Here is a 57,671-nt window from a genome sequence, read left to right as displayed (position 1 = left end):
ATTGCTGTGCAGCACCGACTTCAGCGCTTCGACCCTGTTGGCGTTTGCTCTATCGATTTACGAGATTGCTTACTTGTTCAATTGGAAGCCTTTCACAGCCATCCATTATTCAAAAGCACTTACAATTTAATCGATCATTACCTACCACTTTTAGGCAATCGTGATTTCGCTCAGCTGAGCCGAAAGACAAAACTAAAAGACGAAGCGTTAAAAGAAGTTATTCATTTAATTCAACAACTAAACCCCAGACCTGGCTCAGTTATTGACGCTGATGACACAGACTATGTCATCCCTGATGTGTCCGTCAAAAAACGCAATGATGTCTGGCAAGTAGAGCTAAACAACGACGCTCTCCCCCATAAAAATCAACGAAACGTATTCTGCAATGGCGAGTACAGCCACCACAACGGAAGATGCGACTTACATAAAAACATCGCTTCAAGAAGCCAAGTGGTTCATGAAAAGCCTTCAAAGCCGAAACGAAACGTTGTTAAAAGTGGCCAGCTGCATCGTTAGTAGACAAATAGATTTCTTTGAACTGGGTGAAGAAGCCATGAAACCCATGGTGCTTCACGATGTGGCCGAAGAAGTGGGAATGCATGAATCGACCATTTCAAGGGTGACAACTCAGAAATACATGCACACCCCAAAAGGCATTTTTGAACTAAAATACTTTTTCTCAAGCCATGTAAACACAGCATCAGGTGGAGAGTGTTCCTCTACCGCCATTCGCGCCATGATCAAAAAGCTTGTTTCAGACGAACCGGCGAAAAAACCATTAAGCGACAATAAACTCGCTGCCATTTTGGCAGACCAAGGCATACAGGTTGCCAGACGAACGGTAGCCAAATATCGTGAGGCGATGAATATCCCTCCTTCCAATGAACGAAAACGACTGATCTAAACGGAAACCATTTTATCATGTCATTGAAATCATTATTAAAAGCAGACCTAGTTCTTGCTAAACAAGATATCGTTAGTAAAAAACGCGTTTTAGAAAGCATTGCCGAAGTCGCTTCAAATCGTCTACATTGCAACAACGAAGCTGTCTACGATGCCTTACTTGGCCGTGAAAAACTCGGAAGCACAGGTATTGGCAATGGCATAGCGATTCCCCATTGTCGACTAGAGTCAGCCAATCACACTGCCATCGTCGTGATGTCACTGCAAACGCCAGTCGACTTCGATGCCATCGACAAAAGAGCGGTTGATCTGATCTTTGCGCTTATCGTTCCTCCTCATGAATGCGACCAACACCTTGCTACTCTGGCGCAAATTGCCGAATTAGCACAGTCTTCAGAGGCGCTAGACAAATTGCGAACTGCAAACAATAACGAAGAGTTATTTACTATTTTTAACACACTAATATAGGTACGGCGTATGCAGGAAGAGTCTATCGTCATAATAAATAAGCTGGGCTTGCATGCTCGTGCCGCCGGCAAACTCATCGAAACCACTACACGCTTTTCTTGCGACATCACCATCGAAAAAGATGGTCGCAACGTAGATGGAAAAAGCATCATGGCAATGATGATGCTTGCGGCGGGAAAAGGCACAGAAATACGCATTAAAACCAATGGTGACGACGAAAAAGAAGCCATTGAAGCCATCATTGAGCTGATTAATAATCGCTTTGGTGAAGACGAGTAACGTTCAGATGCCAGAACAAAGCACCCTAAATCATTTGCAAACAGTGACCGAATCCCTTGAATCGGGCGCTACCATGCAAATCCGTTATCTGCTTAACGGTGCTTTACCTGCACAAGATGTCGCTCGCTTACTAGAATCCTCCCCTCCCAAAGAGCGTAAACTGCTCTGGGAGCTCATAGAAGCAAAAAACGAAGGCGAAGTATTACAATATCTTAGTGAAGATATTGGTGTTCAGTTCATGAAAAATATGGACACTGAGCGCCTTATTGCCGTCTCTGAACACTTTGAAAGCGATGACCTCGCTGACCTTTTACAGCACCTACCTGAAAAAGTTGTAAAAGAAGTTCTTGCTTCCATGACAACGCAAGACAGAACCAGAGTAGAAGCGCTTCTAAGCTACTCAGAAGATTCTGCCGGCGGCCTGATGAATACGGACACGATTACGATTCGTCCAAACATCACTGTCGATCTCGTCTTTCGCTACCTACGCAGACACTCAACCTTGCCTGATATGACCGACAACCTACTGGTTGTGAGTCGTTCGGACAAACTTTTAGGCACACTGCCGCTGACAAAATTGTTAGTTTCTGATGTAAACGCAACCGTACGCGACATTATGGAAACCGAATTCACGGTTATCAATGCGGAAACCCCTGCGAGCGAAGTGGCGCAGCTTTTTGAAAAAATGGACCTTGTCTCCGCTCCCGTTATCGACGGAGCAAGCAGAAAACTGCTAGGGCGTATTACCATCGATGACGTGGTTGACGTAATTCGTGATGAAGCCGAACATTCTATGTTAAGCATGGCGGGGCTTGATGACGATGAAGACACCTTTTCCCCAATAATGAAAACCACCAAACGCCGGGCCGTTTGGCTTGGAATTAACCTTATTACCGCGTTCATCGCCTCTTATGTCATTGGATTATTCCAGAACACGCTTGACCAAGTGGTCGCGCTCGCTATCCTAATGCCCATCGTTGCCAGCATGGGAGGAATTGCTGGATCTCAGGTATTGACCCTTGTCATCCGAGGCATTGCCCTTAACCAGATAGGCTCCACAAACACGCGCTGGCTGCTTAATAGAGAGCTGATTGTAGGGCTTTTAAATGGACTATTGTGGGCAACAGTGATTGCCGCACTCACCGCACTTTGGTTTGACAACATAAAGATTGCCTATATCATTGCAGGCGCCACCATAATAAACCTGCTATTTGCAGCAACCACTGGTACACTCCTGCCAATTTTTTTGAAAAAGATTGGTATCGACCCTGCCCTTGCTGGCAGCGTTATTTTAACAACCGTGACCGATGTTATTGGATTTCTTTCCTTCCTTGGTCTAGCTACTATTTTTTTAATATAGGTTCCCATGACAGACTTTGATCAATTTGAAAACGAAGAAGATATCCCTAAAAGCAAAACCCAGATCAAGCGTGAAATGGAAGCCTTACAAGATCTTGGCAAAAAGCTACTAGGCTTAAGCAAAAACCAACTTAAAAAAGTAGAAATGTCTGACACATTACGTGAAGCATTTGTTGAAGCTGGCCGCATAAAGCAGCACGAAGCAATGAGAAGACATTTGCAATACATTGGCAAAGTAATGCGCACAGAAGATCATGAAGCCATCGCGCACCGTGTTGCACTTTTTGACACCACCTCTGCCGCTTACAACAAACTGTTCCATCAGCTAGAACTTAAACGTGATGCATTGATTGGCGAAAACAGCAAAGAGGTTCTGTCTCAATACCTAGATGAAAACCCAGAGATTGAAGACATTCAATTGCTCAGACAGCTGATTCGTCAATCTCAAAAAGAAGTATCCCAAGGCGCAAATACAACAAACCGCAAAAAACTGTTTCGCTTTTTGCGTGAAGTAGAAGAAAAAAGACTCGGGCTAAAAGACTAACTCAATCCAAAATAACCCGTTATGAAGCCCTTGTTTAGCTATATGTTGTAAACAAGGGTTTTTATTAAAGTAATCTACGATGGGAAAAACAGGGCATTTTTGTCCGACAATCTTCAATAGCCTGCTTTTTCATTTCATGCACAAAATACCCAGACTCTTCTTGTAGTCTATCAAGAGACTCCCCAAAAGGTGAATAGAGAGCACTATTGCCATAGGTGTGACGAGTTGAATTGTGCCAACCACATTGCCCCACCCCCAGAACATAGCATTGATTTTCTATTGCACGCGCCGCTAAAAGTGTGTGCCAATGAGCTCGTCCTGTCACATAAGTAAACGCAGCAGGAACGAGTAGGACTTCTGCACCTAACTCAGTCAGCGCTCGATATAGTTCAGGAAATCTTAAATCATAGCAGACACTTAAACCCACCTTAAAACCGTCAACATCCACCGTTTTTAACGCCAACTCTCCCTTTTCGATCACATCCGACTCTTTATAAGAGGCCGCTTTGTCATCCACAGTGACATCAAAAAGGTGAATTTTGTCATACCTCTCTACGATCTGCCCTACTGGATCAATTACCCAACAACTTTGCCTTACCCGTCCATCTGGGACCAAACGTCCATCTGGACGAAAAGCTGACGGATGAGAGCCAACCACAAGATAAATACCGTATTTTTTTGCTAAAACAGACACCCTTTCAAAAATCGTTGACTGATCATCCGATTCCGCTAACGTTCGCATGCGCTTCCCATCAAAAAGAAAGACATTCTCAGGCAAAACAACCAAACGCGCGCCGTCCCTGACAGCCAAACCAACCAACCGCTCCACTTCATTAATATTGACCAACCAATCTTGAGTACTCGTCAATTGTATTGCGGCTATTTTCAAAGAATCCATTATTTCGACTTCTCCACTGGTTGGTAACGCACTGGCGTCATCAATGGATCGTTGAACGAACCTTCCACTTTGTATTGAACACTGGTGACTTTCGACAGCTGATCACCAATCAATTTATCGGTAATAAACAGCAGCCCAGCCAACTGTGGTGTCCCCCAAATTAGCCCAGCCAACGGCAAAGTACCGGTCAAAGGAAACGTGGCGGTCAATTTTTCATTGAGTGTTTCATTGACAATATCGGCTTCACCCGCAACAACAAGCTCAGCACTAGGGGAGATAATGGTTATAGGCGAAACCGTTTTCAGAATGCCATCACCTAGCGTCAACACACCTTTGAATTCGTCGTATGTCAACCCAGGCTCATAAACATCTGAAAAATCCAACAAAAGTCGACGACTCAAAGCACCAATATTAAATATCCCCAACGCTTTTAAGAAAGCAGGTAATTCATCGACTTTTCTGAAATTACCATTGGTAGCAGAGAAGCCAATCCGACCCGATACAGATTCGCGATCAAAATAAAACGGATGCCCCTTCCAGCTTAAACCCACATCAATTTTATACTTCTTGGAGGACACAAAAGCGTCGTCGTTAGTAAATTTTTTTGTCAATTCAGCAAGATCAGCACCACTGGCCGCAATAGTCAATTCCACACTAGAAGCATCCCCTCTGTCTTGCCAAAACAAACTCCCCTTAAAATCACCTGTTTTTAATTTAGATGAAATTGGATCAATTCTAACGACATCACCCTCTCTAGCGACAGATAACAACCAGTCACCGTAGGGCTTTCCATTAAAATAAAGCTGGTCTATAGCCAATGTCATACTCGGAATTTGCTTGGCTGAAATTGGCGCGCCCTTTCCCTTGGTCTCTTCTTGGTCCTCAGAAGAATCTGTATTCCAACTTAAGAAGCCAAAATGAAGATTAGGAACACCAGCGTCATTTGAGAATGAAAAATTGACTTCATCTGAGCTAACAAACAGCGGCTTATCCGTTGCCGCACTGTAGGATACTTTGAAGTTATGCCAGGTGTTACTAGGGTTAACGACAACCTCATCAACGATTAGGTCGACCTTACTCAACCAAGCTGGTAAGGAGGGAATCTCCACAGCGTCAGAAGCATTTGATGCATTTGAAAAATCAGCGATAACTGACTGCCAATTTTGGACAAGAATACGATCAAAGTCTCCACTGACAACCAAGCCATTTGGAATAGTGGCATTCAAGTTTTTGTCTTGACTGGCACTTAATACAAGCTCGCCCCCAACAAAAGCACTATTTTGCAACAACAATCTGGCTTTAGAAAAGGTCCCATAATCTGCATCAATAACGATATCTTTTTCATGCTGCCTAACTTTAACTTGCAGGTCTTTTTGCTCAGCAGGTCCTTTACCAATGGGCTCAGGTAAATCTATTTGCCCACCTAACAAATCACTGTTGATGATCAGATCAACCTGACCACTTTGTGACTGGTTGACAGCAAGTGAGCCTGTGTATTCCACCAAACCAGACACACGGGCTACGGCCTCATTGCCTGCTTGCCGCCATGTTAAGGTTTCTTTCAGCCCTACCTTTCCTGCAAGTTCCCCTTGAATCGCCATACCACCATCTGAGGTCACAGAAGAAGTCAGCGCCAAATGAGACACCCCTCCTAATGCCTGAATGTCAAATTCGGTGTTGGTAATTCCCTGCCCAGAACTAAATTGCAAACGCCCGTCATTGATTTGACCATTTAGATCCAGATCGCCTATCTGCAATGGATTATCATTGAAGTTAACAAGCAACCGAACCTTAGGCTGCATGTCTGAAGAGAAAGGAATGGCAAGATCAAAATCCCCACTCACTTTTCCTCCTAACGTCCAGTTCGTGAAAGGAGAAAGCACGGAATCTACCAGTGGTGTCGATTTTAATGTCGACAGTATTTTGGAGGCGTCATCATCAATTCCACCAGTGATGTTCAACCAGTTAGCCACTCCGCCTGTAATGGGAACAGCCACCGTTAAATTATTGACAGACACATCTTGCCAAAGCGCCGAATCCACAACCACTTTGACACCTGAGTCATCCAAAGCAAACTCACCATTGACGCTTTGTGCAACCGGCCAATCTTTATCAAAAGATACATCTGTATTTTGCAGCGCCATTTTTACGCGAACATGCGGCGAAGCACCTTCAGACAATTCACTTTGAACCAAGACATCCACTTCAGTTATGTCGCCAGAGTTAGGAAAAGCCCCCGCCAGCCAAGACATTATTGAATCATCAAGTGCCCTAGGTGGTAAATACGTCATACGCTCATCGACAGACAGGTTTTGCCCATGCAAATCCAAAGCCAGCCAATCTGGTGCGTCCTTCCTCACTTCCAAACGAAAGCCAGCACTAATGTCTGCATTATTACGACGCACTGACAAATCACGACCACTAACCAAAAAGATATCCTGTTGCTGCTGCCAACTCACATAACCAGACAGCGCGTCCGTTAACCACGACTCGTCATATACCGTCGCAAAGCCCAACTGACTGTGGCTGCCTCGAAAATCGATATAACCAGCGTCATCCGACAAACTAAACACACCATTAATATTATCGGCTTTAGGGATTCCGTTATAATCATCAATGGCGGCCCCGTACAAATTGCTTAAAAACTGAAAAGAAAGACCGTCACTGCTATTCGTTAATTGAACACTGCCATTTTTTGCGGCTCCAGTAGGGTTCAATCCATTCAATATGCGACTCGCATTAGAGTCTTCAGGCAAAAAATGGTTAGCAATTTTGTGCGCCAACCCAAGGTCAGCTTGATCAAAACGGACCACCGAGCGATTTGTTACAGATGACCAATCAAACACCCAATTAATGGCTGACTGAGTGCCTACTTCATCCGCAATAGTCATGTTGTGAACATCCATCCGCACACTAGGACGCTGTTGAGAATAGCGTAACTTTATAGAAGAGGTTGCGTCGTATCGTTCTCCGTCTGCAAACGTAAAAGCGAAACGTGCAGACTCAGCTCGCACCTCCACTTCTTTACCAATAAATGCATCCAACCAGACATCACCACCGAAGCTTATTGATTCCAAGTTATAGTCATTGGTTGCAAGGTAACGACTGACAGGCAAAGTCATAAAAGGGGCATTTAAAGACGCTTTGACCCGATAATTACCAAGCAAACTGCGTCCCTGATCAATACGAGCACTTATTTGGAAAGGCGAAGCCCCATCGTCTAGAAACAGAGTCGATGTTAAAAGGGATTCATAGGCTTTTTGAAAGATGTAGATATGAGGAATGCGTAATGAATGCTCACCAAATTGTTCGCTATCCAGCGCTATTTTGGCATCATAAATTGAAAAATTACGCTGAGCTGACAAGTAGTCTAAAACACGTTCGACACCTACCTCGTTACGTACGTTGCGTGAAGGAGTAGCGCCTTTTAGCCGCCACTGCCCCTCTGCTTCTTGCAACCCAACATAAGGTCGAACGAATCGAATATAGGTAAACTGAGGGCTCAATGTCAGTAATGATTTTACGGTGTCAAGACGCACCCGCATTTCATCAATAACTATCGCTGACTGGCCACCAGCCGACAGCTCAAACCCACTTACAGAGACCGTAGGATCAACTCCCTCAAGACGGCCATCAATGCCAGCAAGAGTGACTGGGTAACCCACAATTTGCCCTAAATTCTTCTCTATTTGGGGACGATAATGGTCAAGGTAAGGAAATAGCTGCCCGACACCCAAAGCAAATACAGCAAGCAGCGCTGAAAAAGTAACCGCCCCCCAAAAAACAACAAGAATCAGCTTTCGCAGTAACCAATACATTGATAGGCCCTACTTTGGCTAGCGTAAAACAACGTCATATTGATCTTGTGTGTAAACAGAGTCCACTTGGAATCGAATGGTTTTTCCAATAAACGCCTCCAACTCGGCGACAGCGGCACTTTCTTCATCAAGAAATCGCTCAACAACAGAACTGGCAGCCAATACGGTATAAGTTTGTGAGTTATAGGCCCTGTCAGCCCTCAAAATCTCGCGAAAAACTTCGTAACACACGGTTTCAGGCGTTTTCACTAGACCGCTTCCTCGACAAGATCGACACGGCTCACATAAGGTCTGACCAAGACTTTCGCGGGTTCTTTTTCTGGTCATTTCAACCAAGCCCAGCTCAGAAACACCTGTAATTTTCGTCTTAGCGTGATCCGTATCCAATATTTTCTCAAGCATTCGCAATACTTGACGCTTATGCTCTTCGTCTTCCATGTCGATAAAATCAATAATGATAATCCCACCGAGATTTCTTAGCCTCAATTGGCGGCCAATTGCTGTGGCCGCCTCTAGGTTGGTCTTATAAATGGTCTCTTCTAAATTTCGACTGCCAACAAAAGCCCCTGTGTTGACATCAATGGTCGTCATCGATTCCGTTTGCTCAACCAACAAATAACCACCCGACTTCAATTGCACCTTGCGATCCAACGCCTTGTGAATTTCGTCCTCCACACTGTAAAGGTCAAAAATAGGACGCTCGCCAGGGTAATACTCAATACGGTCTCGTAGCTCAGGAATAAAGTCTTCGGCAAAGGCACGCAACTTAGCGTAATTCTCCTTTGAATCAATACGAATCTTCTCTGTAGTTAATCCCACCAAATCACGCATTGTGCGCAAATGTAGAGGCAAGTCTTCATAAATAATAGAAGGGGCTTTTGCGTTCTGCATTCTGCGCTTTACCGATTGCCAGAGACGTGTCAAAAACTTAATGTCTGACAAAATTTCTTCTTCACCCGCTCTTTCCGCGGCGGTTCTTAAAATATAACCACTGTTTTCATCCGCGTCTGTTAGCGCCTCAGAAACAAGAGACTTTAGTCGCTCACGCTCTACTTCATCTTCAATTCTCTGACTGACACCAACGTGCGCCTGATCCGGCATGTAGACCAAATAACGGGAAGGAATAGAAAGGTGCGTGGTGAGTCGAGCGCCCTTTGAGCTAATAGGGTCTTTCGTTACCTGAACAACCAAAGACTGACCCTCACGCAAATAATCTCCAATTTGATCACTTGGATTAACCGCATCCCTATTGACCACCTCAGAAACATGAATAAACGCGGCCCGTTCCAAACCAATATCCACAAAAGCGGCCTGCATACCAGGCAAAACCCGAACCACCTTACCCTGGTAGATATTTCCTACAATGCCTTTGCGACTGGAGCGCTCAATATAAACCTCTTGCAATACACCGTTCTCTACAAGAGCAACACGAATCTCCATAGGAGTAACATTAATGAGTACATCTTCACTCATGAGACATTTCCTCCAAAGAATGTATACCGAACTGCGCTAATAATTGCGCCGTTTCATAAAGTGGCAGACCCACCACCGCAGAGTATGAACCTGACATAGAACTCACAAAAACAGAGCCTAGCCCTTGAATAGCATAAGAACCCGCCTTATCTTGAGGCTCATTTGTTTTCCAATATTGATCCATTTCAACGTCTGAAATTGATCGAAATGAGACATTGCTAGTCACACACTCAGTGGCGACATGCTCAAAGGCCAAATTACAAACACACAAAGAGGTGATGACCTGATGGGATCGCCCAGACAAAAGTCTAAGCATAGACTTTGATTCACTTAATGAGGAAGGTTTACCTAAAACTTTACCATCGACGACCACACTGGTGTCGGAAGCAATAAAAATTGCGTTTACGTCTTGTTGAGACTGATGCGAATACATCAAGGCAGACGCTCTCGCCTTCTCAACCGCCATACGAATAACATACTCTTTGGCGTCTTCATGCTCGTGAGGCGTTTCATCAATATCAGCAGGCAGCACCAAAAACTCTTTGACCAAAAGGCCCAATAACTCTTTTCTTCTTGGCGACGCTGAAGCCAAAACAAGCATAAATAATCCCTAAAACAACAATTTATCGAATAGCATAAATACGACGAACACTGCGTAAAATAATAAAAGACCAAGGCCATAACACCCCAGTAATCACCGCAGGCATAAAAATCATTAGCGTTGGCTCCGCGTGCCCAAGATAATGGTCAACCCAAAAGTCCACCAATTGATTTACGCTCACCAAAAGGCAGATAAAAAAGCCTTGCTGCCAACGATGGTACATTCTTAAACGCTTATAAAAAACGGCGCAGGTATAGGAAATAATGACGTAGGTTAGAGAATGCTGCCCAATAATCCCACCTTGCAGTAGGTCAACCATTAGACCTAAAAACCAAGCAAGACCAACACCCACACGAAATGGAAGCGCTATAACCCAGTACAAAATCACCAATAAGGCCCATTCAGGACGAAACCAAACCAGCTCTTCAGGGAAAGGGACGGCCTCCAGCATAAGCGCTGTCAGCAAAGTAATACAAAACACAAAAATTGGCTTCACTACCGTCCTACCTTAGGCTTTTCAATAAGCATAACATGACGACTGCGACCCAATTGCGCCAATGGAACAACATCCACATCCGCATACGCTTTGCCCTGTGTATACTTCACACTTCTTACGACGCCCACAGGGTAACCACTTGGAAAACGCTTATCCAAACCTGAAGTGGTCAGTACATCACCCTTTTTAATATCTACCGAACGAGGGACGCTCATTAGCTCCATGCTGGTTAAGCTGCCAGTACCACGTAAAATCCCTCTGAACCCAGTGCGAGAAAGCTGCACCGGCACAAAATGACTGGCGTCAGCAATCAACAAGACTCGACTACTGTAAGCTGCGGTTTCTACCACCTGCCCTAATACACCCGTCGCATCCAAAACCGGCTGCCCTATGTAAGCACCAGATGAAAAGCCTTTATCAATCATAAGCTTGTGACTGTAAGCATTTTGATCAAAGCCGATCACCTCAGCCATAACAATCTTTTCATCCACACGCTGTGAAGCATCCAATAACTCACGCAAACGAACGTTTTCAGCTTGCAAAGACTCCAGGCGTTGCTGGCGACTGCGTAGAATAAGAATTTCAGCGTGTAAGGATTGGTTTTCTTTAACCAGGCCTTCTCTACTGGCAAGATGCTCTCCAGCCCAGTTGAGCATTTTCTGAGGGGTATTTACAACAACTTGAATTGGCGTAACAAGCAAGGTCAAATAAGGCCTTACTTGCGAAAAGACAGCATAGCGGACATCTGCAACAATCATCGCCATAGACAAAATAACCAGCACGATAAATCTCGTACTGGAAACTTTGCCACTAAAATGAAGCGAATTATTAATGGTACGCTCCTAACGCTTACTCGTTATCTGCCGTAAACAGTTCAGAAGCATGTTTGTCCATTAACTCTAAAGCCATACCGCCACCACGTGCCACACACGTTAGTGGATCGTCAGCGATAATAACCGGAAGCCCTGTCTCTTCACTGATAAGGCGGTCAATTTCACGTAGCAACGCACCACCACCAGTCAAAACAAGACCCGTCTCACCAATATCTGCCGCCAATTCTGGTGGAGATTGCTCAAGAACACCCTTGATTGCTTGTACGATCTGAGCCAACGGCTCTTGCAGAGCATCTAGAATTTCTGTGCTAGTAAGAGTGAAAGAACGAGGAATACCTTCCGCTAAATTGCGTCCACGAACATCAATTTGCAGCTCTTCACCCGTGTGATAGGCCATACCAATTTCTGTTTTGATTCGCTCAGCCGTTGCATCACCAATCAGGCTACCATATTGACGACGAACATAAGTCGTAATCGCCTCGTCAAAACGGTCACCACCAACGCGAATGGATTCAGAAGTCACAATACCGTTTAAAGAAATAATAGCGATCTCAGTAGTACCACCACCGATATCAATAACCATGGAACCAGAAGCCTCAGCAACAGGCAGACCCGCACCAATCGCAGCCGCCATAGGTTCTTCAATAATGTACACTTCACGTGCGCCCGCGCCCAATGCAGATTCTTTAATGGCACGACGCTCAACTTGTGTCGATTTACAAGGAACACACACCAAAACGCGTGGACTTGGTTTCAACAAACTATTTTCATGAACTTTGGAAATAAAGTATTGCAGCATTTTTTCTGTAACGTGAAAGTCAGCAATAACGCCATCTTTCATTGGTCGAATAGCTGTGATATTACCCGGTGTACGACCTAACATGCGCTTCGCATCGGTACCAACTGATGCAACCGTTTTTTGGTTTCCATTATGACGAATCGCAACAACAGATGGCTCATCCAGCACAATCCCGCGATCACGAACGTAGATAAGGGTATTTGCCGTTCCTAAGTCAATTGACAAATCACTTGAAAACATTCCCCTGATTTTCTTAAACATGAATTCTTACACCCTGATAATACGATACGAACAGCGTCAAAATGTAACAACGACGCGTCCATTGGGCAAGTTGATTCCGCGTAAATATTAAAAAAGTTCCCATGTATTTCATTGTTTAACAAAAAAATTTAATAAATAGAAAATATGCCCTCTTTTTCATGTCGTCCGCTTTATAGCAATACCACTAAGGGATACAATGGCAGGCATTTACGATAAATCAAAATATTAGGTGGAACATGTCCATAGACAAACAAGACGTGCAAAAAATTGCGCACTTGGCTCGCCTCGCCCTTACTGAGGAAGACGCCGATCAATACCAGCACTCTCTTTCGAGCATTTTATCGCTCGTCGAGCAAATGCAATCCATTGACACTGATGGGGTTGAACCTTTGTCGAATCCGCTTGAAATGACACAAAGATTGAGAGAAGACTTGGTCACAGAAGAAAATCGCCGTGATGCATTTCTAGCGAACGCGCCGCAAACTGAAGCCGGCCTTTTCCTTGTACCAAAAGTGATCGATTAAGAGAGACAAGCATGTTTGAACAAAGCATCTCAACATTAGCGCAAAAATTGCGCAACAAAGACATCTCAAGTGTCGAGCTAACTCGTCATTTTCTAGCGCGAATCGCCAAACTCGACCCTCAACTAAACAGCTACATTACCGTGAGTGAGCAACGCGCCCTAGAACAAGCCGCCGCGGCCGACACACTACTTCAGAACGGCAAAGGATCAAGCTTAACCGGCATTCCAATTGCCCACAAAGACCTATTCTGCACCCAAGGAACGCTCACCACCTGCGGTTCCAAAATGCTGAATAACTTTATTCCACCTTATGAATCCACTGTGACAAGCCGCTTTCAACAAGCTGGCGCCGTCATGCTAGGAAAAACCAACATGGACGAATTTGCCATGGGTTCCTCCAATGAAAATAGCTTTTATGGCGCAGTGAAAAACCCTTGGAACCTAGACATGGTTCCTGGCGGCTCATCTGGTGGCTCAGCCGCAGCGGTAGCGGCCGGTCTAGCAGTAGCAGCAACAGGAACAGACACGGGCGGATCCATTCGCCAGCCCGCTTCATTTTGCGGCATCACAGGTCTGAAACCCACTTACGGACGCGTGTCTCGCTTTGGCATGATTGCCTATGCATCTAGCCTGGACCAAGGCGGCCCAATGGCAAAAAGTGCCGAAGATTGCGCACACCTAATGCAAGCCATGGCTGGGTTTGATGACAAAGACTCCACGTCTGCTGAGCAAGCCGTCGACGATTATGTGGCCAACCTGAACGCGCCTTTGACAGGATTAAAGATAGGACTTCCAAAAGAATACTTTGGTGAAGGACTAGATTCAGCCGTTGCTGACGTCATTATGACCGCTGTAAAAGAGTTCGAAAAACTGGGCGCGACCGTAAAAGAAATTTCTCTACCAAACTTACAGCTAAGCATTCCTTCTTACTACGTGATTGCACCATCTGAAGCCTCTTCAAATCTATCTCGTTTTGACGGCGTTCGTTTCGGCCACCGCTGTGACGACCCAAAAGACTTGCTAGATATGTATATGCGCTCACGCGCAGAAGGTTTTGGCACCGAAGTGCAAAAGCGTATTATGGTTGGCACTTACGCACTCTCTGAAGGCTACTACGACGCGTACTATTTGAAGGCACAAAAAATTCGTCGCCTTATTAAAGAAGACTTTGTTAAAGCACTAGAAGAAGTCGACGTCATCATGGGACCTGTTGCACCAACAACAGCCTTCGGTCTTGGTAGCAAAACCAGCGACCCAGTGGCCATGTACCTCGAAGACATTTACACATTATCCGTTAACCTTGCCGGCATCCCGGCCATGTCTGTCCCAGCGGGCTTTGCCAACGGCATGCCAGTCGGGCTGCAAGTAATGGGTAACTATTTTGCCGAAGCCAAGCTATTGAACGTAGCGCATCAGTATCAGCAACACACTGACTGGCACCTACAAACACCCACTATGGCAAAAGGAGCATAAGCATGAACTGGGAAGTTGTTATTGGCCTTGAGATTCATACTCAGCTCTCTACCAAATCTAAGCTATTTTCTGGCGCCGCGGTTGGCTTTGGCGCAGAGCCAAACACACAAACTACCCTTGTCGACTTGGGCATGCCTGGCGCACTGCCGGTTTTCAACAAGGAAGCATTGCGCATGGCCGTTATGTTCGGCCACGCTATCAACGCTGAAATTGGCATGACGTCCGTCTTTGCGCGTAAAAACTACTTTTACCCAGACCTTCCAAAAGGCTACCAAACCAGCCAAATGGATCACCCAATTGTCGGTAAAGGCTACCTTGATGTGATGCTAGAAGACGGCACCACTTCGCGCGTTGGTATCACTCGCGCTCACCTTGAAGAAGACGCGGGCAAATCTCTGCATGAAGATTTCCAAGGCATGACGGGAATCGATCTAAACCGCTCCAGCACACCATTGCTTGAAATCGTCTCTGAACCAGACATTCGCTCTGCAAAAGAAGCCGTTGCTTACGTCAAAATGATTCACTCCATTGTGACTTACCTTGGCATTTGTGATGGCAACATGGCTGAAGGCTCAATGCGATGCGACATCAACTTGTCCCTGCGCCCTAAAGGCCAAAAAGAATACGGCACGCGCACAGAAATCAAAAACGTCAACTCGTTCCGCTTTATTGAAAAAGCCATCTACACCGAAATCGAACGCCAAGCTGATATCCTAGAAGATGGCGGCCGTATCGTTCAGGAAACTCGCCTTTACGACCCAGAGAAAAACGAAACTCGCAGCATGCGCTCTAAAGAAGACGCTAACGACTATCGTTACTTCCCATGTCCAGACCTATTGCCAGTGGTATTAACCCAGGAATACGTTGATGACATTAAAGCCACGCTACCAGAGTTACCAAGCCAGAAAGCCGTGCGTTTCCAAAGCGAACACGCTCTAAGCGAATACGACGCAAACGTCCTGTCCTCTTCTCGCGCCATGGCCGATTTCTTTGAAAATGCCAACAATGTCGCCAAAGATGCAAAATTAACAGCCAACTGGGTAATGGGAGAACTGAGCAAACTCTTAAACCAAGAACAGTTGGACATCGAAAATTCACCCGTTAGTGCTGAAGCGTTTGGCGAGTTACTGGTTCGAATCAAAGACAACACCATCAATGGCAAGACGGCAAAAGACGTACTTCAAGCCATGTGGAACGGAGAAGGATCGGCGGACGCCATTATCGACGCGAAAGGCCTAAAACAGGTAACAGATACCGGCGCCATTGAAGCCATGATCCAAACCATTTTAGACGCCAATACAGCTCAAGTAGAGCAATACCGCGCCGCTGATGAAGACAAGCAGAAGAAAATGATCGGCTTCTTTGTAGGGCAAGTAATGAAAGCCTCCCAAGGTAAAGCCAATCCGGGTATAGTAAACCCTATTTTGATCAAAATGCTAAAAGGTTAATCGACCCCTTCAAAATACAAAAACCGCACAATTGTGCGGTTTTTTTCATTCTGAACACCAACGCTCAATCAAGTTCACGCGGTCGAAACAATACGATCTCGCCCTAAACGCTTTGCTTCATACAAGTTATGATCTGCGATTCGAATCAACTCTTCAAGCGAATCCACGGCTTGGCAACACATACCCACACTGCACGTCAGTGAAATTTTCGCCTCAGTAAACTCTTTTAATCGCAATCGCGTCAAAAAAACATTCAACGCATCCAGCAAATCCTGTCCGTCCACTTTTGCCATTACACAGAATTCTTCGCCACCAAAGCGGCACACTAACATACCCGGAAAGGTCTCCAATATCTCTCGCCCAACCGCCTCAAGCAAGTTATCACCTACTATATGGCCATAGGTATCATTGATGCTTTTAAAGTGGTCAATGTCTAGCATTGCCAGTGAAATCGCTTCCGGCGACTCTCTAAATAAACGCTCACCCTCTTCAAACAAATAGCGTCTATTTTTTAATTTCGTCAATGGATCCACGTTCGCCAAATCTCGAATTGTCTCTAGCATTTCCTGAGCTTCTAAACTGTGAATCACTCGACAATGAAATTCCTCATGATAGAAAGGCTTTTTAAGGAAATCATTGGCACCTGCTTTGATAAATTTAGCCGATAAGGCGTTGTCGCCTTCAGCAGACAATCCAATAATGACCAAATCTTGAAATCGAGAGTTGTATCGAAGCATCCGCACCAAATCATAACCATTTACCAATGGCATATTATGATCGGTGATTAACATCCGAATGTCTGGATCTTCTTCTAGCTTGGCCAATGCCACCTGACCATTTTCCGCTTCAATGACATTAAACCGATATTGCTCAAGCAAGATCTTAATAAAAAGACGACTTGTGGAAGAATCCTCCGCAACCAAAACCTTAATGCCCTGATTGCGATTTAACCGCTCGATGACTTTAATAACATGATTAAAAGAATATCGACTGTCTTTGGTGATGTAATCCAAGACACCTTTATTTAGCAAACTAAGTCGTAAGTTATCATCAAAAGTACCCGTCAACACAACGCAGGGAATCTTATAAGACAAGACAAGATCAACAATTTCACCGTTCTCAGCATCGGGCAAATTCAAATCGACAATCGCCGCGAAGTAATCACCGCCAGACTGTTTTAGCTTATCTTCAGCCTCTTTGTAACACGCACACAATACTGGCGTAAAAAACGAAATCTGAGACAGGAGATGGTGCAACACCTTCAACACAACAGGACTGTCTTCAATTACTAATATTTTTTTCTGCACCGTCATGCGTGGACTCCAACTAGAAAAGCAACATCTTTACTTTTTGATAATATTTTTAAATTATCCCCTATGACCCATGATTCCGATACTCTAAAATAACTTTCTCGAGTATTGTTTTGTAAAAAAATCGACAAGACTTTACATTAACATCACTCTGTTTACATGCAAGGTTGTTTCTTATGCAATGCCGATCCAATTGTGGAGCTTGCTGTACGGCACCCTCTATAAGCTCGCCCATACCAGGCATGCCAAACGGAAAAGCCGCAGGCGAACCTTGCATCCAATTGTTAGACGATTACCGTTGCGCATTATTCGGCAACCCGTCTCGACCTAAGGTGTGTGCGGATTTTCATGCTGCCGAATACACTTGCGGCCGCAATAGAGAAGAAGCGCTTACTATTTTGATCCATTTGGAAGATGAAACCAGCCCCAATCAAACCGGCTTACTAAAAAGGATATCTCAATGACCTCAGCGAAACACATTTTGCCTGTACTTTGTGTCAGCTTATTGCTTAGCGCCTGCTCGACCACCAGCAGTAACAAACAATTTGTTGTTGTACCTCCTAGCGAATCGCAAATCGAGAACAGCGTAAAAGAGCAAGTTTCATTGACGCTCAACGCCTTTACACCTGTTGCAGGACAAGCCATCCCAAATCACAGCGTTTTAGAAGCTTACGAATCTCGCGGTTATGAACCTATTTGGATCAAAGATAAAAAGATCAACATGTCGCTTTACAAGCTTGTCGACATTCTCGAACAATCTCATGCTCATGGGCTCAACCCCATCCATTACCACACGAGCATCATCAAAGAATATTTGGCTATTAAAAAGCCCACGCCACAACAATTGGCCGAAATGGATGTCATCAGCACCATCGCCCTAACCAGCTACGCCCACGACATCAGCAACGGGCGCTATGAACCCCAATTAATCGATCCAAATTGGCAGCTAGACGCGCCAAGCAACAACTGGAAAGACTTGCTTTTCCTTGACTCTGCCACCGACATGGTAAACTCATTGCAACTACTTTCTCCTCGCAGCCCACAATATCAAGTACTGCAAAAATGGCTGGTGTACTACCAAGACCTCGCCAAAAAGGAGAAAGACATATTTGTTAGCGCTGGTGTTCCATTATCACTTGGTGACTCAGGCCCCCGCGTAGCCCAACTAAGAGCCAGACTGGTTCAATTAGGAGACATTCGCTTTTCAACCCGAAAAGTAAATGAAGAAGAGTTCGACTCGCGCTTAAAAGAAGCACTTATGCGCTTCCAATATCGCCATCACATCATGGCCGACGGCGCGGCGGGCTCCAAAACCATCGAAATGCTCAACGTACCACTTGAAACCCGAGCCAAACAGATCAGCTACAATCTAGAAAGATGGCGTTGGCTTCCAAGCGAACTAGAGGCCAATCGCATTTGGGTTGACCTTACAGACTACACAGTCAACTTACATTTAAACGGCGAACTCACTTCAATGAAAGCCGTCATAGGCAAGCCAGACAGAAAAACGCCGGTTTTCAAAGGCCTAATGACCTACATGGTAACAAACCCAACGTGGCGAGTACCGCATCGCATTGCCAGAGAAAACTTGCTGCCTAAGCTGCAAGCCGATCCAAACTACCTTATCAAACATGGCTACAAGGTATATTCAAGCTGGGGAATTGGCGCCAAAGAACTGGATTCAACACAAATCAATTGGAAAGCCATAGACGAAGACAAATTGGCTTACCGCTTTGAACAGGAACCAGATGAAGGGAACGCACTAGGCCAATACAAATTCATGTTCCCGAATAAAAATGAAATTTACCTGCACGACACACCAGCAAAACACTTATTTCGCGAAGAAAACAGAGCGTTTAGCTCAGGCTGTGTCCGCTTGGAAAATCCGGTTGAATTTGCCCGCGAGATCACCAAAGGCAGCAAGCAATACAACGACATGAACAACTCTCTTAAGAATGGCAGTAATACGGTTATTACATTGCCAACGTATATCCCCGTTTACTTGGTGTACTTTACCGTTGTCCCCAACGCAAACGGCATGCTTGAGTTCCGTAGCGACGTATACGACAGAGACACTTTAATGGAAGAAGCCATGGGCTATTCGCCATTTAGTGCTGGGGACTCCATCTAAGCTGTCCCACCCAGATAAAAAAACACCCCATAGAAAGCCGATTTCTATGGGGTGTTTTTTATAAATGGCGATCGCTTCATCGCACCATAATGCATACCGTGACTTCTTCACGATCATGGTAGAGATGTTTTATCTGATAATGGTAACCGACGCCCGCTTTTCTCAGCAAAGATTCAATCGTTTGCATGCACAAGGCCACTTCTTGGTATCGCTTCTTCATTGGCAATTTAAGATTGAAAATCGCCCTTCTGGTCCAGCCACTCGCCAACCATTGAGCCATCAACTCTGCGACTTTGATGGGACGCTCTACCATATCGCACACCAGCCAATCCACGGTATAAGGCGGCTCATATTTAAAACCGTCTGCTTTTTCATGCTGAACCAAACCTGTCGACATCAACTCTTTCTGCATAGGGCCATTATCAATCGCAATCACATGAATGCCTTTCTTTACAAACTGATAAGTCCACCCACCTGGCGCAGCACCAAGATCAACCGCCGTCATTCCTTCGGTCAAATCGGTTTCTCGCGTTTGCTCAGGCACAAACTGCAAGAACGCTTCTTCCAGTTTCAACGTTGAACGACTTGGCCCAGCCGCAGGAAAGCGTAATCGACGAATTCCCATCGGAAACTCACTACGACAAGCCGCGTAGGACACACCCAAATACGCCGCCTCACCATCCAACATAAAAACATGATGACGGACACCAACCGCTTTGTTTCTCAATACCCCTGATTTTTTCCAACCTTCGCGCAACGGCTTTTCTAGTTTTTTAATCAAGCCAGATAACGACTTTGCCTCATTGGTATCGGCTGTCTCTATCCATATCTCTTCGGCTAATGGCAATTCGCGTGCCGCCTCAAGCAACGATTCAACCCGACCACCTTGCTCTAACTCAATCACATCATTTACAGCAATAATTTGGCGAGCAAAAATCAACCGATTAAACGTCAATTGCTGGATCAATGTTTCACCAGCGTCCGCTTGATCAAAGTTATACACAATGTAGCCCGCATCAGGAACCACCTTAGCGTAGCCATAAAACCCTTTACTACTTGCTACTTCCGACAGCTCTGCAGCACAATCTTTCTCAAAACCTTGTCGGCAATAAACCAAAACATTTTTCATTCAAATTCCTTCTTAGTCAGAGACTTTCTGCTAAGTTGTATCAATTATTTTCTAGAGGGCCACGTCAGTAAAGATTCATCAAACTGCATAGCCACAAATTCAGCCAGTCCTGTGGAAAAGAACTCCCCTACATTCGGTGCACAAACATAATGTCGCCGCTCTCCACGCCACTCAAACTGCAGAGAGTAAGCATGTAAATACCCCCTATCGGACGCCTCACCAGCGTACCTCATGTCCCCCAATATAGGAGAACCGACACTCTTTAATGCGACACGAATTTGGTGTGTTTTACCCGTTAAAGGTCTAAGGTAAAAAACCCTAACCCCCTGAAAAGAAGACGAAAAAAACTGAGTTACAGCGAAGTTTTCACTGTCCTGAGTCAATTTCCACTGCCCTCTTCGGCTCGGTATCATGCCACCAGACACCGTACCTTGCTTTTTCTTAGGCTTACGGTTTGACAAAGCCAAATAACGCTTTTCAATATCATGCTGCTCAAACAAACGGCCAAACTCCGCCGCCGCGTTTGCGTGACACGCCACCACCAGCAAACCAGAGGTCATTTTATCCAGCCGATGCACTGGATAAAAAGTGTGATCCGGATAAGACAACGCCAGCGATTGCATTACCCCTAAGTCTTCAGACTCGGCATGAAAGCTCATGCCTGCTGGCTTTTCAACCACCCAGTAATCATCACAGCGAAACAATATAGGGAGCAAATGCGCCTCGTTACGAATAAATAAAGAAAAAATAGATTAGCCAACAAGTTTATCCACAGAGAAAGTGGACAACTCATATGTCAATACAAGGAAGCAAATAATATCTAGTTCTGATAATCCGATTGCACAGAAAGACGATTTCGACCGCTTCGCTTAGCCGCATACAAGCCTTTATCCGCCTGCGCCAAGATTTCTTCGTAGCGAGACACGCTAGGGTCAATCGCAGCCAACCCAATACTAATCGTCACTGGAATCACAATGCCATGTTCTGTTTCGATTAACATATCTTCAACTGACTGCCTCATATGCTCCATCATAGCGGCGGCTTTTTTCAGACTGGTATCACGCATAATGACAATGAATTCCTCACCGCCATATCGGCCAATTTCATCCTGAGGACGAATCACCGACGCCATCATAGCGGACACTTTGGCCAGCACCAAATCCCCAGCTTCGTGACCGAATGTATCATTGATCTTCTTGAAGTGATCCAAATCCACGATAGAGAAAACACAAGACTCTCTATTGATAACCGAGTCGGCAAAAATATTGACCGCATCCGCCAGCACTTTACGGCGGTTTGACAAACCAGTTAGTTCGTCTTTTTCCGCCAATGTTCTAAGGTGATGATTGACTGCTTTTAATCGATTCATCACCAAATTAATCACCATGGCAAAATTAAATGCCACAGCTAAAAAGACCAATATGATGGCAATTTCTTGATCCACCGCGCTCAGATATAAGCCACCCGTATTAACCAGCTCACACAACAAAAATAACGCAACAGACGCACCGACAATCCAGCCTTTCGTTGCTCGTTGATCTGCACGAAAAACAACAAATGAATACGCAATAACATTCACAAAAAACCAATGAAAACCACTGCTCGTACCAAAATAAAACAAGCTCAGTACAGTGATTTGAGAAATTTTAATGATGGGCATCAACAACTGCGCCCTAGAGAAATAACCAATGTAATTATAGCGAAGGCCAATAACACCAATGAACAAGCCGAAGGCAGAAAACAAAGAGACGGAATACATTTGGCGGAACGAAAACACAGCAATCATAAATAAACAGCTCAAACAAAACATCATGTAAGAGAAGTTCACCACGTGCTTTTGATTGAGGTCATTACCGAACTCATCGTCAAAGCCAAGGTTCAAAAGCGTTTTAATGAGTTGCTTTATCGAAGAAAACACAATACCCCGCATTCATTTATCTGTATTAAAAACAATCAAGCTTATGTTGTTATGCTTACCAACTATTATATGCGAAAACAGGCTTCTATAATGTGCAGGCGAAAGCACGTACTTTACAGAAAAGCCGCCTCTATTTCTATTCATTATGGCGAGTAATACCGACAGGTCATAAAGTTTAGACCAATCCGCTTGGAAGCAAAGAATAATCAGCACAATATCATGGCGCCATTGCCACCTTAGTCACAAATAAGGCGTACAGATTGAGTCGACTCATTGGCATGGAATTTGATTAGTAACAGACACACAAACAACTAAAAACACAAAACATTAACTAATCGGTCAAATATACAAAAAAACGCGACATTGCGCACCAAAACAAAACACAAGCAAACCCAAAACGGTGCGCGTCAAATTGAAAACTGTCGTATATTTCATACTAGATGCCATGTATAGATGTCCATTACATTAAATAAGGTGCCAGAACATTGAAAAGAAGCAATTTGGTATCACGCTTAGAGCTTGTGAGTATTACCAAACAATATCCAGGTTGCCTTGCTAATGATGACATCAGCATCAGCCTAATGCCTGGAGAAATTCACGCGCTATTGGGGGAAAATGGTGCAGGTAAAAGCACCCTGGTAAAAACCATTTATGGTGTCGTTTCGCCCGACAAAGGCGACATCATATGGGATGGTCGTGAAGTCAGCATCAAGTCCCCTTCGATTGCACGGGATTTGGGCATCGGCATGGTGTTCCAACATTTCTCCTTGTTTGAGACACTCACCGTCAGCCAAAACATTGAGCTGTGCCTAAGCAAAACTCAACTCAATGCCATTGGAAATTTGGCCGAACGAATCGTACAACTTTCTAAAGAATACGGCTTAAACGTGAACCCTGACCGTTATGTTCATTCGCTTTCTATTGGTGAAAGACAACGAGTGGAGATCATGCGTTGTCTTGTCCAATCCGTAAAACTGCTGATACTTGACGAACCTACCTCGGTGCTCACACCACAAGAAGTCGCTGGATTGTTTGACGTATTGCGCACACTGTCAAAAGAAGGCTGCAGCATTTTATTTATCAGCCACAAGCTTCATGAAGTCACTGAGATTTGCCATAAAGCCACCATTTTGCGGGGCGGTAGAGTCGTTGAAACCTGTGTTCCACAGGAAGAAACGCCCGCCTCCATCGCAAAAATGATGGTAGGCGACTTGGCAGAACAGGACGCAGGTTACGCTAAAAAGATAGGCACAAAGTCTCTCTTCAATGTCAACTGCTTATCTCTGCCTGCAAAACAGCCTTTCGGCACATCATTAAAAGACATAAGTTTCGAACTAAAATCCGGCGAAATATTAGGGGTCGCGGGGGTTGCAGGCAATGGCCAAGACGAACTAATGGCCATTATTAGCGGCGAAGACGAACGGGATGTAAAAAACAGTCTGACCCTTGAAGACAAAGCCATTGGCCACCTACATGCGGGGGACAGAAGAAAATTGGGCATGGCGTACGTGCCAGAAGAACGCTTAGGCCGCGGTGCTGTGCCAGACATGAGCCTGACGGAAAACACGCTACTAACCCACAGCGATGGCTTTATTAAAAAGGGATTGGTTGACTGGCCAAGCATCCAAAAATACACCGAAACGCTCATCGCCAAATACAAAGTAAAGTGTCACGGTGAATTTTCCGAAGCCAAAAGCCTAAGCGGCGGTAATTTACAAAAATTTATCATGGGACGTGAAATCGGCCAAAACCCCAAAGTATTGATCTGCGCCCACCCAACCTGGGGTGTGGATGTTGGTGCCGCTCTTGCCATCCACCAAGCGTTACTGGCGCTGCGAGATCAAGGCGCGGCCATTTTGCTGATTTCCGAAGACATAGATGAACTGTTTTTATTAGCTGATCGTATGGCCGCCGTGTGTGACGGACATCTTTCGCCAGTAGTAAAAACAGAATCCACCAATATTGATCAAATAGGACAATGGATGGCTGGCACTTTTATCAACAGCAATAACGACTTTAAAGGGGCCAAGTCATGATCCGCATTCAAGCTCGCACTGAGCCAAGCTCAATGATGAAAATCGCTTCGCCGCTGCTCGCCATCGTTTTAACCTTAATATTTGGCGGCATTCTTTTCTCAGCCATTGGAAAGTCGCCTACTCAAGCATTGCACGTTTTATTGATAGCGCCATTGGCCGACAGCTACAACATTGGCGAAATGTTCGTCAAGATGGGGCCTTTATTACTGTGCGCCGTTGGCCTATCACTCTGCTATCGAGCCAACATGTGGAACATCGGTGCGGAGGGGCAACTGCTGGCAGGCGCATTGGGTGGATCTGCGATGGCACTTTACTTTGTCGATTCTGAATCTGCCTTTGCATTGCCGATCACGTTACTGGCGGGCATCGCGTCTGGAATGATTTGGGCCGCGATTCCGACATTCTTGAAGCTGAAATTTAACTCGAATCTCATCTTAACCACCATCATGTTTAACTATATTGCTTTGTATCTTTTGATATGGGCGGTTCATGGTCCGCTTCGTGATCCACAAGGTTTTGGCTTCCCCGAATCGGCTATGTTTTCTGATGCGACGTTATTGCCCACACTCTTTGACAGCAGCCGAATCCATCTTGGGATTGTCTTCGCCATCCTGTCAGGTGTGATCGGCTGGTTTATCCTAAGCAAAACGCATTTGGGTTTTCAAATACAAGTATTTGGTGCTGATGAGCCCGCCGCAAGATACGCCGGCTTTAGCAGCAAAAAACTCAGCTGGCTGGTCATGCTATTTGCTGGCGCACTAGCTGGCTTAGCAGGAGTGAGTGAAACCACAGGCCCCATTGGCCAATTGGTTCCAAACGTTTCCCCCGGCTATGGTTATTCTGCCATCATCGTCGCTTATCTCGGCAGGCTTCACCCTATTGGAGCCATTTTGGCCGCGATCTTTATGGCGGTACTTTATATGGGCGGAGACTTAGCGCAAATCGAAATGGGCATCCCTGTCGCCGTCGTCAGTATGTTTCAAGGCGTTTTATTGTTCTTTCTTCTGGCTTGTGATTTTTTCATTAATAATCGCCTCGCCTTTTCAAATCATGCGACAAACTAGGAGCCACTTATGGACTCGGATCTAATCGTACAAATTTTGTTTGCCGCCATCAAAACCGGCACCCCGCTTCTGTTTATCGCATTAGGCGAACTCATCTGTGAGAAATCTGGCGTGTTGAATCTTGGCCAAGAAGGCATGATGCTAATGGGCGCTGTTGTCGGGTTTCTGGCCGCTTACGGCACTGGCAGCGCCGGTTTAGGCGTGCTTGCCGCGATGCTTATGGGTTGCCTTATGAGCCTGATATTTGCCGCTCTTGTACTGCACTTAGGCGCCAATCAAGTGGCAACTGGACTGGCCCTAACCATCTTTGGCACCGGATTGAGCGCCTTTGTCGGCTCTGGCGTTGTTGGACAAACCATCCAAGGCTTTCAGCCTATTGCTATTCCGTTGTTAAGTGACATCCCTTTTATAGGGAAGATCTTGTTCACTCACGACATACTGGTCTATTCCTCTTTTGCCATCACTTTCGCCCTTCTTTATGTGGTCAATAAAACCAGAATCGGCTTAACCCTTAAAGCCGTTGGCGAGAACCCCCATGCCGCCAATGCGATCGGCATTAAAGTGTTGCGCGTTCGTTATTTATCCGTGATGTTTGGCGGCGTAATGGCAGGAATGGCCGGCGCCTACATGTCACTCGTTTATACACCAATGTGGGTAGAAAACATGACAGCGGGGCGCGGCTGGATTGCGCTTGCGTTAGTGGTGTTCGCCTCATGGCGCGTTGGTAGAATCATGCTAGGGGCGTATTTATTTGGGTTGGCGAGCATTATGCATTTGGTTCTTCAAGGTTTGGGCTGGTCTATATCTCCCAATTTGCTCGCCATGTTGCCTTATGTTGCGACGGTTATCGTCATGGTTATTATCAGCGCAGATCAATTTAAAGAAAAACTGCTCGCCCCTCGATCACTGGGCAAGCCGTTTGATCCAAGACAAATGGCGTAAACGAGGCATTCGTTTTTGCATTTTGTTTATGAGTTATTACATAAAAAACGCCGGAAGGCATAAAAGGAGCAAAAAATGAAACTGAAAAGTTTACTGGTTAGTCTGGGGCTTTTGGCTGGAGCAAGTGCAATACAAGCTGCAGAGCCGTTAAAAGTGGGCTTTGTTTATGTTGGCCCAGTGGGTGATTTAGGCTGGAGCTACGAACATGACATGGGTCGAAAAGGCTTAGAAGAATATTTTGGTGACAAAGTAAAAACCACTTACGTAGAAAACGTGCCTGAAGGCGCGGACGCTGAACGAGTTATTACACAGTTGGCAAAAGCGGGCAACGATCTGATTTTCACCACGTCTTTTGGATTCATGAACCCAACAGTAAAAGTCGCGAAGCGCTTCCCGAAAGTTACCTTCGAACACGCAACAGGGTACAAACTGTCTAAAAACCTAGGTACGTATGTTTTGCGTACTTATGAAGGACGTTATATTTCGGGCGTAACCGCGGGCATGATGACCAAAACCAACACCATTGGCTACATTGGCTCATTCCCAATCCCTGAAGTTATTCGCGACATCAATGCCGCTTATATGGGTGCGAAAAGCGTCAATCCAGACGTAAAAATGAAAATCGTTTGGGCGAACACTTGGTATGATCCAGGTAAAGAAACGGATGCTGCTAACGCCTTAATGGATCAGGGTGTAGACGTTATGCTACAACATACTGATAGCCCAGCTCCTCTAATTGCCGCCGAAAAGCGTGGCTTACGTGCGATCGGTCAAGCATCCGATCAGAGCAAATTTGCCCCTAACGCTCACATCTTCTCAGTACGTGATGACTGGGCCCCTTATTACATCAAACAAGTTCAAGCGGTTATGGATGGCACATGGGAATCTAAAGATTTCTGGGGTGGATTCCAAGACGACATGCTAACACTTGCCTCTATTAACCCGAACCTCCCTAAAGATGTTCGCGCTAAAATTGATGCAACTTTAGCGTCTATCAAATCTGGTGAATTCAAACCGTTCACAGGCCCGATCAAAGACAACAAAGGCAACGTTGCGGTTCCTGCCAATCATTCGTTAACGGATGTCGAGCTGGCTCAGGTTAACTGGTATGTCGAAGGCATCACTGACGAAATTCCTCGCTAAACCGAATAGACCTATATACAGCCAGCGACGCTGGCTGTATATTCCCCTGCTTTTTTACAAGTGACGCAATCAATACCCTTTTCTCCGTTTTTCTCGCTATATCTAAGAATTAAACGCCAAGTAAAACAAAGTCGTTACAGCCAAATAAAAGGTAACCTAATGAACACAACAAACACACTGATCGAGTTATCAAAGGCAATGCCAAAGACCGAGCTTCATTTGCACATTGAAGGTACCTTTGAGCCTGAGCAGATGTTTGCTATCGCGCAACGCAATAACGTTGAACTGAAATACTCAACCGTTGAAGCCTTAAAAGCAGCCTACCAGTTCACCAACCTACAAGACTTTCTAGACCTTTATTATCAAGGCATGTCAGTGCTTCTTCATGAAGTCGATTTTTATGACCTAACCATGGCGTATTTAGAAAAAGTTCACAGCGAAAACGTCGTGCACGTCGAGATTTTCTTTGACCCACAAGGTCACTTGTCTCGTGGTGTTGCGTTTGACGTTCAAATAAAAGGCATCCATAACGCGCTCCAAGACGCGGAAAAAAAATGGGGCATGACATCCAAACTTATTATGTCCTTCCTGAGACACCTAAGCGAAGAAAGTGCTTTTGAGACATTAGAACTGGCTAAGCCCTATTTGGCTTGGATTGATGGCGTTGGATTAGACAGTTCCGAAGTGGGTCACCCGCCTGAAAAATTCTTACGCGTTTTTGAGAGCTGTAAAAGCCTTGGTCTAAAAGTCACCGCTCACGCAGGAGAAGAAGGGCCACCAGACTATGTATGGCAAGCCATCGATCAAGTCGGAGTAGAACGCATTGATCACGGCAATAGAGCACTTGAAGACGACAAACTTATTCAGACCATCAAACAGCGTAATTTGACACTGACTGTTTGCCCACTTTCCAATCTAAAGCTGTGCGTTGTCAATGACATGAAAGACCACCCGATCAAGCAGATGCTTGCTTTAGGACTTCACGCCACAGTAAATTCGGATGACCCGGCTTATTTTGGTGGCTACATGAATGATAATTACGCTTCGTTGATTCGCAACACCAACATCAGCAAAGAGGAGTTATTTCAACTTGCTGAAAATGGCATCACAGGCAGCTGGATGGCAGAAGACACTAAAGCAATGCATTTAAAACATTTGAATACGCTGTTCGCTTAAACCTCTTTTTTGCTTGTTACATTGATTAAAGCGGAACGGAATAGGTCATTCCTTTTAATCAATGTGATAAGATCGCGTTTTTTATCTTACCGAACTGAGCCAAACCAATGTCTAGCCCTATCCTTCTTGATGATACTTTTTACCGTTTGCCTAGCAGTGAACGTTACGACCACGTGTTAAACCTTGTTAAAAAAGGCGCGTCTATCTGGACACTGGCTGACGCTGAAGGTTGTTTGATAATCGACCTGGGCAGCGACAAAGTATTGCCTATTTGGCCAGCAGAAGCGTTAGCAGCGGCATGGGGCAAGAAAGATTATCAAGGATTTAATAGCTTAGAAATCAATGCTGTTGATTGGGCCGAAAAATGGCTTCCAGGCATGCAAAACGATGGTTTCTCTGTGGGCGTTGCTCCTAACCTTGCTGGCGAATGCATTGTCTCTTCTGCTGAAGAACACGCTGCTGACTTACAAAGCTAAACCCAATTTTTTAGTGAAGATACGCACGCCTTGCTCCTGACACTCTGTAGCCCAAAACCAAAAAGATTCAGAAGCAGACACGCTCACTTTGCGGCGTGCGTTTCCTTTTTTGCTGTTTTTCTTATTTATTTTGGGCCTCTGTTCTCTCAAGTAAGCAACGCGCTTTCATCCCAGCCAAGCACTATGTCGATGCAAATGTCGATGGCTGGCATGACAAGCGAAAGCATGACAATGAGCAATCATGACCATGCAAACATGCTTTCCGAGCAGGCAAACCGTAAATCGGCTAACTCTGCACATGGCAGCCACCATCAACACCAAGGACATCAAGGGCACGGCGAAAGCGCCAATCTCTTGGAGGTCTGCGGCTATTGCTCACTGCTCTTTCATTTAAACTGGATCGATACCAAAACCTTCGAACTCATTCCCCTGACTCAGGATCGTTACCCAAACACGGTAACGACGACCATTTCGCACAAATACCATGTGCCCCTCACCTCAATTCTCCCCAGAGCACCACCTACCATCGCGCTCTAACTCATAGAAACCATGATAAAAATTGACACAAAACAATCTGATTCATACATGAACAGATGTATTTGTGTGCGCCATACCTAATGATAGAAAAGTGAGTTTTTACTCAGAGGCGTTGCTTTGCCCTTTTCTATAAGACGAGAAAGTATTATGTCGACAAAATCGAATAACAAAGCATCTGAATCATCTTCAAATGCCATACTACTATTAATGACACGACTGCATTTCTATATTGGCCTTTTCATTGGCCCGTTCATCTTTGTAGCAGCACTCACGGGAACCCTCTATGTGATTACGCCACAACTTGAAAACGCCATTTATAAAGATGTGCTAACAACGCAAAGTGTGGGCGAAAACCAGCCTCTATCGAAACAGATAGCCGCTGCAAAATCGCAACTAACAAGTAACCTGACCTTATTTGCTGTTCGTCCTGCCCCAGAACAAGGCGATACCACAAGAGTGATGTTTCTTGACCAAGATGCGCAGCTAACAGGCGCAAGAGCCATATTTGTTGATCCTGTCACACTTGACGTCAAAGGCAACTTACCTGTTTATGGTACGAGCGGTGTGTTGCCTCTTAGAACCACCATCGACTTTATGCATCGCCAGCTCCTTTTAGGAGAAGTTGGGCGTTACTACAGTGAACTGGCAGCCTCTTGGTTGTGGATTGCGGCACTCGGTGGGCTTTTCCTATGGTACAAAGGGGGCAAGAAAAACAAAGCAGAGTTTGCCAATAAAACAGAACATCTGCGTAAGCGTCGCCGCCACTATCAAGTCGGCCTCTGTCTTTTTGTTGGTCTGATCTTTGTCTCTATCACGGGACTAACTTGGTCAAAATGGGCGGGCAGCAATATTGGCACACTGCGATCTAATATCGGTTGGGTTACTCCTTCGGTCGATAGAAATATTCATGTTACTTCCCATACCACAATGGTATCTGCTGAACATGCCGATCATTTAGATCACGCCAGTCACCATGATATGGCTGCGATGAAGCTACCAGCAGAAAAATTTGAAAACATTGACGTTCTATTCGATGGTGTACTAAAGGCAGCAAGAGACGCTGGAATTGATGCCAACAAACTAGAAATAAGACCTTCAAGCACAACCGATAAGGCATGGCGAGTGAGCGAAATTGATCGCTCTTGGCCAACTCAAGTCGATAGTGTCGCTGTTGATGCGAGCACAATGACCGTTACCAGCCGTGCCGATTTCGCTACTTTCCCACTTGTTGCTAAGTTAATTCGCTGGGGCATTGATGCCCATATGGGGATTTTGTTTGGCGTTGTTAACCAAATAATATTGACTGCGTTTGGTCTGTCTTTGTGCTTCATGATTATTTGGGGCTACCGAATGTGGTGGATCCGCCGCCCACAGGCTGGGTCAACATCAAAACCCTTATTACAGGCTTGGGGAAGATTGTCTGGAATACAAAAAACAATCATCCTACTCATCGCCGCTGCACTGAGCATTAGCCTGCCCGTAATGGGCGTGAGTCTTATCGTCTTTTTGCTGATAGATGCGTATCGCTGGAAGCGTCAATAAAACAAGCTAGACGCCGGTTTACCAGTCATGACTGACAAACCGGCGTCATTCTTACGCTTTCCTTCAGTGCCCCCCCTTACCTTTTGACTCTGCGTCTTTCAAACTCTATTAAACCATCATCAACGCCTCATTCCTCTGGCCTCTGGTTCTGTTATCAGTAAAATATGCCCCTACTTCACTATCGCAAAAACACAAATTTATGAACCCTCAAGCACTCGCAATGCTCACCGAACACGTTTTCACCCAGCTAGCCCAAAAACCACAAGGGGCACGGCGCCTGTTTCACGGTCGGGGTCGATGCTTTTCTGGACTCGAACAAGTCACAGTCGATTGGTTAGAAGGCCAAATATTGGTATGTCTTTTTAAAGAGCCCACTTCTGACGAATTAAATAAATTACATAACGAATTTATTAATTGGACTCATTCCAACGAATGGCGCGCCTGTAACGCTAAATCGCTGTTACTTCAGCACAGAAGTCGCGAAAGAAGCCCTACTGAATGCATTTGGGGGGAATATCAAGAACATCAGGTTGTGGATGAAGAGGGTCTCTTATTCCAACTTGATCTTGGAAAAAATCAAAACTCTGGGCTTTTTCTGGACATGCGTCATGGGCGTCGTTGGGTGAAGGAACACAGCCACGGCAAACGCGTACTAAACCTCTTTGCCTACACCTGTGGTTTTTCCGTGGCTGCCATTTCAGGCGGAGCCGATTTTGTCGTTAACCTAGACATGGCAAAAGCCGTTCTAAGCCGAGGAAGAGACAATCACCGCCTAAACCAACATGGTCTACAAAACGTCAAATTTTTTGCGCATGACATATTCAAATCGTGGGGAAAAATTAAAAAGTATGGCGAGTACGACCTCATCATCATAGACCCACCCACTTTTCAGCGCGGTAGCTTCGCATTAACCAAAGACTATCAAAAAATACTACGACGCTTGCCAGAGCTATTGACCGAGCACGGCGAAGTACTTGCGTGTGTTAATGACCCAACCATCCCGTCACAATTTCTTATCAACGGTATGAAAGAAGAAGCTCCAACGCTTACCTACCAATATCGACTGGATAACCCAGCAGAATTCATGGATATAGATATAGAAAGCGGCCTAAAGGCACTCATATTCAAAAAACAACCGAACACGATACAAGGAGAAGACCATGTCTAAAACAACTCTTACTTTTGAATACGAAAAAGAAACCAAGAACAGCGTACGCTATCAGGAAGTGCCTGAAGCGGGAAAAGCGCCTATCATGGGAACACTGTATGTACAAAAATGGTACGCTGGAAACACCAAAACTCTGGAAGTCACCATAGAAAAGAAAGATTAACCCTCACCATTTCCCCAATTGGCTTGTCTTTACTCAATCTGCCTGCAAAGCATGCAATCCGTAGAGCGAGCCATTTTTTAGTGGAAGTAATGACACTTTTCTCTAAACCAAATTCATTATTAATAGTCAAGACAGTGAGATAGAGCATCATAACAATGTGAAAAAAATGTCGTTTACTCTTTTTATACTGTCCCCCCTCTAAATTAGACCATATCACTAATTTAGAGACCGACTATGAAAAAAGTAAAAGAGTTGATCACGCGCCAGCTCTCACCCATTAAACCGTATCTGTTTTTCTTTGCTCTGACACTGACATGCTTAACGATCAGTCGACTGCTGTTAATGGTTTGGAAACATGACCGAATTGACAGCTTATCAGACTGGCTGACGTTACTAGGGTATGGCTTACGCATTGATATCTCATCAATTTCCTTCATTATTGGTATACCCGCTGTCATTAGTTTGCTGATCTCTGGCATACCTTATCTAAATCGCACTTGGGACATCTTGACGCGTCTTTGGCTAACCAGCGCCTTTGTCTTATTCATTTTTATGGAAGCATCAACACCGGCTTTTATTGAAGAATACAGTTTAAGACCCAATCGCCTTTTTGTAGAATATTTAATATACCCAAAAGAAGTCTTTTCCATGTTGATGGAAGGGCACAAAGTCACCCTCCTTCTCACATCCTTAATCACTACTATTACGGTCATCTTGGCTTACAAGGCCTTTCGTGGATTCACTTTACTCAGTAAGCCACAACCTAAATGGTTTGAACGCCCTGTTTTAATAGTCATTGTTTTTGGCTTGGCATTTATAGGCGCTCGCTCTAGCTTACAACACCGTGCCATAAACCCAAGTTATACGGCATTCACGAATGACCCACTGGTTAACAGTTTGACACTTAACTCAACCTATTCACTTTTGTATGCGGTTAGCCAAATGGCGGATGAAGTCAGCTCCTTTGAGCTTTATCCTAAAATGAAACAAGACAAGGTGCTTGCTGAAATTCACAACGCCATGGGAATGGATCCATCGCAATTTGTGTCCGACCAATTTCCTACACTTCACAAACACACCGCCTCTCGACATTATGATCGCCCTAAAAATCTGGTGATTATTCTAGAAGAGAGTTTAGGAGCGCAATTTATTGGTAGTTTAGGTGGACTGCCATTAAGCCCAGAATACGACAAATTAGCGCCTCAAGGCTGGGCATTTAATAACCTTTATGCAACAGGAACCCGTTCAGTGCGAGGCATAGAGGCCGTTGTAACGGGTTTTGTCCCAACTCCAGCGCGCAGCACGGTTAAACTCCCCAATTCGCAAACAGGTTTCTTTACAATCGCAAAACTTTTAGGGCAACACGGTTACGACACCAATTTTATTTACGGTGGCGGCGCTCACTTCGACAATATGAAAACTTTTTTCCTTGGCAATGGTTTCGACGCCATCATTGAAGAGAAGGATTTTACCAACCCAGAGTTTGTTGGCTCTTGGGGAGTCAGTGATGAAGACCTTTTCACGAAAGCCAACCAAGATTTTGTGAGTAAATCAAAAACAGGCAAACCCTTTTTTAGTTTGGTTTTCAGCTCTTCAAATCACGATCCATATGAGTTTCCAGACAACAAAATAGAGCAATATAACACACCAAAAAATACCCGTGAAAATGCGGTGAAATATGCAGACCACGCCATTGGCCACTTTTTCAAATTGGCGAAACAAGAAGAATATTGGAAAGACACGGTGTTCTTAGTGGTTGCCGACCATGATGCACGCACCACGCGGTCTGATTTGGTGCCGATTCCAAGCTTCCACATACCCGCACTGATCTTAGGTGACAGCATTCAACCGAAACAAGACAATCGCATTGCCAGTCAAATCGATTTAGCACCGACACTCCTTTCATTAATAGGCGTCGATTCGATCCACCCCATGATTGGGCAAGATATGACAAAAGTCGGTGACGATTACATCGGAAGAGCCATCATGCAATTCAACGAAAACCAGGCTTACATGAAGGGGGATCAAGTCGTGATACTGCAACCCAAGAAGCAACCCAAAACATTCACCTATGACAATGCGGCATTAACGCCTAGCGATAAGGTCGAAAGTCGCCTAGTCGATCAAGCCATTGCGCATCCGCTATTGGGTACTTGGCTGTACAACGAGAAAAAATACGACGTATTGAGACCCCATTAACGTCTCTCGACGTCAGAGTTTACTCCTCACTCAACTCAAGCATTATCAACACAGCTTGACCGCAAACGTACGGCCTTCAACCTTACAAAACTAAGATTGAAGGCCTTTATGAATGAAACTAGGTTTTGCAGACGACTTAGAAATAGATCTCATTTCATTTTCGTGGTAAATTCGCCCCACTAAGGTGCACTTTTTGTGCGCAATTTACCGTTTTAGGTTAGATAGCCACAAAATACTCAGCGGCTTCCCCCACAACCGCAGCACTTTGGTAAAAAACATAACAATTAATAAAGCTCTCAGAGCCATTCATAATCGAGGATTTTCTATGCAAGCATTCATTGATTTCTTAAACGGAGTCATTTGGAGTCCTGCCTTAATTTACCTATGTTTAGGTGCAGGCTTGTTCTATTCAATACTTACGCGCTTTGCTCAAGTTCGTCATTTTAAAGAAATGTGCTCTCTTTTGCTCAATTCTAATGATTCAGATAAAGGCATTTCTTCTTTCCAAGCACTGGCTGTTTCATTGTCTGGCCGAGTGGGCACAGGCAACATCGCAGGGGTTGCGGCGGCCATTGGTTTTGGTGGTCCTGGCGCGGTATTTTGGATGTGGGTTGTGGCTTTCTTAGGCGCAAGCACAGCGTATGCAGAATCCACCCTAGGTCAACTTTATAAGGTGAGTGAAAACGGTCAATACCGCGGTGGCCCAGCGTATTACTTCGAACGCTGCCTAGGATGGCGTTGGTTAGGCGTATTATTTGCGCTGTCTTCTATCATTGCTTGTGGCGTTTTCTTACCGGGCATTCAAGCAAACTCTGTAGGCAATGCGGTTACACAAATCTTCGGTGAAGGCGTTATTGTATCTAGCTCATTTGGTGATGTTGGCTCAACGAAATTAGTCGCTTTAGCGGTTATCTTGGTTGTCTTGGCATTCATCATTTTTGGTGGCATCAAACGCATCGCAAACTTCACTCAAATCATCGTGCCATTTATGGCACTTGGTTACATTGTGATGGCACTGATCGTTGTCTTCTTAAACCTAGACAAAGTACCTGGCATTTTTCACCTAATCTTCACGGATGCATTTACCGCTCAGGCGGGTTTTGGTGCCGCCATTGGTTGGGGTGTAAAACGTGGCGTTTACTCTAACGAAGCCGGTCAAGGCACTGGACCTCATGCCGCTGCTGCCGCAGAAGTTCAACACCCTGCACAACAAGGTCTTGTACAAGCTTTCTCTGTTTACGTTGATACACTATTTATCTGTACCGCGACGGCGTTGATGATTTTGATCACGCAACAATACAACGTACAAGGTACTTTGGCGGACGGTCAATTCATCGTACAAAACGTTGATCCTTCAACTATCATTGCGTCTCCTGCCTTTACTCAAATGGCACTGGCTAGCGTGTTTGGCAGTTCAGGTCCAATTTTTGTTGGTATTGCTTTGTTCTTCTTCGCCTTTACGACTATTTTGGCGTATTACTATATCGCTGAAACCAACGTAGCTTATTTGCGTCGTGCGTTGAATATCAACGTGTCACTAACCTTCGTAAAACTGCTTATCATGTTTATGGTGGCTTACGGTACGGTTAACACCGCAGGTTACATCTGGAACCTAGGTGATGTGGGTGTGGGCTTAATGGCATGGCTAAACATCGTTGGTATTATTACCATCTTCTTCATGGCAAAACCCACCATGAAAGCCCTGCGCGATTATGAAGATCAAAAAGCCGCGGGTGTAAAAGAGTACACATTTAACCCGAAAGCACTTGGCATCAAAGGCGCTGAGTTCTGGGAAAAACGTTACGACAAACAACAAGCTGAAAAAGCCGCTGATAAATAGTTCACTCTATTTAAAGCAGCATGCTTTGATGTCAAAAAGGATCGGCTCGCATTAGCGGCTGATCCTTTTTTATTGCTTACAAAAACGGAAAAACGCACATTTTTAAGGATTATCACATCGATGGTGCTGGAAAATTCGCATTACCCACCCTATTGTTTGATAATAGACAAAATTAGTGTCGTAAAGCCCTGTTCGTAGTGTGTGCGACCGTGCTTTAACTCAATAGTATTTAACGAGAGTGTCATATGCATCAAAAGGACTTTCGAAAGCTGGGCTGCGCAGAATGTTCAACAGGATGCGATTTAGATTTCGATTTTACCATGGCGTTTCAGCCAATCATTAACAGCCATAACAAAACAGTGTTCGCCCAAGAAGCGCTGGTGCGAGGTTTAAACCAAGAAAGTGCTTTTCAGGTTTTTCAAAACGTCAATGATACCAATCGCTATCGTTTTGATCAGAGTTGTCGCGTAAAAGCCATTAAGCTGGCGGCAGAACTGGGCATTCATAAACACAGTTTTCTTAGCATCAATTTTTTACCAAACGCGGTATACAAACCAGAGCTTTGCATTCGAACCACACTCAATGCCGCTGAAGAATACCAATTCCCGAAAGAAAAAATCATTTTCGAGTTCACCGAAAATGAGCAAATTTCAGACAGCAAACATTTAGAATCGATCATCCAGCACTATCAACAACAAGGCTTTTTAACCGCTACCGACGACTTTGGTTCAGGGTTTAATGGCCTAGGCCAGTTAGCAGAGCTAAAAACCGACATCACAAAAATAGACATCGCGCTGATTAAAAATATCGACCAAGACAAAAAACGCCAGATTATTGTACGTAATCTAGTCAATCTATTTAATGAACTTAACATGATTATTGTGGCAGAAGGTGTCGAAACAAAAGCCGAATACCATGCTTTACAAGACATGGGGATTCATCTTTTCCAAGGTTACTATTTTGCTCGACCAAGCTTTGAATCACTGGCGGAAGTAAATTGGGATTGAATCTAAATAGTAGCGTATTTTTACGCAGGACACGTTGGGCTTTCCAGACTCTCCAACTGCGATAAACCGCTCAATTTACGCTATACTCCACACTCTTTTCGACACCCCTTACGACAATCTGTCAGAGCACTTTATGCCATTTGCAAAACTAGGATTATCCAGTTCTCTTGTTCAAGCGATTACGGAACTGGGTTACAAAACACCTACGCCAATCCAGAAACAAGCGATTCCCGTCATCCTTTCAGGTAAAGACCTCATCGCCACCGCACAAACAGGCACGGGTAAAACGGCTGCGTTTGTTCTGCCGTTGCTAGAACGATTCACTAAAGCAGGAAACCTTCGTGGCAAACGCATTCGAGTATTGATTCTTGTGCCGACACGAGAGTTAGCGGTTCAAGTTGAATCCAGTGTTGCTCAATACGCTAAGCATACAAAATTAACGTCTATGGCCGTGTATGGCGGTGTCGACACTGAAGCGCAAAAAGAACGACTGATCGAAGGTGTTGATATTCTGGTTGCGACGCCGGGCAGGTTGCTCGACTTGGCGCATCAGCGTGCGCTGCATTTTGATGAGCTGAAAGTCATGGTATTAGACGAAGCGGACAGAATGGTCGACATGGGCTTTGTTGACGACATCAATAAGATCATGGATCGCTTACCTGAAAACCGTCAAAACTTATTGTTTTCAGCCACCATGACAGACGATGTTCGCGCCCTTGCTTATGACTTTTCAGACAGCAAGATGACCGACCTAGCGGCTGAAATTTCTATTTCTCCTAACATGCGTGCTGCTGCCAATATCAAACAATGGTTAATTACTGTCGATAAAGACACCAAGTCGGCTTTGTTGAGCCATTTAATCAACGAGCAAAAATGGGATCAGGCACTTATCTTTATCGAGAAAAAACACGGTGCTGCTAAACTCGTCGATCAGCTAGCCAAACGCGGCATCGTGGCGGACTGTATTCACGGTGATAGAAGCCAAGCCATGCGCGAACAGATTTTGGCGCAATTTAAATCTGGCGAACTAAAATACCTCGTCGCAACCGGCGTTGCTGCTCGCGGTTTGGACATCGGTGAATTAAGCCGCGTGGTCAATTACGACTTGCCGTTCAAACCAGAAGAATACATCCATCGCATTGGCCGAACTGGTCGCGCTGGCGCCTCTGGAGAAGCCATATCCTTTGTTGCTATGGGGGATTTTAAAAACCTTTGTGCCATTGAAAGCCGATTAAAACAGGTCATCGACCGCAAAGAGATAGCAGGCTTCCCCGTTCGAAAAGTCGTTCCGATTTCCATCTTAAACTATGTGCGCAAAAAAGATCGTTAAGCCTTTTAACGATCGAAAAATTCGCTTCTTACATCCAGGCCCAATGGCTGAAATAAGCCGGCGGGCTCACACATACCGCCCCATTTATGGCCTGCTGTTTAGGTAAAATTACTTTATCCATTTTAAAATGGGCTTCCTGATATACAAAAGTTTACAAAGATAGATATTATGCTGTATATCTAACGATATGAATGATGATGTTGGTAAACAAGCAAAACGATGAAAGACAATATAACAGTCTCTATTTCTTCAGTAGATGGAACAAAACATTTTAGTTTCGGAAAACGCACACGTCATACATTCAAGTTTGTTAGCTACGTTATATTCCTTGGGGTTTTGGTCACGGCTGGAATCATTTATTACCTAGTAAACGACGCAGAACATTCAAAATTAAAGCTGCTTGAGCTGGAAAATAAATCCTCTTCTTTGAATAAAGAGATAGCCTCGCTCACCGCACTGAAGCAAAGCTTAGAGCAGGATCTATCCGAGCGCGAAGAACGGATGCTTGTTGTTTCCGATCGATTGAATGACTTAGAAAAAGTGTTAGGCATTGATGATCAGAACAGCATGGAAATTGAGTCACGTTTAGACACCGCAGCAATGAACTCATCATTGCGCATCGCTATGCTGACTCAAATACCCAGTGGGCCACCAGTAAAAAACGCGCGAACATCGTCTGGTTACGGTCAACGACAACACCCTGTCACCGGCAATATGAAATTTCATCGTGGACAGGACTTTGCCGTCAACACAGGAACGCCAATTTATGCGCCTGCCGACGGCACGGTAGAAGTGACCCGCCCAAGCAACCAAGGCTCAGGGAACTTTCTAAAACTATTACACGGTTATGGTTTTTCGAGTTCCTATTCACACCTCAGTAAGTTTGCGGTAAATAAAGGTGATTTTGTCAAAATGGGCGACTTAATCGGCTATTCTGGCAACAGTGGACTAACCTCAGGGCCACACCTGCATTATGAAATACGCTTCATAGGGCGAGCATTAGACCCAAAGCCCTTCATCAATTGGAACGTGGACAATTTTGAAACAATTTTCGACAGCGTAAGAGGCATACGATGGGAATCTTTGGTGGACAAAATAGAGTTAAGAGTCAGTCAGCAACTACAACTCTCATCGCAGAAGGTTGCACAATAACCGGAAAACTAAACGTCGCCAATCAGCTACAAATAGATGGCAATGTCGATGGACAGATCGAAGTCAAAAGCCAAGTAAAAATAAGCGTATCGGGTAATGTCCTAGGTGAAATAATCACTGAGCGCCTAATCATCAACGGCGGTTTTGAAGGCATTGGTCGTGCAACCTATATCGAAATACTAAGTTGCGGTCGTGTCAGTGGCACCCTTTACAGCGACAATTTAAGTATCGAAGCGGGAGGTAAGTTTATGGGCGTCACTCATCCTTCCGACAATGTCGCTGAGCCCGACATCCACGACAAACTCAGCAGCCTAGACATTGAAGATTTGGAAACGGAAGAAGATCAGGTCGTCCTGATAAACAGCGACTCCTAAGCACAGGCGTTTTAATCAGACCCATTCTTTAATTCAGTTTTGCCATACGAATACAGTTCCGGCCACTCTCTTTTGCTTCGTATAGCGCAAGATCTGCTTGCTGAAAGAGTTGCTGCGGGTCTTCTGTTAATTCTGGCCAGCTGGCAATACCAATTGAAATAGTCACGCTTTCCAACGTTTGCCCTTCGTAAAGTATCTGGGTATTCTCAACGGCTATTTTTAGCTCTTCAGCACGACGCAAGCAGTCACCGCCTCTGGCTCTTGGCATGATGACCACGAACTCTTCCCCACCTAAGCGACAGACAATATCCGCCTGACGAAAGAAACGGCTCAGCAAACCGGCAAGGGCTTTTAACGCTTCATCTCCGGCCGGATGTCCGTATGTATCATTAAATTTTTTGAAGTGATCAATGTCACAAATAAGCAAGGACAATGGCTCTTTATTGCGCTCTGCTGAAGCGATTTCATACTCCATCACTTCTGAAAAAAATCGTCTGTTCTTCAAATTGGTGAGCATGTCTTCGTATGAAAAGCGTTGTAACTCTTCACGTAACGCGATGTTAGCCAAAGTGATACTGATTTTTTCCACTGCCCTCTGCACCAGTTTCATAAAGCGTTCAACTGAATACCCATTTGGCTCATCCGTCACCCTGACTTGCAGTAAAGCAACATAACTCACCACACCTTGCTGGTTTGCTATTTTAAAGGGAAAGACACCGTGTTCATCATCAAAGTGGACTTTCGTTACTTCAGTCTCACTGGGAACAAACATGGCCATGTCACGCCCCCAGCATTGTACCTGTTGCCAACCATCGTCCTTAGCAATACTAAACACCCCAGAAAACGGTTGGCAAAGCTCAGCGATCGCATTTCCAATTTTTTCAATACCCACGTCTAATGTACGAGAGCTTTCAAGTGCCAAAATGATATCGCTGGCAAGCTCTAACTTAGTTTGTTGAAACAGCAAGCCTTCCGCTCGAGACTTTTCCTTGTCCGCAAGCTGGACCAGCTGCTCAGTCCTTATAACGACCTCTGATTCTAGAGAAGCATTTAATGTCGTCAAACGGCGCTGAGAGGATAAATAATGATTAAATGATAACCCGATAATCACAACCGAGAAAAAGATAGCGCCGTTAGAGACTGGAACACTAATCCACGAAACCCAAGCGTGAGCGACCGCCATGTCTAGCAACATGACCGCACAAAAACCAAAGTAGGCCAAGATCAGCACTTTTTGTTCCACACTAACACGATGAAAAACAAACAAAACAGATGCGATCAACATCAATAACGTGATAATAAAGATACCATCAAAGACAGGGTATAACTGAGTCACCGTAACCACACCTAACAAGCTGCCCAGCCCAGCAACCACTAAGAAAGCCAGATGAAATTTCCATAGCCATTGAAAATGTCGAACTTCTAAATCCGCTTTGGATAGCCATTCTGCCAACAACATAAACATCGGAATGGGCAATAGGAAATACGCATAAGCACCAATATAATCCCAAATTAGCGGCTTATTCCAAATAAGTTTCGTTACAGGTGTGTCACCCAACATCAGCCCTGCGGCGGCCAAGGAGAAAAATCCTACACTCAGAAACTGACGGCGCTGAGCTCGAAATATAGCGAATACGCACGCCATCAACGCAATAAATATCGAGACACCAACCACAATAATCCCGGAGTACGACGATTTAACCACTTGGGATAAGACATCCACTCGCTCACTGAGTTTTTGCTCACCCCAGAACCCGATACTGAAATAATCTGAATACACCCGAAAATAGAGTGTTTTTCCAGCGAAATCCTCAGGCAAAATAATCATATGCCAAGGCCAGCCTGCAAATTCGCCAGCCCCATGATGATCAAATTCACCATGCTGATAAATCTTCTTCCCATCCATGTACGCTTCGACCAATAAATCGATGCTAGACGCATAAAAAACAGGGTCTCTTAGCGGCACATCAGGCAAGGTCACACGAAACCAAATATTCTCAAACGCACCACGACCTTGAGGGTTAGCAGGATAGTCAATTGGCAACCATTCCACGTTACTGTTTTCTTGCGCCCATAATGGCACACCATTCGAATCAAACGGTGAATCGCCCCATGCGTATTCCCAGCCAGAGTCCAAAGCAACATCTTGAGCAAACAGCAATGAAGAGGATAAAACACCCAAAACAAGGCAAAATGCAGTGATTAAACTAAAAATAGAACGGCGCAATCTCTTCAAGATATGACTCAACTCTTACAAAATAAAGGAAACAATACGATTTTAATTAATCAAACACTCTAGCTTTTTTTGATGGTTTTTTAAAGTAATCCATTCAAATACACCACAAGAGATGATTCGCCCAACAATCCCACTTTAAAGCGGTTTAATGACAGGTTTATTATCTGCTCTGCAGCAGCGTGAAATATCCCCCATTTGTGTCCCTTTCACTTGCTCGCCGCTTCTAGATACCGCACTATTTAAAAACAATAAACACCCTAGAAACCACTGAATATCCCTTTCGAACAGATCTCGAATCTAGCAAGACACAAGGACAGACGAAAAATGATGTTATTAAAACAATATACAGGCTGGCTGGTTCTTAGCACATTATTGTTTTACTTATTATCCGTCACTCAGCTTATATCTGTATTACTTCCCACTTTACTTGCTTGGGGAGCTAATTTTGCAATGTGGCACACCTTGGCTGCCAGCGCGAAACGTCAAGTCTCTTGGCTAATGGTTATTGGCAGCGCTTCATTACTTTTTGCAGGTTCACAAGGCATATGGATGACTTGGCAACAAGTTTTTGCGGTGAATTTGCCCATGCTCGCGATGTTTGTCGCCGTATCTTTTTTAGATCTCACTAACTCAGTAGATAAAAAACGTCAATTACCTACAGGTTTTAGCGCCATACTCAACACAGCCCTAGGCGTACAAATATTGGGAGCCGTCATAAACTTATCGGTCATACTGGTGTTTGCAGACCGCATGAAAGCGGCCATCAAATTAACACCGGTACAACAATTCATCCTAACGCGCAATTTTTCTGCAGCAGCCTGGTGGTCGCCCTTTTTCGTCGCAACCGGTGTGGCGTTAATCTACGCCCCTGGTATGCAATGGCAGAAGACCCTTATTCCTGGTTTGGCTATGGGTTTAGTCGCTATCATTTTTTCTAGCATCGAGGCCTACCGACGGACGAAAGGCGAGTTTAATGGCTACCCAATCCAACGGGAGAGTCTTGTTATTCCCATATTTCTCGCTTCTTCCGTAATACTTTTTCATTTTATTTGGCCCAGCATCAGCATACTGGTTTTAATTTGCCTACTGGCACCCAGCGCCACTATTTTGCTCATGAAAACGGCCTCTCGAAAACAGAGTTTACTCCATTTTGTAAACCACAAACTCCCTCAAATAGGCAGCCAATTTGCTTTATTTTTAGCCGCTGGCATTTTTTCTAGTGGCATCAGTGCGATTATTTTGTGTTATCCAGCGGTTTTCAATTTAGACAGTTTTACCTTTAGTCCGTTGTTATTTTCATTTGTTCTAGCTGGCATGATTTTAGTCGGCATCATTGGCGTACATCCAGTGGTAAGCATCGCAATTGCTAGCCCAATGTTGTTACCGTTGAACCCTGACCCAACTCAATTGGGCTTTTTGTTTTTAAGTGCATGGGCTATTTCGGCTGGCAGCAGTGGGTTAACAGGTTTAGGGCTATTAATGACCAGTCGTTATGACATTCCCACAAAAACCATTGTTTCTAATAGCTTGCACTACGCGATTTTCATGTGGCTACTTTGCAGCGCCGTTAACTGGATAGGTTTAGGTGCATAATATGCTGATAAACATTTTACCTAAAATCTATATCGGTAGTTGAAAAGAAATTGGCTCATTTGAATGTCTATCACTATAGTAACAATGGTCTTTTCTGTATCCTTATTAAAGAGCGACTATGAAAGAATATAACCTTTCTATTAAAGATTGGGCGTTAGTGATAATCATTAGCACCCTTATGATGTCAGTTTTTTTAGTTTAGGTTTGTTCGCGTTACAAAACCAATTCAGAAAGGAACTAGACCAACAAGTCGATCAAGCATTAACCAAAATACAAGATGTAGTAAAAGAAGCACAAGTCACCTTATTGTATCTGAACTCTCTGAATGTTGTAGGTTGCGGCCCAATAACCCTAAAAGAAATGCAAAAGACGTTGTTTGATTCTCAATACATCAAAGGAATCAGCTTCAAAGAAAGCGCTAACTCAATTTGTAATGTGGGAATCCAGAATACACGGACAACGAAAAAAACATCGCCTGACTTTATCGGACCAAAAAAAATCAGTGTGTGGCTTAATACACCACTTTCCATTTTTGACTTCGAAAAAAATGCTATAACCATCGAACAAGATAAATTTACCGCGGTTATTTCAGAAGTATTTTTAAAACATCTCACGGCTATTGATGCTAGTTGGGAACTCATTTTTCTTGAGAAAGACACCAAGAGGCACATTGAAGGCACCCCTAATTTGTTTAAGGAAGTCGAGTTAGGACGACATGCTAATGACATCAACGCATTAAAGTGTTCTGACAGCATCAGCTACTGTTTTGCAATCTCTTCAACCAAGAAGCTGTTTTACAAAACATCCAGCACCATGATTTTCATCTGGTTTATTTGCTCATTTCTCATCTTCATCATTTCTTTTATCTTGTTGTTGGTGTTCTTTGAAAGGTATCGTTCTATCGAGTCTAGAGTCATCCGTGGCATTCGAAAAAATTGCTTTTATTGTCTATATCAGCCCATTGTCGCACTAGAGAGCAGAAAAGTAGTAGGCTGTGAAGTACTAGCACGATTTAGAGACGATAAAGGCGAGCTGTCCCCTGCAGACTTTATTCCAATCATTATAAAAGAGGAAGGACTTGGAACTTCACGAAAAAGATCATAAACCAGTTTTCACTGGATGCTCCTCATTTAAAAAGAAGCGGAGACAACTTAAAAGTCAGTTTTAACTTTTTCGCCCAAGACATAGACTCAGGAATTATATTAGAAATCCTAGAGAAAAATTGGCTGAAAAATGAGCATTTCACCTTTGTCATCGAAGTCACCGAAGATGAAAAACTATCCAACTTATCCAGTGTAGAAGTTTTAAATAAACTCAGATCAAATGGCTATTTGATTGCTATTGACGACTTCGGAACCGGTTATTCAAACCTCAGAGAGCTCAAAGAATTTCCGTGTCACATTCTCAAAATAGACAAAACCTTTGTCTCAGAAATGGAAGATGGTGCAATTAGATCCAGCCTCATTCCCCACATCGTTGGCATCTCTAAGATGATCGATGTTGCCATTGTCGCTGAAGGAATAGAGTACGGAGAACAACAAGCGGCATTAATAAAATTAGGCATAGACTATGGTCAGGGGTACTTATTTGGCAAACCAATGAAACCTGAATATTTTAGAAAGATTTTTTTATAACACGGTTTTTGACAATGAAAACGCCCACTGATACACACTTTTTTGAAATCAATTGACAACTCACTGTTCTATATATAGAACGTTCATTATATAGAACAGTTTGAGAGCCAAAATGAACAAGCCCATCCTCAATTCTCTAGGCCGCAATCTACAAAATCTGCGCCTAGCACAAGGTCTATCGCTGTCCAAACTCGCCCAAGACGCCGGTATAGCAAAGTCGAACTTATCCAAAATAGAACAAGGTGACGGCAATCCTACGCTAGAAACCATTTGGCGCCTTGCCGTTCAGTTACAAGTCCCCTTTGGAGATCTTGTCGCCAGTGTCCAGTCTCCATTGGGTGAAAATGGCGTGCAAGTGAAACTCATTGACCAAGGTAGCGATAACCCGAGAGTAGACGTGTATTGGGTCTCTTGCGCACCCAACACAATAAAGCAGTCCGAACCGCACTTAACAGGCACAAAGGAATCCATCACGATCATCAGTGGGGCGATTCAAGCAGGAGAAAGTGATAGGTTGCAGCAGCTTGCCGCTGGGGAAACACTTACCTTTTCAGCAGACAAACCTCATTGTTATCAAACGGGCGACCTATGGGCCACGCTCCTGATGGTCATTACCTACCCAAAGCAGGAATCATAAATATGAGCACGACTATTCAACCCTTATTCCGCTCACCTTGGGTACAAGGAATCAAAGACGCCATCCCTCTATTGGGAGGCTATATTCCCGTCGCGATATCGTTCGGACTCATTTCCATGCAGTCTGGCTTTAGTGTGCTAGAAACCATACTGATCTCTACCTTTATCTATGCAGGAGCATCACAATTTTTATTTGTCGCCATGGTCGCTTCTGGCGCGCCTTTATGGCTAGTTGTGGTCATGACACTGCTCATCAACGCTCGACACGTGGTGTATGGCCCGAATATCGCCCCTTATCTTGATAAAGACAGCAGATGGGTCCTACTTATGCATGGATTGACCGACCAAATTTTTGCGCTGGCGCACGCACGCTTACCACAATTACCCAGCGAAGCACGAATTGGCTGGTATACAGGAGCGGCGGTATTGGCTTGGTTTAGCTGGATCGGCGGTACCGCACTGGGTGCGATCGCAGGCGGCGAATTAACGCAACGTTGGCCAATGATAAATGACATTTTACCATTTGCCTTACCTGCGCTTTTTTTGGTGCTTATTATTCCACGATGCAATAACCCACTTTGGGCTTTGACTATAGCGGCATCGGCCATAGGCGCCCTCACTTTGAAAGTACTAGGCTTCCCAAACATTGCCATTCCCGCTGCGGCCATTTGCGGCGCTGTTGTGTTCTATGCTCTAAAAAATCAACGCATTGCGACAGGTTACTAATATGAATACTTCTCTATGGATCGCTTTAGTCTGTATTACTTTGGGTACGTATTTCATTCGGGTACTGCCGTACCTTTGGATGAAACAAAAACTCGCGAAAAGCCAAAACAACGGAGCAATCAGTAACATGCCAACTTGGCTAACCGTTTTAGGGCCGACAATGATTGCTGCCATGTTTGGTACATCACTGGTGCCAGCGCATCCTGACACATTATCTTGGGTTGCCACCGCCGTCGGGACATTGACCACTTTTCTCGTGTGGACAAGAACTCGATCTATGGGCTGGCCAATACTCATTGGCGTCATGGTATTTGGCGTGATAACACTCTGGTTTTTAAGAAAAACAACAAGACAAATATGAAGTACATCATTAATACGATGGCCTTAATCTTTTATCACTGTTGTTTTAGAAAAAGGTTGGCAAAGATAGGGCGTCAGTAAAACGCCCTCGCCTCATTGAACCACTTACTTAGCTATGGATCAAACTTCACCAAAACCCTCTTTGCCGAATTCACTCAACTCCTCCCATTGAAAACGACCTTGCCAATTCGCTTCGTAATGCTCTTCTGGAAAATCATCCGGTGAACGCCCTTTTTTAAAATTTTCCGCACACTGCTGAGCGTAGCGACGATTCTTTTCGCAACCTGGTGCTGCAGGTATGTACATAACATTTCCCCAACCTTGCTGATTCTTAACCGGGGCAACACCATGAATCAAGTCACAATGCCACCACACCGAATCTCCCGCTGTCAGATCCGGAATTAGCGCTTTAGCCCGCAACAGTAAACTGTGCCATTTTTCATCAACAGGAAGAACTCGACGTGGTGAGACACCACATAACTCATCTTCTGCCACGTCTTCCAGTAAAGGCCGTACCAGTAAATACGCCATCGCGGCAGGCAGTGGAATAGTAAACAAAACCCCTTGATCGTGCTTTATGTCACACAATGCTGTCCAACCTTGAAAAGTGCGAAACGCAGAACACTTTGTTGTCCCTCCTTCGTACTCGTTAACATCAGGGCGATACGCTGCATCCCAAGGGTCATACAATTCGTATTGACCAGCCAAAATGTGACGAAATACCTGCTGATAAGCTGGCAATAACCAACGTTCCAACGCTCCAGAGTCGGTATGAGGCCCAAGACCATTTGACGTTGTCCCTGGTGGACGGCGACGTACACGATCAGGATAAATATAGCTCACCGTTGGATCGAACCATCGCCGCCCTTCGGATTCCACTTTCCAAAAGCCATTCAAAAAGTGTTGCACTTCATGCATGCGAGGACTTTGTCGAGCCTCCATTTGCGAAGATGACCAATAAATAGGAAAAATCTCTGGTCTCGACGCACTCAATGTTCCAAAAAAATCATCGCCTGGGCCACGATATTGGTTGTCGAAATCATTTCTATCTACGTACTCCACCAAAGCCTCGTCCCACTGCTGAGCTTGTTCAGGTGAAAAATGCCCCCGAATAACTGCGCATCCCCGTTTTTTGATCAACGCTGTTATTGACTCTGGCACCGTTTGCCTATGAATTTGTTCGTAGGTTATTTCTGGCCAAACACTCTTTCCTTGAGCCTGACTGCGTTCGATGTCTTCAATCTCATTTTCTAAGTCCGCCATAATTGTCGCCATCAACGCAGGCACGTCTCCGATTGACTCTCGCCATTTGACTTTCATTTCTCGTATGGACCGCTGCACATCACTTGGTAATACGCTATGCGAGGAATATGGGAGCTTTTTAATTGTTGTCAAGGCACACCTCAAAATAAATAAGTAAAGTTTCCTAACTTGTTAAATCAGATTAACCTTGAGCAACCTTCAAGTAAAGTAAAATCTTTCTATCAACATCAAGGACAACCTCATTGCCAAAAACAATTGCGCATAAACCTAGCAGTTTAGCGATGAATACCGACCGCGCCTTTATTGACTGTCTTCGCCATCAAGGCGTACTGTCCAGAGCGGCAATTGCTAGTCAAACAGGAATATCTAAGCCCACCATTTCAGAGTCAGCTCAACGGCTTCTGGCACGCCAAGTGATTGTCGAATGCCACAAAAAGGACACCAAGTCATCAAAAAGACCCTCAGTGCTGTACGAAATAAATAAACAACGTGGTGCATCACTCGCCATTGTGCTCGACGATGTTTCCATACAATTGACACTGTCCGACTTACAAGGAAATGAATGTCAGTCTCGTCACTTAACCTACTCTGAAGGACGAACTTCAGCCGAATATACAAAGGATTTACTGACCGCCATTAAAGGAATAATGATAAATACAACACCGCCTTTATTATCTATTGGCCTATCTGTTGCCGACCCTATTCACCCAAAAGATGGCAGTGTCGTGAGAATGCCCAACTCTCCATTTCCAGTTGCCCAAGACATCCATTTTATCCAACAACTTGAAGATGCATTTCATTGCTCCGTTGTAATCGACAACGATGTAAATTGGGCAACCCTGTTTGAACGGGAGATAACCCAATTGGACAATTTCATCTACGTATTTCTTGGACGAGGCATTGGCTGCGGACTGTTTTTTGAACGCAAACTAATTCGAGGACACAACGGCATGGCAGGGGAAATTGGCTATGTAACGCTAAAAAACGGCAAGCATTTATTAGAAAGTTGCTATCAGAGGACGACAATCAATAACACCCTATTAAAACCGGGAAATATAGACAGACAGCTGATTGAAGAAATAACTGAAGCGATTCGTTTAACGTGCCAAATAACACATCCCGAAACGTTGATACTAGGAGGACCAATTGCCGTTGATCCGGCAAATTATTTTGCCATTGCCGCGCAACTTAACATTGCTCTACCAAACATAAGCATTCAATTAAGTCAGGCTCCGGATAACGCGTCGTTAGCGGGAGCAGCAATAGGCGCACATCAACTGGCTTTGCTTTCACTTGGATTAATTGATGAAGACAATAACATCGCCCAACTGGGTTTTTATCGACTCTATGAACACAACACTGTGGCCAAACTAGACTGATTTTAGTTGGTTGCGGGAGCCGCTTTCCTTGAACTTCGGATTATGAGCCCGACGAACTACCAGACTGCTCCATACCGCGACATGATAAGCTATTGATATAAATAACTTATTTAAAGAAATGAAAAATGAAATATGTAACCAAAATAGAGTGGTTCTAATTGGTTGCGGGAGCCGGATTCGAACCAACGACCTTCGGGTTATGAGCCCGACGAGCTACCAGACTGCTCCATCCCGCGACATGATAAGCTATTGATATAAATAACTTATTTAAAGAAATGAAAGATAAAATACGTAACCAAAATAGAGTGGCTCTAATTGGTTGCGGGAGCCGGATTCGAACCAACGACCTTCGGGTTATGAGCCCGACGAGCTACCAGACTGCTCCATCCCGCGACATACTAAACTATAGTATTTAGCTTAGACTTTATCTTCTTTAACTTTCAAATGTTGTGACTAAATTAAATTGAATGGTTGCGGGAGCCGGATTCGAACCAACGACCTTCGGGTTATGAGCCCGACGAGCTACCAGACTGCTCCATCCCGCGACAAATTAATTCTTTCAAAAATCACTAACAATTTCGTTTGATTAGTTGGTTGCGGGAGCCGGATTCGAACCAACGACCTTCGGGTTATGAGCCCGACGAGCTACCAGACTGCTCCATCCCGCGACTAATCTTCGTTACCAAAAAAACGCTTTGCAGTTAATTGAAACCTGCAACCCTTGCTAACGAGGTGCGTATTATAGGCACATTAATATAAGAGTCAAGCCCTGCAAGAGAACAACACGATAATAGTTGAAAATAAATCTTTCCCCCTCATTATGTAGTTTAACTAAGCTCGTCTAGCAAACACTATGCAGAGTGCGTTAATCAATCCTTTTTGTGACGACAATCGTAACTGAAGATCAAGATACAGATAAGACTAATACGTTAGGAGGCATTCATGCCCAGCAACATTGAAGCTATTCTTAAAAAATCAGCGATTCCCGCTGAAGCCGACGCCCTACCTGGCAGAAGCACACCTTTAACAATCTCAGGGGTACACGCCGTTAACAGCGAACCTTTTGTACGAGCAGAAAACCCTAATGAATCCGACGTCATTTTAGGCATGGGATGTTTCTGGGGTGCCGAACGCAAGCTATGGAACACTCCTGGCGTTATCGTCACCTCGGTTGGCTATGCTGGCGGCTTTACACCCAATCCAACCTACGAAGAAGTGTGTTCAGGCCAAACAGGACACAGCGAAGTCGTGCAAGTTGTGTTTGATACTTCTATTATCTCTCTAGAAGGCGTGCTCAAGGTATTCTGGGAAAATCACGATCCGACACAAGGCATGCGACAAGGCAACGACATAGGTAGCCAATATCGATCAGTCATTTACACAACCAATGATAAAGATATAGAAATCGTGGAAGCCAGCAAAGCCGCCTTTCAAAAAGAACTACTCGGTGCAGGCCACGGTATGATCACCACCGAAATTGAGCCACTCGATACCTACTACTTTGCTGAAGAGTATCACCAACAGTATCTTCACAAGAACCCGAACGGTTACTGCGGACTAGCAGGAACGGGGGTGAGCTGCCCTATCGGCTTAGGCGTGTAATGTTTAAGTAATAGGAAAATCACTTTCTAAACAGAACAAGTTACAAAAACGAAAAAAAGGCCGAATCGCAAAACGATTCGGCCTTTTTTAGTAACGTCTATTTAGACCCAGATTAACCATCGATATTGATGTTGTACTCTTGGTCGTTGTAGATGACCTTGATGGAGTCTGCAGTGGTGACGCTACCACTGTCATTGGAGTCAAGATCCGAGCTTGTTCCAAAACTAACAACATCATCGCCATCAACTTTCATCTTACCATCCTTGATTTCAACATGTTGATTCAAATAAGCCGTTACAGCGTCTTGGTCTGCACTATTCACATCACTAGGCAGTGTCAGCAAATCGCTTATATCCAATGCATCTTCAGAGGAATTGAAGTCCGTAATGGTATCCACACCATCATCAGTCAAAATAAACAAATCTTGACCGGCACCACCCGTCAACGTGTCTTGACCCTGTCCTCCAATAAGCACGTCGTTACCATCACCACCAAATAATGTATCTGTACCGTCGCCACCAAGTAAGAAGTCGTCGCCGCCACCGCCATATAGTTTGTCTTGGCCTGCACCACCGTCTAATCGATCAGAAGAACTACCAGAACTATTAGAAGTGGTTTGCTCACCCCCATATAGTTTATCGTCGCCATCCCCACCTTCAAGCCAATCAGATCCACTGCCACCAATTAGCGTATCTTGTGAATTCATACCTTTAATATGATCATCACCAGCATTACCATCTATGGTGTCACTATTACTCGTCCCTGTTATATCTGATCCATCATCACCATCATTCCATGTCGTTGTATTGTTTGCCTGAAGCGAGTCTGGCGTTGCATCTTCAATGCCTGTATTAGATTCAAACCATGCAAGATTAGAGTCTAAATTGGACGCTACGTTTTCGAAGAAAGTACTCATATTCAAATGCAATGTACTTACTGCCGAGTCACCGTCAGCATCGGTGACAGTGTAGGTAAAATCAATGACTCCATTGCCAGCGTCAAACTCCTCGTATTGATAAAATTCCCAAAGGCCTGTTGCTGGAGTAAGGTGAACTTCATACACGACAGTGCCATTAGAATCTATCGCTGTAATAGTATTACCATCTGTAGATACATTAACTGTAACAGCCCTACCGTTTGATGTGCCAGCTTCACCAGATGTAAGACTAATAGATCCCAATCCATCTGCACCAAAATCTCCAACAATCTTACCTGATGCAGTAGAGATAGGCTCACTGCTTGAGCTACCACCCAGGGTAATAGACTTAATTGAAAAGTCACTATTATCACTACCAGCACTGTTTCCATTGGCGGTTGCTTCGAATACGATCTTATCAAACCCACCCTCTGAAACAGAAAAATTAGTCGCATAATCTCCACTATTTTGGTCAGAGCTAAAAGTCTGAGTCGCAATTAGCTCACCATCGCGGTAGAAATACGCAACGCCCGATTCGAGTTCACCGCCATACATATCTGTGAATTCAACACTAGCGGAATAAGCAACCTCGCCCTCACCTAATGAAACGATGATTTGCTCAGATGACCATTGACCATCATTGTAGACATAATCAATTTCACCATCATATCGGGCTTCTTGATGGTAAGTGGTTCCATGATCTTTAGAATGATTGACATCATAAGAAGCCACACCAATACCGTTGTCATCACTGTAAACCCAAGCCTGATCACTGCCTGCAACACCTTTAGCAGTAATAGTTATAGTGCCACCAGTGCTTGAATCAGAAAGGCAAATAGAGTTCTTATAACCTTCATTGGTTGCAAGATTAAAAGTTCCATTGACCGTTGCATCATTCCCTTCCCCTAAAATGGTTGAATAATACAAATCCGCCGAACTTTCAGGCGCATCATCCTCTACAACAACAGAAACATTCTGCTGAGTAGACACCGCCCCTGAACCATCCGTAGCAACAATACCAAAATCAATAGAAAGCGAATCTTCACTTGTAGGATCAGCATGATCTACCGAGCCAGTCAATGTCGCTGTATACGTTGCCTTACCATCAACCACATCCGTAATACTGATGGTGACAATAGTGTCGTCGCCAGCACTACCGACCAAATCACCATCACCATTGATTGCCCAAGTTATTTCAACGCCATTAGATGTGTAAACAGCTGTAGGAGCAACCAGCGACATACTAAACGTAGCTGAATCAATATCCGAAATCGAAACAGTACCAGATGCCTCAACTGGCTGTTCAGAATCACTGTTACCGTTTTCAAGCCCTTCTTCTGACACGGTTACAAACTCAGAATCACCAGAAGTGATTGATATGACAGGGGCGTCATTCACAGCGTACACAGTCACAAGGATATCTTTCGAAATCTCTGCCGTATCCGCATTACTCGTCTCAGTAGCTGTGGCAGTCAAACTAACAGTGAAGGTTCCATTGTAATTTTCTGGCGCCTGCAAAGTAACATTGGTGAAGTCTGTCTCATTACCAACATCAACCGTTTCATTTTCGTCAAATACGTATTCTTTACCGTCAATGGTAATAATCGTTCCTTCAGGCGCGCCAGAAAGAACGGTATTTAATGTTTCCGATCCATCTTGATCTGCCAAACTGATGGTGAAGGCCTCTAATTGAACTGAGGAGTCTTCATAACCAGAATTCAACATTAAGTAATGGTCAACGGTGACCCCATCTTCTTCATAAACCGCTTCGCCAACATTTGGAATAGTGGACGTTGGGTACATAGAAAAAGAGTCTGTGCCAAATACTTGGGAATCACCGCCATTAATACTCACAGCGAGATTAATAAAACCATCACCATTTTGATTATGGTAAGCAATTTCAACAGGGTAATAACCTGACTCAGAGACCGTTAATACACTGGATTCAATGGCTGTATTTCCATTATCCCACTGAGCCTCCGCAACCAAATCACCACCGACTTTCACATAAAAACTATCATCAGCATTTCCTGAGAAGCTATATGATGAACCGGCTTCTAAATAGACATACGTTGTCGCAACAGCAAGCGTTCCCTGTTGAATACCGTTAATTGAAGAGACTTCCCCAATAACGCCACTGTAATCAGATGATTTAGTATTCTGCGTTGATTCTAGCAATGCAGTCAGCTGCTCAACACTTGCACCATTGCCATCAAAGTCTGCCACACCGTCACCATTTGCATCCCCCGCATAAACACCACTCCAGAAAGAGTAGGCAATACCTGGAGAGCTACTATTACTAGACTCAGTAATAATTGGAGCATCCGCCACGGCATTCACAGTAACACTAACCGTCGCAGTATCTGTGGAACCATCGGTGTCTTTTACATCGTAGTCAAAATTGATATCACCACTGAAGTCAGCTGCTGGCTCGAACGTCATTTCACCCGTTGCCGCGATCACGACACTGCCATTGTTAACACTGATCGTTTGCGCTTCGCCGGTTAATTCAACGCCGTTGATCGCCGTAACTTCCAATCCTCCATCTGGCGCACTATCATTATCGATTAGATTCAGCGTAATGCTGCCGTCTTCGGCAAGCGTCACAGAATCGTTTACCGCGTCAACCGCATCATCCACTGCATTCACGGTCACGCTGACCGTTGCTGTGTCAGTCGTTGTACCATCACTAACCGAATAGGTAATCGTGGCCTCACCATTGAAATTTGCTGCAGGTGTAAACTCTAGCTTACCGTCAACAATCGTGACCGTACCCTGTGACGCTGACACGTCTGCACCCGTTATGGTTAAAGTCGGACTATCAAAATCCACATCGTTAGAAAGTACATCAATAGTAATCGCGGCACTGTCCTCATCAGTTGTTGCCTCATCATCATGAGCATGTGGAGCAAATAACTCATCTTTAGTATAAGTATCACCATCAAACGAGAACGACTCGAAGTCGATAAAGGTATTAGTGTCACCATGATCATCAACAATAACGACATTACCAGCATCATCTAATGTTATAGATTGCATTTCTGAAAGCGCAGAAGAGAACACAGCTTTATCATTACCTGCACCACCATCAACCGTGAGAGAGTCAGAGTCGTCATTGACATCAACTGTGACGGTATCGTTGCCACTACCTAGCAACACAAAATCATCACCGGTTTCTGTACTCACACTTGTCCAATCACCATGCCAGTAATGAACAACATTAGAGTCTCCGCTGACATTACCTGCAGTGTCCGTTTGAGTAACTTTGAAGAACTCATTATCGTTTACTGGTGTATCAGAAAGACTTGAAACATCCAACGACCAAGTTCCATCACCAGATACCGTCGTGGTAACACTGGTTAACTCTGTGTATTCACCAGTTTGAGTATCGTTACCAGCCGTTGTTGAGTTAGCAATAACCCACAATGTAATAACAGCACCAACCTCACCCGTACCATGCAGAGTAACCTTAGAGTAATCAGAAGATGTTGAGTCATCTGTAACAGATGTAATCACAGGCGCATCAGGAGCAGTATCATCAACACGCGTAATATCTAATGTAATCGACTGATTAGTAGCGCTTGAACCATCGCTAACAGATACAGTGAGATCAATAGAGCTAATGTCTAGAGCATCATCATTAATAGCATTAACACCCGCCTCTGTAAGGGTAATTTCACCGGACTGATTGATTGCAAAATAATCACTCTCATTACCGGATGTTATCGAATAAGAAAGCACATCGTTTGCATCAATATCCGTAGCTAAAACTGTACCAACCACTTGACCAATAGACACAGAATCTTCAGTAATTGAGCCATTCTGAGAAACAGAAATAATTTCGGGTTCATCATTCTCACCCCAAACAGCTACTTTAACCTCATATTCTTCACCAGAAAGAGTATGTAAAATCAGTGTCTCTTCACCAATATCAAATTGACCTAACGATTGAACGACAGTGCTTGATTCATTCAAATCATAAACAAGCTGACCATCTACTACTGTTGCCGTACCGTACTTACCAACAATTGTCTCTTCTACAAACGCAGGATTATCATCACGATCCACATCAGTAATAGATAGATCAAATGTATAAACCTTAGAATCGTCTTCTAAAACCTCAATTGCGTTGGCATCACTGTAATCAGCAATATCAGTAGAACCAGTTACCGTAATAACTGCCGCATCATCATGGCCATCAATTCTGACAGTAATATCTTTAGTAGAACCATCAGTTGCAGATACAGTAAAGGTTTCATACACAACCTCTTCATCACCAAGAACTTGAAGAGCATCTGTATCAACTGAATATGACCAATTACCTAATTCATCAATCGTTAATGAACCATAAGCACCTTCACTCGCCTCTATGGAAGAAGGAATAAACTGCCAGTCATCTCCATCATCAACATCACTTATTGTTAATTTACCAGACTCAGAGAAAATACCAGTGACAGGATCACGATCGGAATCATCCTCACCTAAATAAACCTCATCATCGCCTGAGATAACC

47 protein-coding genes, 4 tRNA genes and 1 pseudogene (1 of these 52 running past the window's edge) are annotated in these 57,671 nt (G+C 44.4%); 34 read left to right on the top strand and 18 right to left on the bottom strand.

Annotated features, from left to right (window positions below; genetic code table 11):
* The 5 genes and pseudogenes from N5P32_RS12195 to yjgA all read left to right on the top strand — a co-directional run.
* Positions 1 to 904: pseudogene (locus tag N5P32_RS12195) on the top strand (RNA polymerase factor sigma-54); it begins 567 nt to the left of the window's first position.
* A gap of 17 nt (positions 905 to 921) precedes the next feature.
* Positions 922 to 1,371: a PTS IIA-like nitrogen regulatory protein PtsN gene (gene ptsN / locus N5P32_RS12190; protein ID WP_265729326.1), complete on the top strand. Its 450-nt coding sequence runs from the start codon at positions 922 to 924 to the stop codon at positions 1,369 to 1,371.
* Positions 1,372 to 1,380: 9 nt separating this feature from the next.
* A complete protein-coding gene (locus tag N5P32_RS12185) occupies positions 1,381 to 1,650 on the top strand; it encodes an HPr family phosphocarrier protein (RefSeq protein WP_265729325.1) in 270 nt (89 codons plus the stop codon).
* 7 nt (positions 1,651 to 1,657) lie between these two features.
* Complete coding sequence (gene mgtE / locus N5P32_RS12180; RefSeq protein ID WP_265729324.1) at positions 1,658 to 3,010, top strand: magnesium transporter; 1,353 nt, start codon at positions 1,658 to 1,660, stop codon at positions 3,008 to 3,010.
* Between the two features lie 6 nt (positions 3,011 to 3,016).
* Positions 3,017 to 3,553, top strand: a complete 537-nt coding sequence (gene yjgA, locus N5P32_RS12175) for a ribosome biogenesis factor YjgA (protein ID WP_265729323.1) — start codon at positions 3,017 to 3,019, stop codon at positions 3,551 to 3,553.
* Between the two features lie 64 nt (positions 3,554 to 3,617).
* Here yjgA and N5P32_RS12170 read toward each other — a convergent pair whose 3' ends face one another.
* The 7 genes from N5P32_RS12170 to N5P32_RS12140 all read right to left on the bottom strand — a co-directional run bounded on the left by N5P32_RS12170 (position 3,618) and on the right by N5P32_RS12140 (position 12,732).
* Positions 3,618 to 4,451, bottom strand: coding sequence for a carbon-nitrogen hydrolase family protein (locus N5P32_RS12170; protein ID WP_265729322.1), 834 nt, complete (start codon positions 4,449 to 4,451; stop codon positions 3,618 to 3,620).
* Positions 4,451 to 8,269 carry a YhdP family phospholipid transporter gene (locus tag N5P32_RS12165; RefSeq protein WP_265729321.1) on the bottom strand — a complete coding sequence of 1,273 codons (3,819 nt, stop codon included), beginning with the start codon at positions 8,267 to 8,269 and terminating at the stop codon, positions 4,451 to 4,453. Before N5P32_RS12165 ends, N5P32_RS12170 begins: the two co-directional genes overlap by 1 nt.
* 18 nt (positions 8,270 to 8,287) lie before the next feature.
* Positions 8,288 to 9,742 (bottom strand): ribonuclease G, encoded by a 1,455-nt coding sequence (gene rng / locus N5P32_RS12160; protein ID WP_265729320.1) that lies wholly within the window; start codon positions 9,740 to 9,742, stop codon positions 8,288 to 8,290.
* Entirely contained in the window at positions 9,735 to 10,343 is a 609-nt protein-coding gene (locus N5P32_RS12155; protein WP_265729319.1) for a Maf family protein, read from the bottom strand. The genes rng and N5P32_RS12155 overlap by 8 nt, the downstream gene beginning before the upstream one ends.
* A gap of 22 nt (positions 10,344 to 10,365) precedes the next feature.
* Positions 10,366 to 10,839, bottom strand: a complete 474-nt coding sequence (gene mreD, locus N5P32_RS12150) for a rod shape-determining protein MreD (protein WP_265729318.1) — start codon at positions 10,837 to 10,839, stop codon at positions 10,366 to 10,368.
* Positions 10,839 to 11,621 carry a rod shape-determining protein MreC gene (mreC, locus tag N5P32_RS12145; protein ID WP_265729317.1) on the bottom strand — a complete coding sequence of 261 codons (783 nt, stop codon included), beginning with the start codon at positions 11,619 to 11,621 and terminating at the stop codon, positions 10,839 to 10,841. Before mreC ends, mreD begins: the two co-directional genes overlap by 1 nt.
* Before the next feature lie 67 nt (positions 11,622 to 11,688).
* On the bottom strand, positions 11,689 to 12,732 hold the full coding sequence (locus N5P32_RS12140) for a rod shape-determining protein (RefSeq protein ID WP_265729316.1): 1,044 nt from the start codon (positions 12,730 to 12,732) through the stop codon (positions 11,689 to 11,691).
* Between the two features lie 236 nt (positions 12,733 to 12,968).
* Here N5P32_RS12140 and gatC point away from each other — a divergent pair, with 236 nt between their 5' ends.
* Genes gatC through gatB form a run of 3 tightly spaced genes read left to right on the top strand, consistent with a single transcriptional unit; the run spans position 12,969 to position 16,176 of the window.
* Positions 12,969 to 13,256 carry an Asp-tRNA(Asn)/Glu-tRNA(Gln) amidotransferase subunit GatC gene (gene gatC / locus N5P32_RS12135; RefSeq protein ID WP_265729315.1) on the top strand — a complete coding sequence of 96 codons (288 nt, stop codon included), beginning with the start codon at positions 12,969 to 12,971 and terminating at the stop codon, positions 13,254 to 13,256.
* An 11-nt stretch (positions 13,257 to 13,267) separates the two neighbouring features.
* On the top strand, positions 13,268 to 14,728 hold the full coding sequence (gene gatA, locus N5P32_RS12130; protein ID WP_265729314.1) for an Asp-tRNA(Asn)/Glu-tRNA(Gln) amidotransferase subunit GatA: 1,461 nt from the start codon (positions 13,268 to 13,270) through the stop codon (positions 14,726 to 14,728).
* A 2-nt stretch (positions 14,729 to 14,730) separates the two neighbouring features.
* Positions 14,731 to 16,176, top strand: a complete 1,446-nt coding sequence (gatB, locus tag N5P32_RS12125) for an Asp-tRNA(Asn)/Glu-tRNA(Gln) amidotransferase subunit GatB (protein ID WP_265729313.1) — start codon at positions 14,731 to 14,733, stop codon at positions 16,174 to 16,176.
* Between the two features lie 74 nt (positions 16,177 to 16,250).
* On the opposite strand, the gene N5P32_RS12120 is transcribed toward gatB, so the two are convergent.
* Positions 16,251 to 17,489 (bottom strand): GGDEF domain-containing response regulator, encoded by a 1,239-nt coding sequence (locus N5P32_RS12120; protein ID WP_265729312.1) that lies wholly within the window; start codon positions 17,487 to 17,489, stop codon positions 16,251 to 16,253.
* A 173-nt stretch (positions 17,490 to 17,662) separates the two neighbouring features.
* On the opposite strand from N5P32_RS12120, the gene N5P32_RS12115 reads away from it, so the two are divergent.
* On the top strand, positions 17,663 to 17,950 hold the full coding sequence (locus N5P32_RS12115) for a YkgJ family cysteine cluster protein (protein WP_265729311.1): 288 nt from the start codon (positions 17,663 to 17,665) through the stop codon (positions 17,948 to 17,950).
* Positions 17,947 to 19,617 carry a L,D-transpeptidase family protein gene (locus tag N5P32_RS12110; protein ID WP_265729310.1) on the top strand — a complete coding sequence of 557 codons (1,671 nt, stop codon included), beginning with the start codon at positions 17,947 to 17,949 and terminating at the stop codon, positions 19,615 to 19,617. The genes N5P32_RS12115 and N5P32_RS12110 overlap by 4 nt, the downstream gene beginning before the upstream one ends.
* A gap of 76 nt (positions 19,618 to 19,693) precedes the next feature.
* Here N5P32_RS12110 and rlmM read toward each other — a convergent pair whose 3' ends face one another.
* The 3 genes from rlmM to N5P32_RS12095 form a co-directional block, all read right to left on the bottom strand.
* Positions 19,694 to 20,746 carry a 23S rRNA (cytidine(2498)-2'-O)-methyltransferase RlmM gene (rlmM, locus tag N5P32_RS12105; protein WP_265729309.1) on the bottom strand — a complete coding sequence of 351 codons (1,053 nt, stop codon included), beginning with the start codon at positions 20,744 to 20,746 and terminating at the stop codon, positions 19,694 to 19,696.
* A 44-nt stretch (positions 20,747 to 20,790) separates the two neighbouring features.
* Positions 20,791 to 21,462, bottom strand: a complete 672-nt coding sequence (locus tag N5P32_RS12100; RefSeq protein ID WP_265729308.1) for a TIGR01621 family pseudouridine synthase — start codon at positions 21,460 to 21,462, stop codon at positions 20,791 to 20,793.
* Between the two features lie 104 nt (positions 21,463 to 21,566).
* A complete protein-coding gene (locus N5P32_RS12095) occupies positions 21,567 to 22,664 on the bottom strand; it encodes a GGDEF domain-containing protein (protein ID WP_265729307.1) in 1,098 nt (365 codons plus the stop codon).
* A gap of 485 nt (positions 22,665 to 23,149) precedes the next feature.
* On the opposite strand from N5P32_RS12095, the gene N5P32_RS12090 reads away from it, so the two are divergent.
* The 16 genes from N5P32_RS12090 to N5P32_RS12020 all read left to right on the top strand — a co-directional run bounded on the left by N5P32_RS12090 (position 23,150) and on the right by N5P32_RS12020 (position 40,813).
* Positions 23,150 to 24,700: an ABC transporter ATP-binding protein gene (locus N5P32_RS12090; protein ID WP_265729306.1), complete on the top strand. Its 1,551-nt coding sequence runs from the start codon at positions 23,150 to 23,152 to the stop codon at positions 24,698 to 24,700.
* Positions 24,697 to 25,764: an ABC transporter permease gene (locus N5P32_RS12085; RefSeq protein WP_265729305.1), complete on the top strand. Its 1,068-nt coding sequence runs from the start codon at positions 24,697 to 24,699 to the stop codon at positions 25,762 to 25,764. Before N5P32_RS12090 ends, N5P32_RS12085 begins: the two co-directional genes overlap by 4 nt.
* A 9-nt stretch (positions 25,765 to 25,773) precedes the next feature.
* On the top strand, positions 25,774 to 26,706 hold the full coding sequence (locus tag N5P32_RS12080) for an ABC transporter permease (RefSeq protein WP_265729304.1): 933 nt from the start codon (positions 25,774 to 25,776) through the stop codon (positions 26,704 to 26,706).
* 75 nt (positions 26,707 to 26,781) lie between these two features.
* Positions 26,782 to 27,849 carry a BMP family ABC transporter substrate-binding protein gene (locus N5P32_RS12075; RefSeq protein ID WP_265729303.1) on the top strand — a complete coding sequence of 356 codons (1,068 nt, stop codon included), beginning with the start codon at positions 26,782 to 26,784 and terminating at the stop codon, positions 27,847 to 27,849.
* Positions 27,850 to 28,008: 159 nt separating this feature from the next.
* A complete protein-coding gene (locus tag N5P32_RS12070) occupies positions 28,009 to 29,025 on the top strand; it encodes an adenosine deaminase (RefSeq protein ID WP_265729302.1) in 1,017 nt (338 codons plus the stop codon).
* A 107-nt stretch (positions 29,026 to 29,132) separates the two neighbouring features.
* A complete protein-coding gene (locus N5P32_RS12065) occupies positions 29,133 to 29,501 on the top strand; it encodes a DUF2750 domain-containing protein (RefSeq protein ID WP_265729301.1) in 369 nt (122 codons plus the stop codon).
* A gap of 30 nt (positions 29,502 to 29,531) precedes the next feature.
* On the top strand, positions 29,532 to 30,038 hold the full coding sequence (locus N5P32_RS18260; protein WP_409371102.1) for a DUF2946 domain-containing protein: 507 nt from the start codon (positions 29,532 to 29,534) through the stop codon (positions 30,036 to 30,038).
* Positions 30,039 to 30,185: 147 nt separating this feature from the next.
* Positions 30,186 to 31,580: a PepSY-associated TM helix domain-containing protein gene (locus N5P32_RS12060; RefSeq protein ID WP_265729300.1), complete on the top strand. Its 1,395-nt coding sequence runs from the start codon at positions 30,186 to 30,188 to the stop codon at positions 31,578 to 31,580.
* A gap of 199 nt (positions 31,581 to 31,779) precedes the next feature.
* On the top strand, positions 31,780 to 32,748 hold the full coding sequence (locus N5P32_RS12055; protein WP_265729299.1) for a class I SAM-dependent methyltransferase: 969 nt from the start codon (positions 31,780 to 31,782) through the stop codon (positions 32,746 to 32,748).
* Entirely contained in the window at positions 32,741 to 32,911 is a 171-nt protein-coding gene (locus N5P32_RS12050) for a hypothetical protein (RefSeq protein WP_265729298.1), read from the top strand. Before N5P32_RS12055 ends, N5P32_RS12050 begins: the two co-directional genes overlap by 8 nt.
* A 234-nt stretch (positions 32,912 to 33,145) precedes the next feature.
* Entirely contained in the window at positions 33,146 to 35,110 is a 1,965-nt protein-coding gene (locus N5P32_RS12045; RefSeq protein ID WP_265729297.1) for an LTA synthase family protein, read from the top strand.
* Positions 35,111 to 35,435: 325 nt separating this feature from the next.
* Positions 35,436 to 36,950 (top strand): alanine/glycine:cation symporter family protein, encoded by a 1,515-nt coding sequence (locus tag N5P32_RS12040; protein WP_265729296.1) that lies wholly within the window; start codon positions 35,436 to 35,438, stop codon positions 36,948 to 36,950.
* 320 nt (positions 36,951 to 37,270) lie between these two features.
* Complete coding sequence (locus N5P32_RS12035; RefSeq protein ID WP_265729295.1) at positions 37,271 to 37,957, top strand: EAL domain-containing protein; 687 nt, start codon at positions 37,271 to 37,273, stop codon at positions 37,955 to 37,957.
* Positions 37,958 to 38,090: 133 nt separating this feature from the next.
* Positions 38,091 to 39,287 (top strand): DEAD/DEAH box helicase, encoded by a 1,197-nt coding sequence (locus N5P32_RS12030; RefSeq protein ID WP_265729294.1) that lies wholly within the window; start codon positions 38,091 to 38,093, stop codon positions 39,285 to 39,287.
* Positions 39,288 to 39,506: 219 nt separating this feature from the next.
* A complete protein-coding gene (locus tag N5P32_RS12025) occupies positions 39,507 to 40,439 on the top strand; it encodes a M23 family metallopeptidase (protein WP_265729293.1) in 933 nt (310 codons plus the stop codon).
* Positions 40,361 to 40,813 carry a bactofilin family protein gene (locus N5P32_RS12020; RefSeq protein WP_265729292.1) on the top strand — a complete coding sequence of 151 codons (453 nt, stop codon included), beginning with the start codon at positions 40,361 to 40,363 and terminating at the stop codon, positions 40,811 to 40,813. The genes N5P32_RS12025 and N5P32_RS12020 overlap by 79 nt, the downstream gene beginning before the upstream one ends.
* A gap of 28 nt (positions 40,814 to 40,841) precedes the next feature.
* Here N5P32_RS12020 and N5P32_RS12015 read toward each other — a convergent pair whose 3' ends face one another.
* The gene (locus N5P32_RS12015) at positions 40,842 to 43,049 is read right to left on the bottom strand and encodes a sensor domain-containing diguanylate cyclase (protein WP_265729291.1); all 2,208 of its coding nucleotides are present in this window, start codon (positions 43,047 to 43,049) and stop codon (positions 40,842 to 40,844) included.
* 324 nt (positions 43,050 to 43,373) lie between these two features.
* Here N5P32_RS12015 and N5P32_RS12010 point away from each other — a divergent pair, with 324 nt between their 5' ends.
* The 6 genes from N5P32_RS12010 to N5P32_RS11985 all read left to right on the top strand — a co-directional run bounded on the left by N5P32_RS12010 (position 43,374) and on the right by N5P32_RS11985 (position 47,999).
* Complete coding sequence (locus N5P32_RS12010) at positions 43,374 to 44,642, top strand: hypothetical protein (RefSeq protein ID WP_265729290.1); 1,269 nt, start codon at positions 43,374 to 43,376, stop codon at positions 44,640 to 44,642.
* A gap of 204 nt (positions 44,643 to 44,846) precedes the next feature.
* A complete protein-coding gene (locus N5P32_RS12005) occupies positions 44,847 to 45,746 on the top strand; it encodes an EAL domain-containing protein (RefSeq protein WP_265729289.1) in 900 nt (299 codons plus the stop codon).
* Complete coding sequence (locus tag N5P32_RS12000; RefSeq protein WP_322783868.1) at positions 45,740 to 46,276, top strand: EAL domain-containing protein; 537 nt, start codon at positions 45,740 to 45,742, stop codon at positions 46,274 to 46,276. Before N5P32_RS12005 ends, N5P32_RS12000 begins: the two co-directional genes overlap by 7 nt.
* 112 nt (positions 46,277 to 46,388) lie before the next feature.
* The gene (locus N5P32_RS11995; protein ID WP_265729288.1) at positions 46,389 to 46,913 is read left to right on the top strand and encodes a helix-turn-helix domain-containing protein; all 525 of its coding nucleotides are present in this window, start codon (positions 46,389 to 46,391) and stop codon (positions 46,911 to 46,913) included.
* A gap of 2 nt (positions 46,914 to 46,915) precedes the next feature.
* Positions 46,916 to 47,638, top strand: a complete 723-nt coding sequence (locus N5P32_RS11990) for an AzlC family ABC transporter permease (RefSeq protein ID WP_265729287.1) — start codon at positions 46,916 to 46,918, stop codon at positions 47,636 to 47,638.
* Position 47,639: 1 nt separating this feature from the next.
* On the top strand, positions 47,640 to 47,999 hold the full coding sequence (locus N5P32_RS11985) for an AzlD domain-containing protein (protein WP_265729286.1): 360 nt from the start codon (positions 47,640 to 47,642) through the stop codon (positions 47,997 to 47,999).
* Positions 48,000 to 48,118: 119 nt separating this feature from the next.
* Here the strand turns inward: N5P32_RS11985 and N5P32_RS11980 are convergent, their stop codons facing one another.
* A complete protein-coding gene (locus tag N5P32_RS11980; protein WP_265729358.1) occupies positions 48,119 to 49,339 on the bottom strand; it encodes a YbiU family protein in 1,221 nt (406 codons plus the stop codon).
* A 164-nt stretch (positions 49,340 to 49,503) separates the two neighbouring features.
* Here N5P32_RS11980 and N5P32_RS11975 point away from each other — a divergent pair, with 164 nt between their 5' ends.
* A complete protein-coding gene (locus N5P32_RS11975) occupies positions 49,504 to 50,640 on the top strand; it encodes an ROK family transcriptional regulator (RefSeq protein ID WP_265729285.1) in 1,137 nt (378 codons plus the stop codon).
* A gap of 159 nt (positions 50,641 to 50,799) precedes the next feature.
* On the opposite strand, the gene N5P32_RS11970 is transcribed toward N5P32_RS11975, so the two are convergent.
* The 4 genes from N5P32_RS11970 to N5P32_RS11955 form a co-directional block, all read right to left on the bottom strand.
* A tRNA-Met gene (locus N5P32_RS11970) sits at positions 50,800 to 50,876 on the bottom strand.
* Between the two features lie 80 nt (positions 50,877 to 50,956).
* A tRNA-Met gene (locus N5P32_RS11965) sits at positions 50,957 to 51,033 on the bottom strand.
* 75 nt (positions 51,034 to 51,108) lie between these two features.
* Positions 51,109 to 51,185: transfer RNA gene (locus N5P32_RS11960), tRNA-Met, on the bottom strand.
* A gap of 46 nt (positions 51,186 to 51,231) precedes the next feature.
* Positions 51,232 to 51,308: transfer RNA gene (locus tag N5P32_RS11955), tRNA-Met, on the bottom strand.
* Positions 51,309 to 51,582: 274 nt separating this feature from the next.
* Between N5P32_RS11955 and msrA the strand changes: the two genes are divergently transcribed.
* Entirely contained in the window at positions 51,583 to 52,242 is a 660-nt protein-coding gene (gene msrA / locus N5P32_RS11950) for a peptide-methionine (S)-S-oxide reductase MsrA (RefSeq protein ID WP_265729284.1), read from the top strand.
* A 112-nt stretch (positions 52,243 to 52,354) separates the two neighbouring features.
* On the opposite strand, the gene N5P32_RS11940 is transcribed toward msrA, so the two are convergent.
* The coding region (locus tag N5P32_RS11940) for an Ig-like domain-containing protein (RefSeq protein ID WP_322783867.1) at positions 52,355 to 57,671 on the bottom strand (5,317 nt) is incomplete at its 5' end.

The sequence above is a fragment of the Marinomonas pontica genome (assembly GCF_026191375.1).
Lineage (GTDB): Bacteria > Pseudomonadota > Gammaproteobacteria > Pseudomonadales > Marinomonadaceae > Marinomonas > Marinomonas pontica.
This window is presented reverse-complemented; position numbering and strand designations above follow the sequence as displayed.

Coding starts and splice junctions, on each gene's coding strand:
- ptsN (WP_265729326.1), top strand. CDS start 922: ATGTCATTGAAATCATTATTAAAAGCAGACCTAGTTCTTGCTAAACAA.
- N5P32_RS12185 (WP_265729325.1), top strand. CDS start 1,381: ATGCAGGAAGAGTCTATCGTCATAATAAATAAGCTGGGCTTGCATGCT.
- mgtE (WP_265729324.1), top strand. CDS start 1,658: ATGCCAGAACAAAGCACCCTAAATCATTTGCAAACAGTGACCGAATCC.
- yjgA (WP_265729323.1), top strand. CDS start 3,017: ATGACAGACTTTGATCAATTTGAAAACGAAGAAGATATCCCTAAAAGC.
- N5P32_RS12170 (WP_265729322.1), bottom strand. CDS start 4,451: ATGGATTCTTTGAAAATAGCCGCAATACAATTGACGAGTACTCAAGAT.
- N5P32_RS12165 (WP_265729321.1), bottom strand. CDS start 8,269: ATGTATTGGTTACTGCGAAAGCTGATTCTTGTTGTTTTTTGGGGGGCG.
- rng (WP_265729320.1), bottom strand. CDS start 9,742: ATGAGTGAAGATGTACTCATTAATGTTACTCCTATGGAGATTCGTGTT.
- N5P32_RS12155 (WP_265729319.1), bottom strand. CDS start 10,343: ATGCTTGTTTTGGCTTCAGCGTCGCCAAGAAGAAAAGAGTTATTGGGC.
- N5P32_RS12140 (WP_265729316.1), bottom strand. CDS start 12,732: ATGTTTAAGAAAATCAGGGGAATGTTTTCAAGTGATTTGTCAATTGAC.
- gatC (WP_265729315.1), top strand. CDS start 12,969: ATGTCCATAGACAAACAAGACGTGCAAAAAATTGCGCACTTGGCTCGC.
- gatA (WP_265729314.1), top strand. CDS start 13,268: ATGTTTGAACAAAGCATCTCAACATTAGCGCAAAAATTGCGCAACAAA.
- gatB (WP_265729313.1), top strand. CDS start 14,731: ATGAACTGGGAAGTTGTTATTGGCCTTGAGATTCATACTCAGCTCTCT.
- N5P32_RS12120 (WP_265729312.1), bottom strand. CDS start 17,489: ATGACGGTGCAGAAAAAAATATTAGTAATTGAAGACAGTCCTGTTGTG.
- N5P32_RS12115 (WP_265729311.1), top strand. CDS start 17,663: ATGCAATGCCGATCCAATTGTGGAGCTTGCTGTACGGCACCCTCTATA.
- N5P32_RS12110 (WP_265729310.1), top strand. CDS start 17,947: ATGACCTCAGCGAAACACATTTTGCCTGTACTTTGTGTCAGCTTATTG.
- rlmM (WP_265729309.1), bottom strand. CDS start 20,746: ATGAAAAATGTTTTGGTTTATTGCCGACAAGGTTTTGAGAAAGATTGT.
- N5P32_RS12085 (WP_265729305.1), top strand. CDS start 24,697: ATGATCCGCATTCAAGCTCGCACTGAGCCAAGCTCAATGATGAAAATC.
- N5P32_RS12080 (WP_265729304.1), top strand. CDS start 25,774: ATGGACTCGGATCTAATCGTACAAATTTTGTTTGCCGCCATCAAAACC.
- N5P32_RS12075 (WP_265729303.1), top strand. CDS start 26,782: ATGAAACTGAAAAGTTTACTGGTTAGTCTGGGGCTTTTGGCTGGAGCA.
- N5P32_RS12070 (WP_265729302.1), top strand. CDS start 28,009: ATGAACACAACAAACACACTGATCGAGTTATCAAAGGCAATGCCAAAG.
- N5P32_RS12065 (WP_265729301.1), top strand. CDS start 29,133: ATGTCTAGCCCTATCCTTCTTGATGATACTTTTTACCGTTTGCCTAGC.
- N5P32_RS12060 (WP_265729300.1), top strand. CDS start 30,186: ATGTCGACAAAATCGAATAACAAAGCATCTGAATCATCTTCAAATGCC.
- N5P32_RS12055 (WP_265729299.1), top strand. CDS start 31,780: ATGAACCCTCAAGCACTCGCAATGCTCACCGAACACGTTTTCACCCAG.
- N5P32_RS12050 (WP_265729298.1), top strand. CDS start 32,741: ATGTCTAAAACAACTCTTACTTTTGAATACGAAAAAGAAACCAAGAAC.
- N5P32_RS12045 (WP_265729297.1), top strand. CDS start 33,146: ATGAAAAAAGTAAAAGAGTTGATCACGCGCCAGCTCTCACCCATTAAA.
- N5P32_RS12040 (WP_265729296.1), top strand. CDS start 35,436: ATGCAAGCATTCATTGATTTCTTAAACGGAGTCATTTGGAGTCCTGCC.
- N5P32_RS12035 (WP_265729295.1), top strand. CDS start 37,271: ATGGCGTTTCAGCCAATCATTAACAGCCATAACAAAACAGTGTTCGCC.
- N5P32_RS12030 (WP_265729294.1), top strand. CDS start 38,091: ATGCCATTTGCAAAACTAGGATTATCCAGTTCTCTTGTTCAAGCGATT.
- N5P32_RS12025 (WP_265729293.1), top strand. CDS start 39,507: ATGAAAGACAATATAACAGTCTCTATTTCTTCAGTAGATGGAACAAAA.
- N5P32_RS12020 (WP_265729292.1), top strand. CDS start 40,361: ATGGGAATCTTTGGTGGACAAAATAGAGTTAAGAGTCAGTCAGCAACT.
- N5P32_RS12010 (WP_265729290.1), top strand. CDS start 43,374: ATGATGTTATTAAAACAATATACAGGCTGGCTGGTTCTTAGCACATTA.
- N5P32_RS11995 (WP_265729288.1), top strand. CDS start 46,389: ATGAACAAGCCCATCCTCAATTCTCTAGGCCGCAATCTACAAAATCTG.
- N5P32_RS11990 (WP_265729287.1), top strand. CDS start 46,916: ATGAGCACGACTATTCAACCCTTATTCCGCTCACCTTGGGTACAAGGA.
- N5P32_RS11985 (WP_265729286.1), top strand. CDS start 47,640: ATGAATACTTCTCTATGGATCGCTTTAGTCTGTATTACTTTGGGTACG.
- msrA (WP_265729284.1), top strand. CDS start 51,583: ATGCCCAGCAACATTGAAGCTATTCTTAAAAAATCAGCGATTCCCGCT.